At 74.6% G+C, this 56,360-nt stretch carries 49 protein-coding genes (1 of these 49 running past the window's edge); 23 read left to right on the top strand and 26 right to left on the bottom strand.

Annotation, left to right across the window (positions count from 1 at the left end; translation table 11 throughout):
- The 5 genes from PUR71_RS11745 to PUR71_RS11725 form a co-directional block, all read right to left on the bottom strand.
- Window positions 1-432: the 5' portion of a right-handed parallel beta-helix repeat-containing protein gene (locus PUR71_RS11745; RefSeq protein WP_329926808.1), read on the bottom strand. 2,043 nt of this gene lie to the left of the window's left edge; only the first 432 of its 2,475 coding nucleotides appear in the window; it begins with the start codon at window positions 430-432; its stop codon lies beyond the left edge, outside the window.
- A 296-nt stretch (window positions 433-728) separates the two neighbouring features.
- Entirely contained in the window at window positions 729-1,643 is a 915-nt protein-coding gene (locus PUR71_RS11740; protein WP_329926806.1) for an MOSC domain-containing protein, read from the bottom strand.
- A gap of 309 nt (window positions 1,644-1,952) precedes the next feature.
- Window positions 1,953-2,744, bottom strand: coding sequence for a DUF6643 family protein (locus tag PUR71_RS41260; protein WP_443077425.1), 792 nt, complete (start codon window positions 2,742-2,744; stop codon window positions 1,953-1,955).
- 324 nt (window positions 2,745-3,068) lie between these two features.
- A complete protein-coding gene (gene mscL / locus PUR71_RS11730; protein ID WP_329926804.1) occupies window positions 3,069-3,518 on the bottom strand; it encodes a large conductance mechanosensitive channel protein MscL in 450 nt (149 codons plus the stop codon).
- A gap of 252 nt (window positions 3,519-3,770) precedes the next feature.
- Window positions 3,771-4,913: a glycosyltransferase family 4 protein gene (locus tag PUR71_RS11725; RefSeq protein WP_329926802.1), complete on the bottom strand. Its 1,143-nt coding sequence runs from the start codon at window positions 4,911-4,913 to the stop codon at window positions 3,771-3,773.
- A 341-nt stretch (window positions 4,914-5,254) separates the two neighbouring features.
- Here PUR71_RS11725 and PUR71_RS11720 point away from each other — a divergent pair, with 341 nt between their 5' ends.
- The 3 genes from PUR71_RS11720 (at window position 5,255) to PUR71_RS11710 (ending at window position 8,557) form a co-directional block, all read left to right on the top strand.
- Complete coding sequence (locus tag PUR71_RS11720; protein WP_329926800.1) at window positions 5,255-6,652, top strand: glycosyltransferase family 4 protein; 1,398 nt, start codon at window positions 5,255-5,257, stop codon at window positions 6,650-6,652.
- A gap of 179 nt (window positions 6,653-6,831) precedes the next feature.
- A complete protein-coding gene (locus tag PUR71_RS11715; RefSeq protein ID WP_329926798.1) occupies window positions 6,832-7,596 on the top strand; it encodes a thiol:disulfide interchange protein DsbA/DsbL in 765 nt (254 codons plus the stop codon).
- An 85-nt stretch (window positions 7,597-7,681) separates the two neighbouring features.
- Window positions 7,682-8,557 (top strand): alpha/beta fold hydrolase, encoded by an 876-nt coding sequence (locus PUR71_RS11710; protein WP_329926797.1) that lies wholly within the window; start codon window positions 7,682-7,684, stop codon window positions 8,555-8,557.
- Between the two features lie 18 nt (window positions 8,558-8,575).
- On the opposite strand, the gene PUR71_RS11705 is transcribed toward PUR71_RS11710, so the two are convergent.
- On the bottom strand, window positions 8,576-9,322 hold the full coding sequence (locus PUR71_RS11705; RefSeq protein ID WP_329926796.1) for an SAM-dependent methyltransferase: 747 nt from the start codon (window positions 9,320-9,322) through the stop codon (window positions 8,576-8,578).
- A 124-nt stretch (window positions 9,323-9,446) separates the two neighbouring features.
- Window positions 9,447-10,598 carry a glycosyltransferase gene (locus tag PUR71_RS11700; RefSeq protein WP_329926794.1) on the bottom strand — a complete coding sequence of 384 codons (1,152 nt, stop codon included), beginning with the start codon at window positions 10,596-10,598 and terminating at the stop codon, window positions 9,447-9,449.
- A 57-nt stretch (window positions 10,599-10,655) separates the two neighbouring features.
- Between PUR71_RS11700 and PUR71_RS11695 the strand changes: the two genes are divergently transcribed.
- Complete coding sequence (locus PUR71_RS11695; RefSeq protein ID WP_329926792.1) at window positions 10,656-11,432, top strand: glutamate racemase; 777 nt, start codon at window positions 10,656-10,658, stop codon at window positions 11,430-11,432.
- A 119-nt stretch (window positions 11,433-11,551) separates the two neighbouring features.
- Here the strand turns inward: PUR71_RS11695 and PUR71_RS11690 are convergent, their stop codons facing one another.
- Window positions 11,552-12,607 carry a polysaccharide deacetylase family protein gene (locus PUR71_RS11690; protein WP_329926790.1) on the bottom strand — a complete coding sequence of 352 codons (1,056 nt, stop codon included), beginning with the start codon at window positions 12,605-12,607 and terminating at the stop codon, window positions 11,552-11,554.
- A 540-nt stretch (window positions 12,608-13,147) separates the two neighbouring features.
- On the opposite strand from PUR71_RS11690, the gene PUR71_RS11685 reads away from it, so the two are divergent.
- The 3 genes from PUR71_RS11685 (at window position 13,148) to PUR71_RS11675 (ending at window position 14,813) form a co-directional block, all read left to right on the top strand.
- Window positions 13,148-13,420: a hypothetical protein gene (locus tag PUR71_RS11685; protein ID WP_329926788.1), complete on the top strand. Its 273-nt coding sequence runs from the start codon at window positions 13,148-13,150 to the stop codon at window positions 13,418-13,420.
- Between the two features lie 336 nt (window positions 13,421-13,756).
- Window positions 13,757-14,296, top strand: coding sequence for a sugar transferase (locus PUR71_RS11680; RefSeq protein ID WP_329926786.1), 540 nt, complete (start codon window positions 13,757-13,759; stop codon window positions 14,294-14,296).
- Between the two features lie 28 nt (window positions 14,297-14,324).
- Complete coding sequence (locus PUR71_RS11675) at window positions 14,325-14,813, top strand: NUDIX hydrolase (protein ID WP_329926784.1); 489 nt, start codon at window positions 14,325-14,327, stop codon at window positions 14,811-14,813.
- 60 nt (window positions 14,814-14,873) lie between these two features.
- Here the strand turns inward: PUR71_RS11675 and PUR71_RS11670 are convergent, their stop codons facing one another.
- The gene (locus PUR71_RS11670; RefSeq protein WP_329926782.1) at window positions 14,874-15,413 is read right to left on the bottom strand and encodes a PTS-dependent dihydroxyacetone kinase phosphotransferase subunit DhaM; all 540 of its coding nucleotides are present in this window, start codon (window positions 15,411-15,413) and stop codon (window positions 14,874-14,876) included.
- A 280-nt stretch (window positions 15,414-15,693) separates the two neighbouring features.
- Here PUR71_RS11670 and PUR71_RS11665 point away from each other — a divergent pair, with 280 nt between their 5' ends.
- The 3 genes from PUR71_RS11665 to PUR71_RS11655 all read left to right on the top strand — a co-directional run bounded on the left by PUR71_RS11665 (window position 15,694) and on the right by PUR71_RS11655 (window position 18,854).
- Window positions 15,694-15,948 (top strand): DUF397 domain-containing protein, encoded by a 255-nt coding sequence (locus PUR71_RS11665; RefSeq protein WP_329926844.1) that lies wholly within the window; start codon window positions 15,694-15,696, stop codon window positions 15,946-15,948.
- An 843-nt stretch (window positions 15,949-16,791) separates the two neighbouring features.
- A complete protein-coding gene (locus PUR71_RS11660) occupies window positions 16,792-17,286 on the top strand; it encodes a hypothetical protein (RefSeq protein ID WP_329926780.1) in 495 nt (164 codons plus the stop codon).
- A gap of 365 nt (window positions 17,287-17,651) precedes the next feature.
- On the top strand, window positions 17,652-18,854 hold the full coding sequence (locus tag PUR71_RS11655; RefSeq protein ID WP_329926778.1) for an acyl-CoA dehydrogenase family protein: 1,203 nt from the start codon (window positions 17,652-17,654) through the stop codon (window positions 18,852-18,854).
- Between the two features lie 53 nt (window positions 18,855-18,907).
- Here PUR71_RS11655 and PUR71_RS11650 read toward each other — a convergent pair whose 3' ends face one another.
- The gene (locus tag PUR71_RS11650; protein ID WP_329926776.1) at window positions 18,908-20,122 is read right to left on the bottom strand and encodes an aminoglycoside phosphotransferase family protein; all 1,215 of its coding nucleotides are present in this window, start codon (window positions 20,120-20,122) and stop codon (window positions 18,908-18,910) included.
- 528 nt (window positions 20,123-20,650) lie between these two features.
- On the opposite strand from PUR71_RS11650, the gene PUR71_RS11645 reads away from it, so the two are divergent.
- On the top strand, window positions 20,651-22,132 hold the full coding sequence (locus tag PUR71_RS11645) for a DNA-binding protein NsdB (protein WP_329926774.1): 1,482 nt from the start codon (window positions 20,651-20,653) through the stop codon (window positions 22,130-22,132).
- Between the two features lie 55 nt (window positions 22,133-22,187).
- Here the strand turns inward: PUR71_RS11645 and PUR71_RS11640 are convergent, their stop codons facing one another.
- Window positions 22,188-22,745 carry a hypothetical protein gene (locus PUR71_RS11640; protein ID WP_329926772.1) on the bottom strand — a complete coding sequence of 186 codons (558 nt, stop codon included), beginning with the start codon at window positions 22,743-22,745 and terminating at the stop codon, window positions 22,188-22,190.
- A gap of 293 nt (window positions 22,746-23,038) precedes the next feature.
- Here PUR71_RS11640 and PUR71_RS11635 point away from each other — a divergent pair, with 293 nt between their 5' ends.
- A complete protein-coding gene (locus PUR71_RS11635; protein WP_329926770.1) occupies window positions 23,039-24,550 on the top strand; it encodes a HEAT repeat domain-containing protein in 1,512 nt (503 codons plus the stop codon).
- Window positions 24,551-24,814: 264 nt separating this feature from the next.
- Here PUR71_RS11635 and PUR71_RS11630 read toward each other — a convergent pair whose 3' ends face one another.
- Window positions 24,815-25,540, bottom strand: coding sequence for a class I SAM-dependent methyltransferase (locus tag PUR71_RS11630; protein ID WP_329926768.1), 726 nt, complete (start codon window positions 25,538-25,540; stop codon window positions 24,815-24,817).
- Window positions 25,541-25,606: 66 nt separating this feature from the next.
- Window positions 25,607-26,158, bottom strand: a complete 552-nt coding sequence (locus PUR71_RS11625; RefSeq protein ID WP_329926766.1) for a PadR family transcriptional regulator — start codon at window positions 26,156-26,158, stop codon at window positions 25,607-25,609.
- Between the two features lie 247 nt (window positions 26,159-26,405).
- Here PUR71_RS11625 and PUR71_RS11620 point away from each other — a divergent pair, with 247 nt between their 5' ends.
- Window positions 26,406-27,173: an alpha/beta fold hydrolase gene (locus PUR71_RS11620; protein ID WP_329926764.1), complete on the top strand. Its 768-nt coding sequence runs from the start codon at window positions 26,406-26,408 to the stop codon at window positions 27,171-27,173.
- 214 nt (window positions 27,174-27,387) lie between these two features.
- Here PUR71_RS11620 and pxpB read toward each other — a convergent pair whose 3' ends face one another.
- The 3 genes from pxpB to PUR71_RS11605 form a co-directional block, all read right to left on the bottom strand.
- A complete protein-coding gene (pxpB, locus tag PUR71_RS11615) occupies window positions 27,388-28,017 on the bottom strand; it encodes a 5-oxoprolinase subunit PxpB (protein ID WP_329926762.1) in 630 nt (209 codons plus the stop codon).
- Window positions 28,014-28,790 carry a LamB/YcsF family protein gene (locus PUR71_RS11610; RefSeq protein WP_329926760.1) on the bottom strand — a complete coding sequence of 259 codons (777 nt, stop codon included), beginning with the start codon at window positions 28,788-28,790 and terminating at the stop codon, window positions 28,014-28,016. Before PUR71_RS11610 ends, pxpB begins: the two co-directional genes overlap by 4 nt.
- Window positions 28,791-28,934: 144 nt before the next feature.
- On the bottom strand, window positions 28,935-29,459 hold the full coding sequence (locus PUR71_RS11605) for a hypothetical protein (RefSeq protein ID WP_329926758.1): 525 nt from the start codon (window positions 29,457-29,459) through the stop codon (window positions 28,935-28,937).
- A gap of 267 nt (window positions 29,460-29,726) precedes the next feature.
- On the opposite strand from PUR71_RS11605, the gene PUR71_RS11600 reads away from it, so the two are divergent.
- The 4 genes from PUR71_RS11600 to PUR71_RS11585 all read left to right on the top strand — a co-directional run bounded on the left by PUR71_RS11600 (window position 29,727) and on the right by PUR71_RS11585 (window position 37,742).
- Window positions 29,727-31,262, top strand: coding sequence for a hypothetical protein (locus PUR71_RS11600; RefSeq protein WP_329926843.1), 1,536 nt, complete (start codon window positions 29,727-29,729; stop codon window positions 31,260-31,262).
- A 127-nt stretch (window positions 31,263-31,389) separates the two neighbouring features.
- Complete coding sequence (locus PUR71_RS11595) at window positions 31,390-32,265, top strand: hypothetical protein (protein WP_329926756.1); 876 nt, start codon at window positions 31,390-31,392, stop codon at window positions 32,263-32,265.
- Between the two features lie 100 nt (window positions 32,266-32,365).
- Window positions 32,366-36,949 (top strand): hypothetical protein, encoded by a 4,584-nt coding sequence (locus PUR71_RS11590; protein WP_329926754.1) that lies wholly within the window; start codon window positions 32,366-32,368, stop codon window positions 36,947-36,949.
- Between the two features lie 19 nt (window positions 36,950-36,968).
- On the top strand, window positions 36,969-37,742 hold the full coding sequence (locus PUR71_RS11585; RefSeq protein ID WP_329926752.1) for a metallophosphoesterase: 774 nt from the start codon (window positions 36,969-36,971) through the stop codon (window positions 37,740-37,742).
- Here the strand turns inward: PUR71_RS11585 and PUR71_RS11580 are convergent.
- Entirely contained in the window at window positions 37,718-38,098 is a 381-nt protein-coding gene (locus PUR71_RS11580) for a hypothetical protein (RefSeq protein WP_329926750.1), read from the bottom strand. The two genes, PUR71_RS11585 and PUR71_RS11580, sit on opposite strands and share 25 nt — an antisense overlap.
- A 179-nt stretch (window positions 38,099-38,277) precedes the next feature.
- A complete protein-coding gene (locus PUR71_RS11575; RefSeq protein WP_329926748.1) occupies window positions 38,278-38,973 on the bottom strand; it encodes a FadR/GntR family transcriptional regulator in 696 nt (231 codons plus the stop codon).
- 219 nt (window positions 38,974-39,192) lie between these two features.
- On the opposite strand from PUR71_RS11575, the gene PUR71_RS11570 reads away from it, so the two are divergent.
- Both PUR71_RS11570 and PUR71_RS11565 read left to right on the top strand, forming a co-directional pair.
- Window positions 39,193-39,747, top strand: coding sequence for a gluconokinase (locus PUR71_RS11570; protein WP_329926746.1), 555 nt, complete (start codon window positions 39,193-39,195; stop codon window positions 39,745-39,747).
- Window positions 39,748-39,820: 73 nt separating this feature from the next.
- Window positions 39,821-41,218, top strand: a complete 1,398-nt coding sequence (locus PUR71_RS11565; RefSeq protein WP_443077424.1) for a GntT/GntP/DsdX family permease — start codon at window positions 39,821-39,823, stop codon at window positions 41,216-41,218.
- Window positions 41,219-41,296: 78 nt separating this feature from the next.
- Here the strand turns inward: PUR71_RS11565 and PUR71_RS11560 are convergent, their stop codons facing one another.
- Entirely contained in the window at window positions 41,297-41,944 is a 648-nt protein-coding gene (locus PUR71_RS11560; RefSeq protein WP_329926744.1) for a TetR/AcrR family transcriptional regulator, read from the bottom strand.
- A gap of 82 nt (window positions 41,945-42,026) precedes the next feature.
- Here PUR71_RS11560 and PUR71_RS11555 point away from each other — a divergent pair, with 82 nt between their 5' ends.
- On the top strand, window positions 42,027-43,247 hold the full coding sequence (locus tag PUR71_RS11555) for a metal-dependent hydrolase family protein (RefSeq protein WP_329926741.1): 1,221 nt from the start codon (window positions 42,027-42,029) through the stop codon (window positions 43,245-43,247).
- Between the two features lie 184 nt (window positions 43,248-43,431).
- Here the strand turns inward: PUR71_RS11555 and PUR71_RS11550 are convergent, their stop codons facing one another.
- From PUR71_RS11550 to mmuM, 5 genes are all read right to left on the bottom strand, one after another.
- On the bottom strand, window positions 43,432-45,027 hold the full coding sequence (locus tag PUR71_RS11550; protein WP_329926739.1) for a glycerol-3-phosphate dehydrogenase/oxidase: 1,596 nt from the start codon (window positions 45,025-45,027) through the stop codon (window positions 43,432-43,434).
- 175 nt (window positions 45,028-45,202) lie between these two features.
- A complete protein-coding gene (gene glpK, locus PUR71_RS11545; RefSeq protein ID WP_329926737.1) occupies window positions 45,203-46,723 on the bottom strand; it encodes a glycerol kinase GlpK in 1,521 nt (506 codons plus the stop codon).
- A 105-nt stretch (window positions 46,724-46,828) separates the two neighbouring features.
- Window positions 46,829-47,557, bottom strand: coding sequence for an MIP/aquaporin family protein (locus tag PUR71_RS11540; protein WP_443077423.1), 729 nt, complete (start codon window positions 47,555-47,557; stop codon window positions 46,829-46,831).
- A 285-nt stretch (window positions 47,558-47,842) separates the two neighbouring features.
- Entirely contained in the window at window positions 47,843-48,607 is a 765-nt protein-coding gene (locus tag PUR71_RS11535) for an IclR family transcriptional regulator (RefSeq protein ID WP_329926734.1), read from the bottom strand.
- Window positions 48,608-48,764: 157 nt separating this feature from the next.
- Window positions 48,765-49,691 carry a homocysteine S-methyltransferase gene (mmuM, locus tag PUR71_RS11530; RefSeq protein ID WP_329926732.1) on the bottom strand — a complete coding sequence of 309 codons (927 nt, stop codon included), beginning with the start codon at window positions 49,689-49,691 and terminating at the stop codon, window positions 48,765-48,767.
- Window positions 49,692-49,913: 222 nt separating this feature from the next.
- Between mmuM and PUR71_RS11525 the strand changes: the two genes are divergently transcribed.
- Genes PUR71_RS11525 through PUR71_RS11515 form a run of 3 tightly spaced genes read left to right on the top strand, consistent with a single transcriptional unit; the run spans window position 49,914 to window position 53,533 of the window.
- A complete protein-coding gene (locus PUR71_RS11525) occupies window positions 49,914-50,801 on the top strand; it encodes an NUDIX hydrolase (protein WP_329926730.1) in 888 nt (295 codons plus the stop codon).
- A 34-nt stretch (window positions 50,802-50,835) separates the two neighbouring features.
- Entirely contained in the window at window positions 50,836-51,384 is a 549-nt protein-coding gene (locus PUR71_RS11520; RefSeq protein ID WP_329926729.1) for an NUDIX domain-containing protein, read from the top strand.
- Window positions 51,385-51,430: 46 nt separating this feature from the next.
- Complete coding sequence (locus PUR71_RS11515) at window positions 51,431-53,533, top strand: acetoacetate--CoA ligase (RefSeq protein ID WP_443077422.1); 2,103 nt, start codon at window positions 51,431-51,433, stop codon at window positions 53,531-53,533.
- 54 nt (window positions 53,534-53,587) lie between these two features.
- Here the strand turns inward: PUR71_RS11515 and ptsP are convergent, their stop codons facing one another.
- Both ptsP and PUR71_RS11505 read right to left on the bottom strand, forming a co-directional pair.
- On the bottom strand, window positions 53,588-55,258 hold the full coding sequence (gene ptsP, locus PUR71_RS11510) for a phosphoenolpyruvate--protein phosphotransferase (protein ID WP_329926725.1): 1,671 nt from the start codon (window positions 55,256-55,258) through the stop codon (window positions 53,588-53,590).
- Between the two features lie 98 nt (window positions 55,259-55,356).
- Window positions 55,357-55,806 (bottom strand): PTS sugar transporter subunit IIA, encoded by a 450-nt coding sequence (locus tag PUR71_RS11505; protein WP_329926723.1) that lies wholly within the window; start codon window positions 55,804-55,806, stop codon window positions 55,357-55,359.
- Window positions 55,807-56,360: the final 554 nt, after the last annotated feature.

Genomic DNA, 56,360 nt, shown 5'->3' with positions numbered 1-56,360 from the left:
GCCGCCGGGGTTGGTGACGACGCAGCCGCGCAGGGTGGGGCGGGCGCCGCCGGTGATCTCGAACCCGCTGGCGGAGCGGCTCTCCACGCGGCAGCCGCTGAAGGAGGGCGTGGCCTGGGCGCCGGTGACGAGGACGGCGGGCACGGAGCTGTCGCCGCCCTCGACGACGAGGTCGCGGACGGTGGCCGCGGCGGTGACGGTGAGCGGCACGCCGGACGGCGGGTCGATGCGGACGGTGCCGGGGCCCTGCGCCGGAACGATCGTCACGGGCTTGTCGAGGAGCACGTTCTCGTGGAAGGTGCCGGGGCGGACGGTCACGGTGTCGCCCGGTTCGGCGGCGGCGAGGGCCTCCGCGAGCGTGTCGTACTCGCCGGCGCGGCGCCGCCAGCGGGATGCGCTGTCCTGGGTGACCCGGACCCTGTGCTCAGCCATGACGGTCTGTCGTCCCCACCTTCGTCGAGCCGGCGATCATCGGGCCGTGCGCGCGGGGGTGCGCGGGCCGTCCGCCCACCGTAGCGCGCCCGCGGGGGTGCTCCGGCCGGTGCCCGCGATCGTGCGGGCACCGGCGGATCCCGTCTTCACCACATGTTCCGCCCACCGGTTTCAACGAGCGCACACACTCCTGGTTCCGGAGCGGGAGTTGTGCGGTGGGGGCGGTGGGGGCGGTGGGGGCGGTGGGGGCGGTGGGACGCGTGGTGTGCGCGGGAGCGCGTGCGGCCGTGCTCCGCTCAGGCGCGGGAGTCGACCGACCACTGCCGGCCGTCCTCCAGGACCTCGACCTCGTCGCCGAGCCGCAGCACGCCGAGGACGTCGCCGGTGACGTGGCCGGTGACCTCGCCGGTGACATGGTCGGTGACGGTGGCCGGGCGCTCGGGGATGAGGTTCATGCCGAACGCGGCCTGCTTGCGCAGCCGGTGGTGCTTGGCGAGGGTGCGCAGCGGTTCGGCGCCGCGGCGCTCGCCGGTCTCCTGGTCGGTGGTGGTGACGACGCAGCGGCCGCAGGGCTTGACGACCCGGAAGGTCAGTTCGCCGATCCGGATCCGGCGCCAGCCGTCCTCGGCCCACGGCTCGCTGCCGTCGACCACGACGTTGGGGCGGAAACGTTCCATCGGCAGCGTCTCGTGTCCGTCGGGGTGCGCGGCGGCGACGAGTTCGTTGAGGCGGGCGAGGGAGGCGGTGGTGGTGAGCAGCAGCGGGTACCCGTCGGCCATCGAGACGGTGTCGCCGGGCTCGCCGTACTCCGGGTCGACGGGCCGGGCGTGCGGGTCGTCCAGGTGCACCAGGCGGTACTCGCCGAGGTGTTCGGCGATCCACTCGTGCGCCTCCTTGGGTGCCTCGGCGGCGCGGAAGCGGGTGCCCCAGACCTCGACCTCGGCGAGCGGGTCGCCGGCGGTGACGGCGGGGGCGGCGATCTCGATCCGGTCGCCGCCTGGGGAGGTGAGGGTGAGCGCGCCGTCCGGGCCGAGGCCGGTGCGGATCCGGGCGAGGGCGGGGTTCTCGCGCTGGCTGACGAAGCGCCCAGTGGGGTCGGCGAGCATCCAGCGGCGGTCTCCGGCGAGGCCCCAGGGTTCGACGGAGACGCTGTCGGGGCTCACGCGGTACATGGACTTGACGGGGTAGACGTGGAGTCCGGAGAGCTGCATCCCCCCATCCTGCCAGCCGCGATCGCTCCGGTCGGACGCCCCCCGTGCGTGCGCGCACCTCCCAGGACGCGCCCGGGTGTCCGCGTGTGCGCCTCCTGGTGCGCCCCTTCCGCGTGCCCGGTCCGTACGCCTCCTTGACCGCGCACCGGCCTGAACGCGCACGGACCGCCCGGACGCCGTGGGGGGCGTTCCGGGCGGTCCGTGGATGACCCGTTTCTCCGTTCGCCCGGCGTTCAGGGGGCGCCGGGTGGTACTCAGGTGGTGCGGGTTCGGGCCGCGTGGGGGGATCGGCCCTGGGAGGTCAGTGGCTCAGTAGCCCTGGCCCTGCGGCTGGTAGCCGTTCTGCTGGAACTGGCCGGGCTCGCCGTACGGGCCCGGGCGCTGCGGCTGCATCGGGCGCACCGGCGCGACCGGGGCCATGGCCGGGCGCAGCTGCGCGCCGCCGAACGACTGGTCCTGGCCGGGGAAGCCGGGGCCGGTCTGGCCGGAGCCGTTGAACGACTGCTGGCCGCCGAAGCTCTGCGGGCCGCCGTGCTGCTGGCCCGGCTGGCCGGGGCCGAACGCGCCCGGGCCGCCGATCGGCTGGGCACCGAACGTCTGCTGGCCGCCCTGGCCACCGACGAAGGTGTTCTGGCCGCCGAAGCTCTGGCCGCCGGACGGCTGGTAACCGCCGCTCGCGGTCTGGGCGAAACCGGGCGCCGGCGGCTGCGGCCGCTGGTACGCCTGGGGGCCGCCGTAGCCGGGGACGGTCGGCTGGGGCGCGGAGGCGTACGCCGGCGCGGACTGCGCCGGGATGTACGCCGTGGCGGGCCCGGCGGAGGGGGCGCTGCTCGGGCCGGGGCCGAGGGCGAGGCGGGCCGGCGGCAGGGCGGGGAGGTGGGAGGCGGCGCTCTCGTAGCCGGCGCCGTACCGGTTGTCGTAGGACGGGCCGAGGCCTGATCCGTACCCGGACGACAGGGCCGGCGGCAGGGCGGCCGGCACGTTGATGGGGGCGATCTGCGGGACACCGCGTTCGGCGACAAGGCTGTCGTAAATCGGCGTGCCGGAGGAGAAGGACGGAGAGGGGTAGCCGACTCCGTCGTAGGAGCGGGGCGAGGTCATGGGGCATACGGTAAGCCCACAATGCGCCTGCTGAGGAGAGCGGGAGGGGGAGCAGTTCGAGTGTTTACACAGTCTTCGCTCGCACAAAGGTTTCGAAAGTAGTAAGAACGGACATACTGGCGTTCAGTTCCGGACAACTTCGACACCCCGTCAGCGGTCGAACACCGCCCGGACGCACGGCTCGCGCGGCCTTGTGGTGACTGGCCGGTGAAGGCCGGTGGGCCTGGCGGAGAAACTTTTACGGACGGGGCGTGCGCGGGCGCGTCCGAGCCCCCGCCGACGGTCCGGCGGGGGCTCGTGAATGTTTCGGGGATAAAGGCCCCGTCAATGCGACTGCAGCGCCTGGGCCTGCGCCGGGAGCCCGGGGTGGCCGGCGACCTCGGAGGTGCAGAACGAGCAGCGCCGCGCCGCGGCCGGGATCGCGCTCAGGCACTCCGGGCAGTCGACCTTGGCGGCCGGCGCCGGCTGGGCGGCCTCGAACCGGGCCTGCAGCTTGCCGACCGGGACCACCACGACGAAGTAGATGACGGCGGCGATCAGGACGAAGCCGATCAGCGCGTTGACGAAGACGCCGTACGGGAAGCGGGTGCCCGCGACCTCGAAGGTCTTCTGGGTGAAGTCGCCGACGGCGCCGGTCGCGACCCCGATGAGCGGGGTGAGGAATGCGGTGACGAACCCGGTGACGACGGCGGTGAAGGCCGCGCCGATCACGATGCCGACCGCGAGGTCCACCACGTTTCCGCGCAGCAGGAAGCTGCGGAATCCCTTGAACACCGGGTACTCCAAATCCATACGGGGGAGGGGGAGATGGGGTACCCGGAGGCGCCCCGGCCGGACATCCTGCCGACCGTTCGGGGTCGAGGTCCAACCGCGTTCACCCGAACCGCGTAACGGGCCGTGGGCGGGAGCGGGCCGTACGCGGTCGGCGCGCGGGCGCTCCGCGTACGGGCCGATCCGGCGCGGCCGGCGCCGTCCGGGCCCCGGTGATCCGGATCCGCGCGCTCGTGCTCCGCGTTCCGTCGTCCCTCACGCCGGTCGCACGCGCAGGGAGCGTTCGTAGAACTCGACCATCTGGGAAGACACTTGGTGCAGTGTGAACGAGGTGAGGAAGCGTGCCCGGGCCGCCGTCGCCCGCGAGCGGGCGGCCGACCGGTGCGCGAGGGTGTCGGCGATCGCCGCCGCGAGGTCGGCGGGCCGCTCCGGCGGGACGAGCCGGGCGTAGTCCTCGGAGCCGACGGTCTCGCGCAGGCCGGGCAGGTCCGTGCAGACCAGCGGCGTGCCGACGCCCATCGCCTCGATCGCCGCACCGCCCTGACCGTCCCGCCGGGCGGGCACCGCGACCGCGTCGGCGGCGGCCATCAGGTCGGCGACGTCCGCGCGTGCCCCGAGGAACCGGACGTCACCGGCGTCGGTGGCGTCGGCGAGCGCGCGCAACAGCGCCGTCTCCGGGCCGTCGGCGCCCGCGAGCAGCAGGACGGCCGCCGGCTCCGCGCGGCGGATCGCGGGCCAGGCGTGGAGCAGCACGTCCAGGCCCTTGTGGTGGTACTGGCCGGCGGCGGCGAGTACGACGGGCACGTCCCCGGGCAGACCCAGCGCCTCACGCACGGTGGCCCGGCGCTCGGGAGTCGCGGTGCCGAGAAGTTCCGGGTCGCGTCCGCGCGGGACGACGTCGATCCGTCGGCGGGGCACGCGGAGGTGTTGCGCCGTCGTCGCCGCGACGTACCGGGTGAGGGCGTGGAAGCGGCGGGTGCCCCGGGCGGTCGCGGCGTCCAGCGCCTGGGACGGGCCGCGCCCGGCGGCCCCCGCCGCGCCGGGCGGCGGATCGGCCAGGCTGGTGACCACCGGCGTCCTGGCGGCGAGGGCGGCGGCGCGGGCGAGCAGGTCGGAGCGTCGGTCCCCGGCGTGGCGGGTGGTGTGGACGAGGTCGGGACGGCGCTCGCGGATCAGCCGGTGCAGCGCGGCCGCGGTGGCGGTTCGGCCCGGGCGGCCGACGGCGAACACGGCGGCACCCGCCCCGGTGAGCTCGGCCTGACAGCCGCCGGGCGCGTCGTGGAGGTAGGCGACGTCCAAACTGACGCCCGCGCGCACCAGTCGGGGCGTCATCGCGAGCAGGGACCGTCCGGCCGCGCCGAGCCGGCTGACGTCGTCGATCACCTGAAGCACGTGCACAGGCCACCCCCGCCCTTCACCGGGCGCCTCCGTTCTCCCGTGCCGGAGGCGCCCTGACTGCCGATCAGCATCGCAGGTGGCCCGCGCGACCCGCCAGGAATTACGCGCCAGGGGAACGCCACACGGCGCTCCACTGCGGCCACACGGCGTTTGCCGGGGCGGGACGGTGGGGTGAACGCCGGGCCGACCACCGGGGCGAACCCGGGGCGCACAGCGGTCGCATCCGGCGCACGACGGCGGGCTGCCAGCGCACGCCGGGAGTATCAGCGCGGGCGCACGGACCACCACCGGGTGGTGCGAAGGGGCTGTCGCGCGCGTGACGCTGTGCCAAGGTCGGTGCCATGCCCGACGACACGTGCGATTCGTCGGCCGACCCGGCCGAAACCCGTCCCCGCATCCTGCACCTGATCAGCGATTCGCGCCGCAGCGGCGCCCAGAACTTCGCCCGGGACCTCCACTACGAGATGCGCCGTCGGGGCCAGTCCTCCGCCCTGATGGCCCTCGCGCCGAACCCCGGTACCCGCTCCCGCCCGGGTGGGAGGTCCGGGCAGCGGGTCGAGCGCCGGGCGGACGGCGCGCCGGACCACGGCCCCGGGGCGGGGGAGATACCGCCCGGTGGGCGCCCGCAGGCGTCGAGCGCGGCCCACGAGCCCTTGGCGCCGGCCCGTCCGGGGGCGCCGTCCACGTCCTCGCTCCCGTCGCTCCCCTCGTTCCCCCCGCAGCACGCGCAGCACCCGCAGCACCCGCAGTACCCGCCCTTCGCGCCTGACGCCCCCGGCGCGCGCACCGCGACCGTCCTCGGCCCGGGCCGGCTGCGTCCGTCCACGCTGCTGGCCCTGCGCTCCGCCGCGCGCGCCGCCGACGTCGTCCTCGCCCACGGCTCCGACACCCTCGCCGCCTGCGCCCTCGCCCTGGCCGGGACCCGCACGCCGTTCGTCTACGTGTCCGTCGGCCACCCCCGCTACTGGACGGGGACGGCGCTGCGCCGGCTGCGCGGCAGCACCCTCCTGCACCGGGCGGCGGCCGTCACCACGCTCACCGACGAGGCCAGGACCGTTCTGGAGGAGCACTTCCGGCTACCCGACGGCAAGGTGCGGGTGATCCCCAACTCCCGTGCGGCCGAGAGCTATCCGCCCGCGGAGGGGAGGGACGAGCGGCGGGCCGCCCGGCGCGCGCTCGGGCTGCCCGCGGACGTCCTGCTGGTGGCGTGGATCGGCGCGATCGCCCCCGAGAAGCGGCTCGACCTCGCGCTCGACGTGCTCGACCGGTTGCCGGACGTCCGGCTCGCCGTCGCGGGGGACGGCCCGCTGCGGGAGGTTTTGGCCCGGCACCCGGCCGCCGCCCGGGCCCACTTCCTCGGCGCGCTGCCCGACCCCGTCCCGCTCTACCGGGCCGCCGACGCGGTGCTGCTGACGAGCGACAGCGAGGGCGTGCCCGGCGCGCTCATCGAGGCGGCGCTGGCCGGGGTGCCGGCGGTGGCGACGGACGTGGGCTGGGTGCGGGAGGTGGTCCGGGACGGGGCGACCGGCGCGCTGGTCGCCCCGGGGGATCCGCTCGCCCTCGCGGAGGCGCTGGCCAAGGTGCTGGCCTGCAACCGGGCGGGCCTCGGCGCGGCGGCCCGCGAGCACGCCCTGGCGCACTTCGAGCTCGGCGCGGTCGTGGACGCCTGGCAGCGGCTGGTCGCCGAGGTGTGGGCGGAGAGCCGGGAGCGGGCGAGACGGGTGACGGCGAACAGATGACAGATGACAGATTTCAACATCTGTTATCTGTCATCTGTTAGTTGTCCGCCGTCTCCCCCCCACCCCCCCGCAGCCCGCGTCACCATCCATCCGCTCCGCTACGCCGATCGGGCGAATCCGGCCCCACCTGCACTGCGACGACTCGCCGGTAACGAACCATCACGGCCACACTGCCCGGTGTGATTCCTGCGAAGCCCGAGAAGCCCGAGAAGCCCGAGGCGTCGGCGAAGCCCGTCGAGTCCGTCAAGCCCGTCAGGCCCGTCAAGCCCCCGAAGTCGAAGGCGCTGCTGAGGTCCACCGTCCTGCTCGCCGTCGCCGCCGGGATCGCCGCGTCGCCCGTCCAGGCCGGCGCGGCCGTCCACCGCGAGCCCGCCGAGGGCGTCCAGTACGTGAAGCTCGACCACCCGCAGCCGGTGCGCGAGGCCGCCCGCACCGAGGCGGTCGAGTTCTTCTGGTACGACTGCGGTCACTCGCAGCAGCTCGAACAGCCGCTCCAGGCCTGGTCGGACAAGCACCGCTCGGACGTCGCCCTGCGGCGGGTCCCCGCGATCTGGCAGGGCGGTCCGGACGAAGCCGCACAGCGCGGCCACGCCCGCCTGTACTACACGCTGGAGCGCCTCGGCCTGGTCGAGCGCCTGCAGGTGAGCGCGTTCCGCTCGGTGCACAACGACAAGGCCGACCTCACCACCGAGGTCGCCGCCACCGACTGGGCCGCGCGCCACGGCGTGGACCCGCGGCAGTTCCGCGACGCCTACCGCTCCGCCGATGTGGCCCGGTCGGTCGACGACGCGGCCGCGCAGTTCGTCCGCTACGGCGTCAACGAGCTGCCCACGGTGGTCGTCCAGGGCGAGTACCGCACCTCGCCGAGCAAGGCCGGCGGCGTCGACGCGATGCCCGAGGTGCTGGACCACCTCGTCCAGCAGGAGCAGCGCCGCAAGCACTGAAACCCTTCTCCCGCCGGGCCGGTGACGTGGGGCCAGTGAGCGCGACCCCTCCTCCTAACCGTCAAGATGCTGTTTAATGGTTAGCATGAGCGAGCTGACGATCCCGCACGTCCACCACCGCCACGTCGATCTCGACGGTCTGCGCGTCTTCTACCGCGAAACCGGCCCGGCCGACGCCCCCGTCCTCCTGCTGCTGCACGGCTTCCCGTCCGCGTCGCACCAGTACGCCCGTCTGTTCGACGCGCTCGGCCTCCGCTACCGCCTGATCGCCCCCGACTACCCCGGCTTCGGCCACAGCGACAGCCCCGCGCCCGACGCCTTCCACTACCGCTTCGACACCCTCGCCGACGTCGTCGAGCGGTTCTGCCTCGCGCTCGGCCTCGACCGCTTCGCGCTGTACGTCTTCGACTTCGGCGCCCCCGTCGGCATGCGCCTGGCGACCCGCCGGCCCGAGTGGATCACCGGCCTGGTCGTCCAGAACGGCAACGCCTACGAGGAGGGACTCTCCGACCAGGCAAGGGAGTTCATCGCCAACCGGCACGGCGTCGAGGGCGCCGCCGAGCGGGCCCGCGCGATCCTCACCCTGGAGGTCACCCGAAGCCAGTACGAGGGCGGCACCGGCGATCCGACCCTGGTCGCTCCCGACGGGTGGACGCTCGACCAGCACTTCCTCGACCAGCCGGGCCGCAAGGACATCCAGGTCGAACTCGCCCTGGACTACCACTCCAACGTCGAGCTCTACCCGGACTGGCAGGAGTGGCTGCGCGCCAACCAGCCGCCCACGCTGATCGTCTGGGGGCGCAACGACCCGTTCTTCACCGAGGCCGGCGCCCGCGCCTACCTGCGCGACCTCCCCGGCGCCGAGCTGCACGTCCTCGACACCGGGCACTTCGCCCTGGAGGAGAAGCTGCCCGAAATCGCCCCGCTGATCGACGACTTCCTCGCGCGTACCCAGAAGTGAGGCAAGTGGCAGGCGGGTTCAGGTGCGCCGTAGCAGGTAGGTGACGAAGCCGAGCGTGCCCCGGTAGCCGTGCAGCCATTCGGCCCGGTGCCGGTCGGCCGCCTCGCGGGCGGCGGCCGCGTCGGGGTCGTCGGGGTGGTCGAGCGCCCACTCGGCGAGCGTGCCCGTCCACGAGAACTCGTAGGCATCCCACTCCTGTTGGCTGCTGACGTGCCCGTCCACCGGGGTCCAGCCGTCGGCGGCCAGGCGGTCGGTGGTGGTCGCCAGGTCCGTGTAGTCGTCCCGGTCCGCGCCGAGCCCCTCCAGCGCGGCCCGGGACGGCTCGCGCTCCCAGAACGCCTCGCCGATCAACACCCGCCCGCCTGGGGCCAGTTGCTCGCGAACGGCGGCCAGGGTCGGCAGCAGCCCGCCGAAGGCGTGCGTCGCACCGACGTTCAGGACCAGGTCGAACGGCTCCACCGAGCCGAACTCCCTTGCGTCGACGTGATGGAGGCCGATCCGGCGCACCACGCCGAGCGCGGTCGCCGTCTCGCGGGCCCGGGTCAGCGCGGCCGCGTCGAGGTCGACCCCGACCGCCCGCCACCGCGGGCGCGCGGCCAGCGCCCGGACCAGCCAGGTGCCCTCCCCGCAGCCGAGGTCCAGCATCCGGCCGGCCTCGGTGTGCCCGGTGGCGCGCTCCAGCAGGCGGGTCACCGACTCGTCCGCGAGCGGCGCGGCGACGGGGTGGCGGGCATGGGCGAGACGGGAGAGCCGTTGACGGTCCATCCGAGCAGTATGGATCCGCGACACCCGGTCGCGCGCGGAATCAGCCGCGTCAGCCGCGCGATCAACCGCAGAGCCGGCCACGGACGGCAGTCCCGGGCCACAGGCAGCCGCCCGCCCGGCGACGTCAGGCCTGCTGCGAGTACGTCCGGCCCTTCCAGGCCGCGCCCCGCCCGCGCCAGTGCTGGACGGCCGAGTCCACCGTCATCAGCAAGTACAGGGCCGCCGTGAACGGAAGCAGCAGCACGGCCGGAGCCGGCTGCCCGTAGTACCGGACCATCGGCAGGTACGTGCCGGCCATCAGCCCCCACGCCGCCCCGCCCGCCACGGCGATCGCCGGGGCGCCCGCGAGCAGCCCGGTCACCGCCGCCACCGGCGGGACCAGGTACACCAGCGCCAGTCCGAGCACCGTCCCGAGCAGCAGCAGCGGCGAGTGCCGCAGCTGGGCGTACGCGCTGCGCGAGACCATCCGCCACAGCTGTTCCAGCCGCGGGTACGGGCGGACGCTGTCCACCTCCCCGGCGAGGCCGAGCCACGTCCGCCCGCCGGTGGCCTTCACCGCGCGGGCCAGCGACACGTCGTCGATCACCGCGCCCCGGATGGCGGCCACGCCGCCCGCCCGTTCCAGCGCCTCCCGCCGCACCAGCGAGCAGCCGCCCGCCGCGGCCGCCGTCCGTCCGCCGGGGCGGTTGCTCCGGCGGAACGGGTACAGCTGGGCGAAGAAGTACACGAACGCGGGCACGATGAGCCGCTCCCAGCCGGTCTCGACCCGCAGCCGGGCCATCTGGGACACGAGGTCCAGCCCGTTGCTCTCGGCCGCGGCCACCAGTTCGGCGAGCGAGTCCGGGCCGTGCGCGATGTCGGCGTCCGTCAGGAGCAGGTACTCCGCGTCCGGGCCGGCCAGCTCGACGCCGTGCCGCAGCGCCCACAGCTTGCCCGTCCAGCCGGGCGGCAGCGGGGGAGGGGTGGTGACGGTCAGCTCCAGGCCGTCCATGGTCCGCAGCTCCGCGGCCAGGGCGCCGGTGCCGTCGGAGCTGTGGTCGTCGACCAGGATCACCCGCGCCCGCCCCGGGTACTTCTGCGCCAGCAGCGTCGGCAGGCTGACCGGCAGCACCCGCGCCTCGTCCCGGGCCGGCACCACGACGGCCGCCTGTGGCCAGCGCGCCGGGGGCCGGCGCGGCGGGAGCCGCACGTCGGTGCGCCAGAACGACCCGTGGCAGCACGCCAGCCAGAGCCAGACCAGCAGGGAGGACGCCGCGATCCACAGCAGGACGGTCACTCCGGCAGTCTGCCGCACACCGGGCCCGCAGGGGTGGATCGACTAAAGTCCTGTCCCGTGAAGATCGCACTGATGGACTCCGGAATCGGCCTGCTGGCCGCCGCCGCCGCGCTGCGCAAGCTGCGCCCGGACGCCGACCTCGTGCTGTCCTCGAACCCCGCCTCGATGCCGTGGGGCCCGCACACGCCCGAGGAGATCACCGAGCTCGCGCTCGGCTGCGCCCGGGCCGCGGCCGCGCTCGGACCCGACGCGCTCGTGATCGCCTGCAACACCGCCTCCGTCCACGCGCTCGCCACCCTGCGGGCCGAGCTCGAACCGGAGCTGCCGGTCATCGGCACCGTCCCGGCCATCAAGCCCGCGGCGGCGCTCGGCGGGCCGGTCGCCATCTGGGCCACCCCGGCCACCACGGGCAGCGCGTACCAGCGCGGGCTGATCCGCGACTTCGGGGGCACGGCGGACGTGACGGAGGTCGCCTGCCCCGGGCTGGCGGACGCGGTCGAGCACGGCGACGACGCCGCGATCACCGCCGCGATCGCCGACGCCGCTGCCCGCACGCCCGCCGGCACGTCCGCGATCGTCCTCGGCTGCACCCACTACGAGCTGGTCGAGGACCGCATCCGCGCGGCCGTCGCCGCCACGGCGGCCCCGGGCTTCACCTTCCACGGCTCCGCCGACGCGGTCGCCGCCCAGGCGCTGCGCCGCGTCGCGGACCCGAGCCGCATCGGGTCGGGCACGACGACGGTGCTCCACGCCGGCGTCCCCACCGTCCTCCCGCCGGCCGCCGCCGTCTACGCCGAGTCGCGCGCCCTGGTGGCCCCGACCCTGGCGGTGTAGCGCAGCCTCCGGTCACCGGTGAGGACCCGAAGCGCCGATGGGCGCCGCGCGGCAAGTCGATCGAATCGACTTCCCGCGCGGCGCCCATCGGCCGTTGCGGCCACGGCCCGGACCGGCCCCTACCCGACCGGCCGGCGGCGCCAGCGGCGGTAGGCCGGCTCCAGGCCGGACAGGATCGTGTCGAACCGGCGGGTGCTGGTCGTGGAGTCGACCTGGAGCCGGCTGATCTGGAGCGGGTGGGAGGGGACCCGCGGCCCGAGGCGGTGGTCGGACAGGAAACCCAGGCGGTAGCCGAGCTCCTGCAGGACCGTCTCGGCGCGGGGGTCGTGGCCGCCGTCGGGGTAGGCGAAGGCGATGGGGGGCTCGCCGAGCCACCGGGTGAGGGCCTCGTGGGCGCCCGCGATCTCGGCGCGGACGGTGTCGTCGTCGCAGCGCCCGAAGCACGGGTGGCCCTGGGTGTGGTTGCCGATCGCGATGCCGCCGTCGCGCAGGTCCCGCAGGTCGGCGGGGGTGAGCTGATCCTGGCCGGGCGGGCGGCGGTCGGCGCTGACCCGCAGCTCGTGCAGGCTGCGCCGGCGGTCGGGGTCGGGCATGGCCTTGAGCCGGGGGAGCAGCTGCGAGGGGTGGCCGGAATCGAGCGAGCGGGCCCGGCCGCCGTGCCGGGCCAGGAAGTCGGCCTCGTGCCACCAGAACGGCCGCTCGGTGCCGATGAGCTCTGAGATGACGAACGCGGCGGCCGGGATGCCGCGGGCGTCGAGGGCCGGCAGCGCGTGGGTGAGGACGCTGCGGTCGGCGTCGTCGAAGGTCACCAGCACGCTGCGCGGCGGCAGCGGACGCTGCTCGGTGGCGGCCTGGAGGACGGCGGCGAGGGAGACGGGGGTGGCGAGTCTTCGCAGCCGGTCGAGCTGGGCGCCGAACGAGCCGGGGTCGGTGACCCCGTGGTAGGCGAGGACGGCGAGCCGCTGGGCGGCGCGAGCCCGGAAGACCGGCTGGACGGGGGCGAACCGCAGCCAGTCGACGGCCTCGTTGCGCCGCCGGGGCCCGGTGGCGTCGCCGGGCCCCCGTCCGCCGTGCGGCTCGCCCTGGCAGCCGGCGAACGGCGGCGCCGGTGCGCGCACGCCGGGGGCGGTGGTGAAGGCGGCGGTGGACATCGACGAGGCGGCCCCGGACGGCACGGGCCGCGGCGGCACGGTCCTCGGCGGCACGGGCCTCGACCACGCGGACCCGAACGGGACGGACAGGGGTGAAGCGGCCCTCGACGAGACCGAGGAGGCCGGCGACACGGACGGGACGGACAACGGTGATACGGACATCGGCACGACGGACATGGGCATGGCCGACATGGGCATGGCGGAAATCGACGTGGTGGGCTGGGAATGCGGCACGGTTCCCCCTCGGTCGCCGAGCGGCGTGGCGGTACCGTCGGAGGACGGAGCCCGGCCTCCGACTCCAGTGGGCGGCGGCTCCGCCCCCTGGGTATTCCGGTCCTCGGCGGGGGGACGAACACCCGCACCGCGAACGGCTCCTGGATCGCTCAATGTAGTGGGAGACCCCCGTCCCCGGCGGATGGTTGTGCTGGGTGGACGAGGATTTTTCGTGGACCGAATGTGGAGGTGAATTGCATGCTCACGGCAGGCGTGAACGGTCGCGCTGAGTGTCGGTGGCATCACCGCCCGCGGGCTGCTTGCGGGGCCCGGCCGGGGTACCTTGGGCTCATGGCAGATGCGGACCGTGATCCCTTCCACCTGCACGGCGCGACGCGGATGGCGCGCGCGTGGAGCGGCGGCGCCCTGGTCACCCACCAGATCCTGCTGGCCGCGGTGGGTCTGGCCTGCCTGGCACTGGGGATCGTCGTCGCGGTGATCGTGCCGGACAACGGCGGTCCCGCCTGGGCGATGGCCGTGGCCGGCTGCCTGGCGGCGGGGGTCCTGCTGCTCGGGCGGATCGTGTTCGGCCTGCTGCGCGACCGCCGTCGCGCCGCACTCTGAAAACCGGGCCGGATACCGGCTCGATAGCGGCCCGATACCGCTCGGAACGCCGCCCTCGAACACGCTGAGTGAACAGGGGAGCCGAACGCGACGGCACGCGTCGAACTCGCGGAAGTCGGCATGCACGGTGAACTCGGCAAACTCGGCGAACTCGGCAAAAGCAGCCGAAGCGGCCGGTTTTCGGCTGGTTCGGTAAAGCGTTCCCCACTTCTTTCACCATTCCCGGGCGACGCCTTCAAACCTCCCCTTACGGTGAATGCGTTCTCTTGGAGGGGTTGCGATGAGCGGCAGCGCCGGGACCGGTGGGTCGGAACCCGCCAGACATGCGCCGGGATCATGAAGCGCGGCGGCGACCTCGCGGTCGCGGCCCTGGCCGGGATCGTCGCGGTGCCGCTGGCACTGGTGATCGCCGTGCTGTTGCGCTGGACGGCCGAGGGACCGGTGCTCCTGCGCCTGCCCAGGGCGGGCCGGCACGGCCGGGTGTTCCACGCCCTGCGCTTCCGGACGGACCGGCGCGGACGGATCGGCGAGTTGCTGCGCCGCACGGGCCTGGACGAGTTGCCCCGGCTGTGGAACGTCGCCCGCGGCGAGATGGGGGTGATCGGGCCCCGGCCCGCGCACCCGGCGCAGGTGATCCGCTACGACCGCCGCGAGCGCGCCCGGCTGGCCGTGCGGCCCGGCCTCACCGGCTGGGCGCAGCTCCAGTCCCGTGGCCCGGCCGCCCGGCTGGGCCGCCCCCAGTGGGCGGAGCTGGACCTCTGGTACGTCGAGCACCGCTCGCTCGGGCTCGACCTGCGGATCCTCGGTCTGACGGTCAAGGCGTTGCTGTGCCCGGAGGACGGCGCGGCGGGCGACCCCGTACGGCCCGTCCGCTGAATCGGTTCGCCTGGGTAGGCTGCGGTTCATGGCCATTCCTCAGTTTCTCGCCGAGCTCCGTTCCGTGGTGGGCAACCGCCCGCTCTGGCTGAGCGCCGTCGCCGGCGTCGTGCTGGACGACCGCGACCGGGTGCTGCTCGCCAGGCGGTCCGACGACGGGCGGTGGGCGGTGGTGGGCGGCATCCTCGACCCCGGGGAGCAGCCGGCCGACGGCGTGGTGCGGGAGGTCCTGGAGGAGACGGGCGTGGTGGCGGTGCCCGAACTGCTCGCCTCGGTCTCCGTGACGGAGCCGGTGACGTACCCGAACGGCGACGTGACGCAGTACCTGGTGCTGACGTTCCGGTGCCGGGCGATCGGCGGCGAGGCGCGGGTGAACGACGACGAGTCGCTGGAGGTCGGCTGGTTCGCGCTGGACGCGCTGCCGCCGATGATCGACCTCGAGCACGAGCGGCTGCGGCACGCGCTGGAGTGCGAGGGGTCGGCGGTCTTCTCGTGGGAGGGCAAGGAGCGCCCCTGACGGGACGGCTTCCCGGGACGGCCCGGCTGGCCCGGCCACCGATCGGTTCGCGCCAAAAGCTCAGCCCTTGTGCTGGCGGTAGGCCTCCTCGGCCGCGTCCAGGACGGCCGCGAGGTCGCCGCCCGCGGTGGCGGTGGCGACGGCGGCGACCGTGCCCTCGACGAAGGGGGCGTCGGCGAAGCGGACCGGGAACGGCAGGCCGTGCTCCTCGGCCGCGGTGAGCAGGGCCCGCACCGTCGTGACCGCGCTGCCCAGGTCGGCCAGCACGACCACGCCGTGGCCCTGGTCGACCCGGCGGGTGGCGGCGGCCACCAGGACGGCGCTGATGCCGGGCCCGGCGTCCGGGTCGCCCCCGGTGGCGGCGACCGGGGCGGGGGAGTCGGATCCGGTCAGCGCGAGCGCGAGGGTGCGGACGGCGGTGGCCAGTTCCTGACTGTGGGAGACCAGGACGATGCCGACCCGGCCGTGCGCGGGCGGCCGGCCGGGGGTCGGCCGGGGCAGCGGGGCGCCCGAGGGCGGCGTGCGGGGCGCCGGGGGGTGGGCCGAGGGGGCGTCGGAGATGGGGATGACATCGGCGCGGGCGCCGTCCCGGCGGCTCATCGGCTGCTCCCTGCGGGGTTCTCGGGTCGGGACCGGTCCGGGCGGTGTGCGGGGCGGTGCGCCGGGCCGCACACCGGACGTCGGGTCGGGGTCCTCCTCACTCTGGCAGCTGCCCGCGGCCCCGCCGGGCGGACACGCCCGCCCAGGCGCCCGGCGCCGCCGGCCCCGCGGCGGGTGGAGACCTCGTCAACCCGCTGACCGGGGCGGGCGGGTGTGGCTAGGCTGGCGGGGAAAGCCGTCGGGAGGAGACCGAGCAGTGGCATCGAACAGCGGGACTGACGTGGAGACGGCCGGCGCGCAGCGAGCCGGGGCGGGGCCCGAGCCGGCGCCCAGCGGGAAGCCCAGGGTGGACTTCACCGGGGCGACGTGGCTGTGCAGCAGCCAGGGGGTCGGGGACGTCCAGATCGCGTTCGTGGACGGGTACATCGGGATGCGGGACGGCCGTCAGGAGGACGGGCCGGTACTGGTGTTCACGCCGGGCGAGTGGCGGGCCTTCGTGCTCGGCGCGCGGGACGGCGAGTTCGACCTCACCTGAGTCGTGGCCCGGGCCCGGAGGGGCGAGGGCGCAAGTCGTGGGGCGGCCCCGGGGACCCGGGGCCGCCCCACGGGCGTTCCGGGCCACTGACAGCTCACGATCGGGGCCACTGACGGGCCGCCGGCAGGTCACTGACGGGCCGTCGAAGGGGCTGCCGCAGGGCCGATTCCGGTCACGATCACCACAGCTGATGATCCATTGAGCGTGCCTCGTCAGAATTTCTGTTGACTGTTAGACAAACGCAGCTCAGAGTATGAGCACAGGCAGACGCCGTGCCCACCGCCCCCACGCGGCCAGACACGGCGCCTGCTGTGCGGCCCGGCAGCGATGCCAGGCCTCCTCCCAGTAGTCCCCTGCGCACCGGGGTGCGTCGGCCGGTCCCGACCCACGAGGGGTCGGCAGTCGCCGGGAGGGCGGCGCCGACATCCGAGAGCGACTCGGACAGCGGCACCTTGTGCTCGGGACCCGCACGCCCCCACGCGGCGGCGTCCCGAGCAGATCCACGGGAGCGACGGGCCGGGGCCCCGCGGATCTGGTCTCTGTTGTTGCGTGAACTGCACGGAACTGCATGGAACTGTTGGCTTGTGGCTGTGCTGTGTGCGACGACGATGCTGGGTGCTCGGCGGATCGGCAACGACGACGTGCACAGTGAGGGATACGCGTGTAGGGCCGCGTATGCGACATGCCGTCCCCCCGGAGGGTGAGACCCAGAACGGCTGTCGTGCTGAACCGAACGTAGCCCGGACGGTTGCTCAGAGTCAACATTGGTCTCTGAGCGTGGATCTCCCGCCGGCGCCCCACCCACCCCGCGAGCGTGGTGTGCCGGACACGTACGATGTTCCCATGTCTTTTCTCCGCCGTCGCTCCGGACAGCCCGCCGGCCCGGACTTCGACGTGCTCGCGATGGACCCGGGCGACTGGCCCGGCGACTTCGGTGCGGCCATGATGACCGGCCCGGACGGCTCCTGCCAGGGGATTTTCCTGCGCTACGACCTGTTCGGCGGCAGAGGCCCGGCGATGTTCATCGGCAACCTCCCCGAGGGCTCGCCCGCCCGGGAGACCGGTGACGACGTCCCCTTCGAGGTGCGCCAGCTGCTCGCGGCCCTGGAGAACGACGAGCCGGTCGACTTCGTCTCGGCCGAGGACTTCCCCGTCATGCTCGGGGACGACCTGCTGATCGTGAAGAAGGTCAAGGTCAGCGAGGAGCGCGTGTTCTGCGCCCAGTTCGGCCGCAGCGACGGCGTCCAGGTCACCATCGCCTCCTGGGACCGGCCGATTTCGGACGACCTGTATCAGCTGCTGAAGCCGCTCCCCGCGGACATGTTCCAGCAGGGCTGAAAACCGCCGTCCGCCGCTCGTTCGTCCGCCGTCCACCCGCTGCTCGTCCGGCGGCCGTCCGCCGTCCGGTCCCCGGGCGGCTGCTTGACGGTTTCGATCACCGGTTCGTACAGTCGCGAACATGTCGTGCCGTCTCCCGCTGCTGACCCGCCGCAGCTATCTGGACCTGCGGCGCACCGCCAGCGCGGCGTGTCCGGGTCGCTGAAACGGCGGAGCGCGCCCGGCCTGGCGGCCGGTGCCGATCCGGGGCGGGTCCCGTGCCGATCCGGGTCCCGACCTCCGCGCCGCCGACCGACGGCGCGAGCCCGCCCGCCGGGCCGCGCGCAGTTGCCGAGCCCCTGCTGCCGCCCGGAGGCACCCGCACCATGACCACGACCGCCGCCGACCCGTCGCCCGTCGCCGCCGCCCTCGCCGGGCTGCCCCGGGTGGTCGACCTGCTCGCCGCCCGCGCCGAGGAGCACGACCGGGACGCGACCTTCCCCTACCAGGGCATCGAGGCGGTGCACGAGGCCGGGCTGCTCACCCTCACCGTGGCGCAGCGGTACGGCGGGCCGGGCGGCACGCTCGCCGACACCGTCCGGGTGCTGGCCCAACTCGGCCGCGGGGACGCCTCGGTGGCCGTCGTGACGGCGTTCACGCTGCTCCAGCACGCCGAGCAGGCCCGCCGGGCGCTGTGGCCGGCGGCGGGCTACCGGAGGCTCCTGACGGAGTCCCGGCGCGGTCCCGCCCTGGTCAACACGCTGCGCGCGGAGCCCGGCGGCCGGCCGGGGGTGCTGCCGGGGACGGTGGCCCGGCGGGACGGGGACGGCTGGCGGCTCACCGGGCGCAAGACGTACTGCACCGGGGCCGAGGCGCTGGCCTGGATGGCGGTGACGGCGCGCACGGACGAACCGGAGCCGCGGGTCGGCACGTTCCTGGTCCGGGGCGAGAGCGAGGGGCTGGAGGTCGATCCCGTCTGGGACCAGCTGGGCCTGCGGGCCAGTGCCAGCCACGACGTCGTGCTGGACGCGGTCCGGGTGCCCGGGGAGCTCGCGCTCGGGCTCACGGCCGCGCGCGGCTCGGAGGGCGGGAAGGACGCGCCGGCGGCGGGGGAGCGTGCCGTGGAGGCCGAACTCGCCCGCGCCTGGCACGACCTGGCCCTCTCCGCGGTCGCGGTCGGGGTGGCGCGGGCGGCGCAGGCCTGGCTCGTCCGGTTCCTGAACCAGCGGACTCCGGCCGATCCGACCGAGCCGCCCGGAGCCCTGCCGCGCCACCGCTGCGCCCTCGGCGAGATCGAGGCGCAGCTGATCGGCGCCGAGGAACTGGTCGAGGGGCTGGCCGCGCGGGTGGACCGGGGTGAGCGGGAGGCCGTCGTGCGGACCGGGCCGGCCCACCTGCTGGCGACCCGGGCGGCGACGGCCGCCGTCCAGCAGGCCGTCGCGCTGGCCGGCGCTCCGGGGCTGAGCCGGCGTCACCCGTTGGAGCGCTACCTGCGGGACGTGCTCGGCAGCCGGGTGCACCTGGCGCCCGAGGAGGCCGTCCTGGAGTCCGCGGGCCGGGCCGCCCTGGAGCGCGGCGCCCGGCCGTAGGGTGCTGCCGTCCGGCCCGGTCGCACGGGTGGCGATCGGGCCGGACGGGTCGGTCAGCGGGTGCCCACGGCGGCCCGGACGGCCCGGCGGGCCAGCGCGGCGTCGTCGTAGAGGCGGCGGATCATGATCCGCTGCTCCTCGCCCGCGCCCGGGACGTCGTAGAGCCGGATCTCGCGCATCAGCACGAGCACCAGGTTGATCAGGAACGCGTCCCTGGCCATCGTGCCCCCGCTCTGCGCGAGTTGGCTGATCTGGCGGCGCGCCGCCGTGTCGCCGGACAGCACGCTCCACAGGACCGCGAGGTCGTAGCCGGGCAGGTACCAGCCGGCCTGCTCCCAGTCGACCAGCACCGGGCCGGACGGCGCCAGCAGCATGTTGCTGAGCAGGGCGTCGCCGTGGCAGAGCTGGAGCGGGGTGTGGCCGAGGCCGTGCAGCAGGCCGCGCAGGTCGCCGGCGTCCCGGTCGGTCAGCTGGCCGACGGAGTGGTAGCGGGCGATCTCCATCTGGTAGTCCAGCCGGGGCTGGAACACGTCGCCCGGCGGGCGCCACAGGTTGAGCGTCCGGACGGCCGTGAGCAGGGCCCGCACCTCGCCCGGGGTGGGCGCGTTGACGGGGTGGCGCTCGCGGGCGGCCGGCCGGCCGGGGACGCGCTCCAGGACGAGCACGCAGCGGTCGTGGTCGGCGGCGACCAGCCGGGGCAGGCGCACCGGCGGACGGTGACGCACGAACGCCCGGTAGACCGCGACCTCGTGGTGGAAGTCGGCCACCAACTGCTCGAAGTACTCGCTCCGCACGGCCTGCGGCGCGAGGCACTTGGCGACCACCGGGGCCCGCCCGATGGTGCCCGCCACCAGGATGTGGCGGCTGCCCTCGCGCAGCACCTGGCGAGGGGTGAACGCGGGACATATCCGCGCGACGCTCGCCAGCGCGGCCCGTACCGCCGGGGTCTGGAGCGCCGAGGGGTCGATCCGCTCGGGTCCGGTGGGGGTGCCCGGCCGGTGCGGGCCGCGCAGCAGGCGGCCGTCGACCTGGCGGGCGAGGGGGACCCGGCCGCCGGTCGGGGGGGCGGCCTCGGGGCCGCGCAGCCCCAGCGCGCTGCGGCCGGCCGGAACCCGGGCGTCCGCGGACCGGCCCTCGGCGCCGCGCGGGGCCGCCGGGCGGCTCGGCGGGGGCAGCTGCTTGGGGCCGGGACGGCCCGCGGCCGCGGTGGGGGGGCGCAGCGCGGTGCGGGTCGGGGTCGGCGTGGGGGACGTCGCTGAGGAGTACATGAGGTGAGGGTGGTCCCTTCCTGTCCGTCGGCGGGTGCGCCCCGCGGGGGCGGGGGAGGGCCGGTGCCCCGTGCTTCCTGGTGCGCCGGGGGCCCTGCTTCGGGGGTGGTGTGGGGTGGTGCGTGCGGTGGTGCGGGAGGTGTTCGGGTGGTGTTCGACGGCCGGGTGGTGCGCGGGCGCCGGGCACGGACGCGGGGAGGGGCCCCTTGTCCGGCGGTGTCCCGGCCGTCCGCACCCTGGGGAATGCGGTCGGCCGGAGCCGCCGTGGCCGTGCCCGGCGCTCCCGCGCCACCCGGCCGCGCCACCCCCTCGGGTGAGGACCGGGCGCGCCCCGTTCCACGGTCGAGGGATGCCCCGACGCCGGTCCGGAGCGCCTCCCGCCCCGGGGCGAGGTGGCGCACCCCTACAACACACCCGCGCCGCACTGGCTTAGTAGTCTGGCGGGCCCTGGCGAACGGTGGCGAATGCTCGCCTGGCACTTGCCGGAGCCTCTAGCCTCGAACCAGCCGAGGAACCTGGGGGCTTCACGTGAGCAGGGGACCCAACACCCGACTCGCCGATCTGTTCGTCCTGACCGGATGGTCGAAGGGCGAGCTGGCGCGGCTGGTCAACCGTAGGGGTGCCGCGCTGGGCCAGCAGCAGCTGTCCACCGACACCTCGAGGGTACGGCGCTGGATCGAGCAGGGGGAGATCCCCCGCGATCCGGTGCCGCGGGTGCTGGCGACCGTGTTCACGGAGCGGCTCGGACGTGTCGTCACCACTGAGGACCTCGGTCTGGAACGACACCGGCCCACCAGGAGCAGGGCGGCGCAGTCCGCAGCGGAGCCATGGTCGCCGGATCGAACGGCCGCGGTCCTCACCGAGTTCACGGGAATGGACCTCATGCTGAACCGACGTGGATTGGTGGGCGCGGGCGCCGCGCTCACGGCCGGGGCGGTCATCGCCGACTCCCTGAAGGGCTGGCTGGGCGGGGACGCGGTCGCGTACGCGGCCGCGGCGCCCGGGCCGCGCCAGGTGATCACCGGGGCGGGCGCGCGCCCCGTGGTGGACGTGTACGACGCGGGCCCGGTCGGGCTCGACGAGGTGGAGGCGCTGGAGCGCTCGGTGCAGGTGTTCCGGGCGTGGGACGCGGCACGCGGCGGCGGGCTGCAGCGCAAGGCGGTGGTCGGTCAGCTGAACGAGGTGGGCGGTCTGCTGACGCACCGGCACCCGCCCGCCGTGGAGCAGCGTCTGTGGCTGGTCGCGGCGAACCTCGCGGTGCTGGCCGGCTGGATGTCGCACGACGTGGGCCTGGAGCCCACCGCCCAGCGGTACTTCATGATCGCCGCGGAGGCGGCCAAGGAGGCGGGTGACCGGCCCCGGGCCGGCGAGGCGATCTCGCGCGCGGCCCGGCAGATGGTGCACCTGGGCCGGGCGGACGACGCGATCGACCTGATGGCGGCGGCGAAGGCGACCGGCGGCCGGCTGCTGCCGAGAACGCGGGCGATGCTGAACACCGTCGAGGCGTGGGCGCACGCCTCGATCGGGCACACGCAGGACACCTACCGGCTGCTCGGCGAGGCCGAGGACCTGTTCGCCGAGGACGCGCCGGAGCCGCCGCCGTCCTGGATGCAGGTGTTCGACGAGGCCGAACTGCGTGGCATGCAGGCGCTGGTGCTGCGCACGCTCGCGGAGCACGACCTGTCGGCGGCACCGCAGGCCCGGCGGCACGCGGAGCGGGTGATCGCCCTGCGGGAGGGCACCGGGCAGCTGCGCTCGGCGCTGTTCGACCGGATCACACTGGCGTCGGTGCACTGGATCACGGGGGAGCCGGACGCCGCGGAGCTCCAGGCCAAGATGGTGATGAACCTGATCGGGCAGAACTCCTCGCACCGCACCTGGGACCGGCTGCGCGAGATGTACCGGTTGACGGCGCAGTACTGCGGGCTGCCGGCGGTGGACGACCTGCGGTCCCAGCTGGGGCGGGAGCTGCGGGTGGCGGACGCGAAGAACCGGCCGAGGGTGACCTGAGGACGGAGGTCCGCAGGCCGGACACCGGCCGGCAGGTGCGTGTGCCGCGGTGCGGTCAGCGGTGCTCGCCGGCTCCGGCGCGTGCGGCCGGCCGCAGGAGCATGCGCAGCGCGGTGACGGTGCCGTCCGGGCCGAGGACGGGCTCGCCCGCGCACTCGACGCCGTCGTGGGTGCCGTCGGACCGGCGGACCCGCAGGGTGGCGCACGTGGTGCGCCCGTGCACGAGGGTGTCGGTCATCATCCGCCGCAGCAGCGGCCGGTCGGCCTCCGGGAGGCGGTCGGGCAGCCGGTCGAGGCTGAGCGGGCCGTGTCCGGGGTCGCAGCCGAGGAGCAGGAAGGTCTCGGCGTCCCACCGGACCCCGTCGGTGAGGAGGTCCCATTCGGCGGAGCAGACCGCGGAGTCGGACGGCTCCTGCGCCGTGCCGTCCACTCTGCCGCCGTCCGTTCCGCCGTCGGACGCGCCGGGCTCCGGCGTGCCCGCCTCCGCCGCGCCCCGGGCCGGTCCGCCGACGCTCGGAGTGACCGTGCCCGCGCCGGTGCCCGAACCACCCGTCGGAGCGCCGTCCGCGAGGGCGGTGCCCGGCGGGCGCGCCGGGGGCGAGGACATGTTCATGACCGGTCCATCGATCGGGGGCGCTCGCTCGGTGTGAGCGGGCCGTGGCGGTTGGTGAAACGACTGTCGCACAGCCGCGTGCTCCCCGGGGGGGATTTGGACAGAACGTGGGCAAAATTCCCCTGGCATATGCCACTGTGGCCGGAGCGTTCGTCGCCCTGTGTGCGGAAGGGAGCGCGAGGCGGTAACCTTCGGTGATTCCGGCGCCCGGGCGCCCACCGCAGTACCCACCAGAGACCCCCGGCGACGGAAATCCCGTTGCCACTACGACCGCCGCAACGGATGCTGACCTCATGTTCGAGCCAGTGATAGCACCCAGTGCCAGCCTCCTCGGCCTCCTGCAGCGAGGCCGCGGTGACGGGCAGCTCCACGCGCTGGCCGCCGACCGTACCGAGGCCATCGCCGCGCTGGAGGAGTGTGTCACCAGGGACCCACGAGCCGACTGGCAGGTCGAGAGCCGCTCGCTGTACTACGCGCGCCTCTACATGGAGCTGGAAGCCCCCCTCGACGGTATCGAGGACCACCTCCACTCCGCGGAGGACCTGGTCAGCGACGACGAGAACCGCACGGGCCTCGCCCTCTCCGTCCTCGGCCACCTCGCCGCCTACGGCCGGCGCGACGCGCTGCTGATGCTGCGCGAGTACGCCGCCACCGGCGCCAACTGGGCCTGGGCCCTGGACGAGCTCGCGCTGCGCGACGACGACCGCGGCCTGCTCCTCCTCGGCACCGCCGTGCTGGACCGCTTCCCGGCGGGCCCCGAGGGCGACGCCGAGCTGCGCGAGTTCATCCGCAACGCCTACGAGCCCCGGCCCTGGCGGCTGTGGGCCGCCTACCACCCGCGGGTCGCCGCGGCCAGCGAGCAGTCGCCCTTCGACGTGTGGCAGCGCCAGCTCAACCGCAGCGGCGTCACCCCCGGCTGGTCCACCGCCGACGTGCTCGCCTGGGCCGACCAGGGCGAGCTCGGCGACCTCGGCGCCGGCGCGTTCCTCGGCCGCCCGGAGCCGTCCGCCCAGGTGGGGCGCGGTGACGCGGCCGGTCCCGGCCCCGACGCCGTCGACCGCCGCGCCGCCGCGGCCGCCCGCTGCCTGACCGCCGTCGTCCGTCCCGAGGACCGGCCCGCCCTCCTCGAGGCAGCCCGCGGCGGCTTGCCCGGCGCTCGCAGAGCGGCCCTGCGGTACCTCGTCGACCAGCGGGATCCCGCCGCCGCCGAGCTGATCGAGGCCGCCGCGGCCGACGTCGACGACCGGACGGTGCGCTCGGCCCTGGAACTGCTCGGCCGGATGCGCGGCCCCGAGGCCCTCGCGCACGCCCGCCGCTGGGCCGATCCGGCCACCGGCGGCGCCGACAGCGCCCTCGGCGAGGCCGCCGTCCAGCTGCTCGCCGACGCCGGTGAGCCGGCCGACGCGCCGCTCGTGGTCGCCGGACTGCGCCGCTGGGTCTCCGTGCGCGGGGTCACCGGCACCGGGCTCGGGTCGCTGGTCGACGGTGCGGGGCGGCTGGCCGCCGCCGACGCCGTCCCCGTCCTGCGCCACATCTACGGCGAGGCCGCCTCCTCCGAGCTGCGCGGACGCGCCGCCCGGGCGCTCGCCGCGACCGACGTGCACTTCCCCGAGGGCCCGGCCGTCGAGTGCCTGTGGGACTGCGAGGAGACCACCCGTGAGCTCGCCGCGCGGCACGTCGCCACCACCGGCGACGCGCGTGTGCTGGAGCGATTGCGGCGACTCGCCGCCGACCCGGCCGAGGAGGCCGAGGTCCACGCCGCCGTGCGCGGCCGACTGACCGCCGCCCGGGAGTTCGGGCGCTAGACGGCTGTTCGGCCGCAGCTTCCGGGCCGCGATGGGCCGTGATGGGCCGGGGCACCCCGTCGGGTGTCCCGGCCCGTTTCGTTGTCCGACCGGGCTTCTCGGGGTCCGGAGTTGAAAGCCCGTTCTACTTCACGACGCCCGCGTCCGGGGCGAGGACGCCGCCCGCGAAGGCGATGACGGTCGGCGCCTGGGCGAGGCCGTAGGCGCAGGCGTGCGGGAGGGGCGGATCGGTGATCGGCCTTCGCGTACCGGGCCCCTCCGGGGTCAGCCGGCGGGCCGGACCCGGACCCAGGTGCGGTCTTCCGACAGGTAGCTCTCCACCGCCAGGCCGGCCTCCGCCAGCGCCCCTTCGAACTCCTCGGTGCTGAGCGGCCGGGAGCGGAAGGTGTGGGTCCAGCGGCCGTCCGGGAACTCGTACTCGGCGAGGACGGTGTTCGAACCGTCGCCGTTCGGCGTCGACGAGACGATCCGGGCCACTCCGTCCGTGCCCGCCACCTTCCCCTCGCGGGGCACGTGGCGGTGCCAGTCCTCGCCCTCGCGCTGCAGCAGCACGCAGCCGTCGTCGGTGACGTGGCGGCGGCAGGCGTCCAAGAGTCCCTGGCGGACGGCCACGTCGCCCGCGTGCACGAGGAAGGAGGCGAGCAGGACGACGTCGAAGCGCTCGCCGAGGCGCAGGTGCTCGATGGGGCTGCGGACGGTCCGCACGTCCGCGCGCACCCGGGCCAGCATCTCGGCGGACTCGTCGACGGCCGTCACGGTGAACCCGCGGTCGGTCAACGGGTGGGTCATCCGGCCGACACCGCAGCCCAGTTCGAGGATGCGGGCGCCGGCCGGCACGGCGCCCTCGATCAGGTCGGGGATGTCGCCCACCGGCAGACGGGACCAGAGCTCGACGGCGCAGCCGTCCGGGGTGATCGCGCCCGGACCGGTGCCGTCGTAGCCCTCGCGGCGCACGGCGGGGTCCTGCGGGGTGGGGAGTTCGTCGCTCATGGCGGCCATCGGAACACGGGTGCGGCGGGAGGGGAAGGAGTTCCCGCGGGTCCGTGCGGGTTTCGGTCAATTCGCCGCCGGGTGCTGCGGGTCCTGGCCCGTCAGGTCGGCCAGTGTGGAGTTCAGCCAGGCGAGTTCGGCCTGCGTGGTGGCGCGGGCGATCAGCAGCAGGCCGCGGCGGAAGGGGTCCGCGAACTCCTCGGCGCCCAGCGGGCGTTCGCCCTCGTAGAAGAAGCTCGCCGGTTCGGCGAGGAAGGTGAGGCGGCGGCGGAGCACGGCGGCCTGGTCGGCGGGGCGGTCGAGGTGGCGGAGGAAGGCGAGCAGGGTGAACCAGCGGTTCTCGTCGCTGATGTCGAGCCGCTCGGGCTCGCGCAGCCGGTGGAGCAGGGCGGTGCGGCCGGCGGCGGTGAGGTGGAGGGTGTGGCGGGGGGCGGCGGCGGTGCCGGGCTCGGTCTCGCGGACGAGCAGGCCGTCGGACTCCAGGCGCTTGATCGCCGGGTAGAGGGTGCCGTCGCTGATGGGGCGGACGTGGCCGGTGAGGGCGGCGAGGTGGCGGCGCAGCTCGTAGCCGTGGAGGGGGCGGTCGTACAGGAACCCGAGGATGGCGAGCTTCAGCATGGGGCCACTCTGCCAGAAGGATCCCTCGGGATGTGGGTATATCGATGGCGTGATATCTCGACTGCGAGGTATGGTCCCTGTCGATCGGCCGCCCGCCCGCCGCAGGCCGGGTCCGATCGACACCGAGCGCCGTCCGTCGCCCGCTGCTCGTCCGCCTGCCGCCTGCCGCCTGCCGCCCGTCGCTCGGCGCTCGGCGTCCGTCGTCCGTCGTCCGTCGTCCGCCGTTCACCGGAGAAGGAGTCCCGCAATGCGCCACGCCCCCGTCACACCCGACGGTCACCGGATCCGGTGGGTCGAGCTGCCCGGCACCGGGCCGGCCCGCGTCTATCTGCACGGTCTCGGAGCGAGCTCGCCCGTCTACTTCGCCGCAGCCGCCGCGCACCCGCTGCTCGCGGGGCGCCGCAGCCTGCTGCTGGACCTCCTCGGCTTCGGCATCAGCGACCGGCCCGCGGACTTCCGGTACGCGCTGGAGGACCACGCCGACGCCGTCGCGGCCGCGCTGCGGGCCGCCGGTGTGGCGGGGGCGGAGGTCGTCGGCCACAGCATGGGCGGTGCGGTCGCGATCGTGCTGGCCCGCCGGCACCCCGAGCTCGTCGCCAAGCTCGTCCTCGTCGACGCCAACCTCGACCCGATCGCCCCGGTGGCGCAGCGTCCCGGCAGCAGCGGGATCGCGAGCTACACCGAGGAGGAGTTCCTGGCCGGGGGACGGGACGAAGTCGCCGAGCGGGTCGGCCCGTTCTGGTGGGCGACGATGCGGCTGGCGGGCCCGGAGGCGCTCCACCGCAGTGCCGTCCACCTCGCCCGCGCCACGGTGCCGACCATGCGGGAGATGCTGCTGGACCTCTCCGTGCCGCGCACCTTCCTGTATCCGCAGCCCGACGGCGAACCGCGTGGGGCGGTCGAGCTGCGGGCGGAGGGGGTCCGGGTCGTGGCGGTGCCGGAGAGCGGGCACAACGTGATGCTCGACAATCCGGACGGCTTCGCGGCGGCCGCGGCGCAGGCGCTCGCGGGGTAGGCGCCGGCAGGGTGGGCCGGGGTTCGACGGCGGCCAAGGCTGGAGGCGTGCTCGAAGAGCCCGCGTCCGTGGAGGTGCCGGACGCTCTGGCCGCGTCGCTCGACGAGTTCCGGGTTCGATGCTGCTCGAACGGATCGACGCGGAGCGCTCGTTGCTCACCGTCGAGGACGACCGGGGGGTCCTGCTGCGGGGGCCGTGAAGGGCCGCCCGGACATCACCGCCCGCGTACGGCCGTGAACTTCACCCGGACGCCCGGCGCCAGCAGGGCCGCCGGTTCGCGCTCCGCGTCCCACAGTGCGAGCGCCGTCCGGCCCAGGAGCTGCCAGCCGCCCGGCGAGGGGCTCGGGTAGACGCCGGTGTACGGGCCCGCGAGGGCGACCGAACCGGCCGGGACGGCGCTGCGGGGCGTGGCCCGGCGTGGCACCTCGTACTTCTCGGGCAGGCCGGTCAGGTAGCCGAAGCCGGGGGAGAAGCCGCAGAAGGCGACGACGTACTCGGGCCCGGTGTGGATGCGGACGGCGGCCTCCTCGGAGACGCCCCACAGCGCGGCGACCTCGCCCAGGTCGGCGCCGTCGTAGACGGTGGGCACGTCGAGGAGCGGCCCGTGCGCCGTGTCCGCGGCCGCCGGACGCGCGGTGGAGAGCAGCGCGGTGAGCGCGGCGACGTCGGCGACGCCGTCCAGCAGGACGGTCCGGGCCGCGGGCACGATCTCCTCGACGGCGCCGAGCGCGCCCTCGGCCCGCCGCTCGCGCAGCCAGCCGTACAGCGCGGCCACCTCGCCCGGCCCGGCCAGCTCGACGAGCAGCGCGTTCCCGCCGACCGGCCGGACGGCGGCGGCCGTCACGCGAAGGCCTCCACCCTGACCCCGGCCGAGGCGAGCGCGCCGCGCACCCGCCAGGCGAGCTGGGCGGCGCCGGGGGTGTCGCCGTGGACGCACAGGGAACGGGCCTCGACGCCGATGCGCTCGCCGCCGACGGCCTCCACCGTGCCGTCCCGGGCGATCCCGACGGCCCGGGTGATCACCGACTCGGGATCGTGCACGACCGCGTCGGGGTCGCGGCGCGGCACGAGCGTGCCGGCCCGCGTGTACGCGCGGTCCGCGAACGCCTCGGTGACGACGGGCAGTCCGACCCCCTCGGCGACGGCGAGCAGCCGCGAGCCGGGCAGCCCGAGGACGGGCAGCGGCCCGTCGCAGACCGCCCCGGCGCGCAGGACGCCGGCGACGACGGCCTCGGCCTGCTCGGAGTCGGAGACCACCCGGTGGTAGAGGGCGCCGTGCGGCTTGACGTACGAGACGCGGGAGCCGGCGGCGCGGGCGAACACCTGGAGCGCGCCGATCTGGTAGGCGATCTCGTCGGCCAGTTCCTCCGGCGGGACGTCCATCGCGCGGCGGCCGAAGCCGGCGAGGTCGCGGTAGGAGACCTGGGCGCCGATCCGGACGCCGCGCTCGGCGGCCAGTGCGCAGACCCGGCGCATCGTCGCCGGATCCCCGGCGTGGAAGCCGCAGGCGACGTTGGCGCTGGTCACCACGGACAGCAGGGCCTCGTCGTCGGTCAGCGTCCAGCGCCCGAACCCCTCGCCGAGGTCCGCATTGAGATCGATCACCGCATCGGCCACGCCCGTCCGCCTCCCAGCAGCTGTTGAGCGAGATGGTAGGGCCTGCGCGTGTAGGCCGCGGACCGTGACCCGGGCGGCGAGCGCCGGCACCCAGCGCTCGCCCCGTCGATTCGCGCCTGGGGCGCACAACCACCGGCCGGGTGTTCAGTTCGCGGCGGTCGGCGCGCTGAAGGAACGTTCCAGCGGACGCAGCGCCCGCAACACGATCAGCAGCGGAACGACCCCGAGGATTCCGAACGACATGTCGATGAATCGCCAGGCGACGGGGATCCCGCGGAGCGGGCCGCAGACGAGGGCGAGTGGGATCACGGCGCCGCAGGCGAGCGCGGCCCAGCGGATGACCCACACGTTGCGGACGGGGTCCTTGAGCGGGCCCCAGAAGGCGGCGGCGATCACCAGGTGGGCGAAGGCGAGCCAGTCGGTGCCGTAGGCGAGGAAGGGGAAGCGGTCGTTGGTCTCGGCGACGCCGTCGCGGACGCGTTCGAGCCAGGCCGTGGCGGCGGGGAAGTGGTCGCAGAGGGGGGCGGCGGGGCCGGCGGCGAAGTCGGCCAGCCAGCGGGTCTCGGTCTCCAGGGGGAAGGCGGTCAGGCCGCTCAGGACGAGGCCGACGAGGAAGAGCCAGAGCCAGCGCCGTACGCGGCGCAGGGTGGCGGCGGTGTCGTGGTCCATGGGGCAAACCTCCAGGCCGAGGGACAGGCGGAACCTTTCCCGCCGGCGCGGAACCGACTCTAGACCTCGAGTTTGAACGTGTTCAATTCGATCGGGGGCGGCTCCGACGTCCACCCCGCCGCGGAGCCCGCATCCACCTCCGACGCGACCCCCGACACGCACGCGCACCCCTTGCGCGTCCGTCGCACGCCCGTGCGGCAGCCCGCCCGCAAGGTCCGTTTCGGTCGATGTCGGTGCGAACCTCTAATCTTGTCCACCGTGACCGCCATCGCAGACCCGCCCACCGCGCCCGGCCTCCGGCCCGCCGCCGGCACCGGCGTACCCGCGGCGCGCCCCGCGCCCGGCCCCGCCGCCGACGAGGGCCTCGCCCGTCGGCTCAAGGCGCTGGCCTGCACCGCACCGCTGCACGACCTGGACAACCGCAAGGTCAACCTGGCCGGTGAGTACGGCGGCTACGCGATGGCCGAGGTCGGCCTGGCGGCGATCGACCTGGTCACCCTCCACATGGACTTCGACACCGGAGCCGACCGCGACATAGTGCTCGCCCGGCTGCTGCCCCGGGTCGCCGCGCAGGCCGCCGGCCGTCCCGGCGCCGAGCACGAGCGGGTCGCCCGCTGGGTGCTGGAGTCGCTGATCAACGTCGGCAGCGTCGACCGCGGCTTCCGCGCCGTCTACGGCACCTTCGGCGCGGACGGCGAGTACGTCCGCCGCGACTACGACTTCAAGCTGATCGAGGAGGTCCCGGGCCCCGACGGCGGCGTCTACCTGCGCACCACCGACGAGGCGGTCAACGTCCTGGTCGGCGCGCTGGACACGGACGTCACCTCGGCCCAGATCGCCGCCGAGGTCAAGCTGGAGGTGCTGATCCGCCGCGGCCGCCTGGCCGACGCCCAGCTCGCCGCCGAGCAGGCCCGCTACCGCACCGTCCAGTACGCCGAGACGCTGCGCCGCGCCCTGGAGGCGACCCGGCGCAACGTCCGCGCCGTCGACTGGATGCGCACGATCCCCGACCTCATCGACGAGGCGCTGGACCACATCGCCGACCGCTACCGCCACGAGAACGCGATTCTCACCAACATCCGCAAGGCCCGCGACGAGGCCGAGGAGCCCGAGCACAAGCGCCGCGCCGCCGAGCTCGTCGACATCGTCAAGGACTGCATCCGCCGCCACACCCAGCTGCAGACCCGCCTGCTGGAGGCCGGCCCGCTGTTCCGCGCCGAGCAGGACCGGCAGGCCTTCGCCACCCCCGGCGTCCGCAGCGGCATCGACCTGTACGGGCAGCTGCTCGCGCCCGTGCTGCGGCTGCCGATAGAGCAGGCCGTCCGCCCCACCGGCGCGTTCTTCGCCCGGGGCACCGGCCTGCGCGTCCCGAGCTCCGTGCGCGTCGCCGACCTGGTCGACCTGCTGCTCACCCCGCCGGTCGAGCGCGAGCACCTCGGCGCCGAGCTGCCCGACCCGGACCTCGTCGCCACGCCGGACGACAGCCGCTTCTCCGAGGCACAGCTGGAGGCCGCGCTGGAGCTGCTGGACCTGCCGGCCGACGCGCCCCGCCGGCTCTCGGGCCTGCTCGCCGAGGCGCGCGAGCAGGATCCCGAACTGCCGTACCTGGTGGCCCTGCTCGCGGTGCACGCGGCCAGCCCGCCGGTCGGTACGGCCTACCGGCAGGGCGAGGAGCGGCTGTTGTTCGCGGTGGACGACGGCACCCCGCTGAAGGACCGGGAGTTCGGCGGCGCCGACCTGATCGTCGGAAGCGCCATCCTGGACGCGGTGGGCATGGCCGCCGACCGCAAGGAAGCCGGCTGACCGGCCGCCCGGCGCACCGCCGGACCCCGCACCGGCCCAGCCGCCCGACGACCAGCCCGACCACCGGCCCGACCACCCACCCGACCACTCGAACCGCCAGCAGCGACAGCCCCGAGGAGCACCGCCCGTGACGACCCACCACGACACGTCCTGGGCGCCCGAGACCGAGCCCCCGGCCCCCGCGCCGATCACCCCGGCCGACGTGGCCGACGCCGCCCGCCTGGTCTCCTTCGGCCTCCAGGCCAAGCTGCTCCCCGCCCGCGACGCCGAGTACGCCGAGCTGGTGCGCCGCCACCGCGAGGACCCGCCGTTCGCGCGTCTCGCCGACGCGATCGCCACCGGCATGGGCCTGGTGGTGCTGGAGGTCTCGCCGCGCGCGGGCATGGCCGTGGCCGCCGCCGAGGACTCGGTCTTCGCCGTCCGCATGGGCGACTACTCGCGCCGCGCCGCGTCCGAGTCGACGGACCGCTTCCTGCACGGCCTCGCGCACCTGGCCGTCGCCGCGATGGCCTTCCCCCGTCCCGAGGACCTCGCCGACGACGGCTACCTCGGCCGGATCACCGTCAACGGCGTCGACTCCTTCGTCCGCCAGGCCTGCCGCCGCCTGGAGGAGCAGGCCGACGCCGAGGGCGCGAACACCGACCCGCAGAGCGACGCCCCCGGCCTGGAGGCCGCCTGGCGCGTCTGGGCCCGGCGCACCGCCACCGGCGCCACCAAGGACGCCCGCCGGCTCTCCGGCTCCACCATCGGCATCGTCGCCAAGGCCGTGGTGTTCCTGGTCGACTCCGGCTTCCTGCAGAAGGTCTCGGACGACGCCGGCGGCACCTACCGCACCACCGCCCGCTACCAGCTGCAGGTCCGCGACCTGGCCGGAACCGCCGCGATGGCCGAACTGCTCGACCTCGGCATCGTCCCGGTCTCGGACGGCACCGCGAGCCTGCTGCCGCCGGACACCGCCGACGAACTGGTGGCGGACGCCGGCCTCCCGTTCCACTCCCTCTGAGCGCGGGCCCGACGGCCCCCAGCCCGAACCCCGCCCCGTTCACCAACCCTCCGAGCCCCGCCCACCCTCAAGCCACGTAAGCCACGGAGAACCGCCGCACATGTACGAGCTCAACCGGGTCCGCCTCTACTCGATCGGACCGGCCGGCGCCCGCTACGCCGACACGGTGCTCGACCTGCGCGGCGTCGGCGAGCCCGTCGCCGACCCGGCCCCGCAGCAGATCGGCCTGTTCGGCGAGGACGGCGAGGGCCCGGTGCGTCGCCCGGCCCCGGCCGGTGTGCTGTTCCTGGAGAACGGCGGCGGCAAGTCCGTCCTGCTGAAGCTCATCTTCTCGGTGATGCTCCCGGGCCACCGCAACACCCTGGGCGGCGCCAGCTCCGGCGTGCTGCGCAAGTTCCTGCTCGCCGACGACTGCGGCCACGTGGCCCTGGAGTGGCAGCACACCGTGACCGGCGAGCTGATCGTCGTCGGCAAGGTCAGCGAGTGGCGCGGCCGCCAGGTCTCCTCCGATCCGCGCAAGTTCGCCGAGACCTGGTACTCCTTCCGCCCCGGCCCCGGCCTGACGCTGGACTCGCTGCCCGTCGCCGAGCGCGTCAGCCTGGCCGGCGACCAGAAGGCCCGCGGCCGGCGCCGCACCATGAAGGGCTTCCGCGACGCCCTCACCGAGGCCGGCAAGGCCCACCCGCACCTCGACCTGGTCTTCGAGGACGGCCACGACCGCTGGACCGAGCACCTCGGCGAGCTCGGCCTCGACCCCGAACTCTTCCGCTACCAGCGCGAGATGAACGCCGACGAGGGCGAGGCGGCCGGCCTCTTCGCGGTCAAGCACGACAGCGACTTCACCGACCTCCTGCTGCGCGCCGTCACCGACACCCGCGACACCGACGGCCTGGCCGACCTCGTCCACGGCTTCGCCGCCAAGCTCGGCCTGCGCTCGGAGCTCACCGCCGAGCGCGACTTCACCGCCGGGTCGCTCGACCTGCTGGAACGCATCGCCGAGTCCACCATCGCGCGCGAGAGCGTCCGCGAGGCCCACCGCACCGCCGAACGCCGCACCCGCCGCCTCGCCCACGCGCTCGCGTCCCGCGCGAGTGCCGAGCGCGACCGCGCCCAGGACCTCGCCATCGAGGTCGCCGCCGCCGCGAGCGCGGTCACCGCCGCCGAGGCCGACCGCACCCGGCACAACCTGATCGCCGAGGAGCTCACCTACCGGCACGCCACGCTGAGCCTGGCCGCGGCCACCGCCGAGGCCGCCGCGCTGCGCCGCGAGCTGATCGACGCCCGCACCCTGCACGCGGCGTGGCAGGCCGCCGAGGCGGTGCTGCGCCAGCGCGCAGCCGCCGACCGGGTGGCCCGGGTCGCCGCCGCCATCCGCGAGGCCGAGCTGGACGCCGCCCCGGCGCTCGCCGCCCGGGCGCGCGCCGCCACCGCGCTCGCCCGCGCCCTGGAGACCGCCGCCGCCGCGGCCGAGTCCCGCGCGGACACCGAGGAGCAGCGCGCGGGCGAGCTCCAGGAGGACGGCGCCAAGGCGCAGTCCGACGCCACCGAGGCCGCCACCGCGGCCCAGAAGGCCCGCAGCGAGGTCGAGCACCTGCGCCAGCGCCTCGTCGAGGTCGAGCAGGAGACGGCCGCCGCGGTCGAGGCCGGCTTCATCGACGCGGACGGTGACGTCGACCCGGCCCGGGCCGCGCTGCACGCCGCCGACGTCGAGAAGGCGGCGAGCGCCGCGCTCGACCAGGCGCGGACGGTCGCCGAGGCCGCGGCCGCCCGCCTGCGCGAGGCGGCCGCCGCGACCGGCCGGGCCGAGCTCGCCGCCGAGCGAGCGGGCGACGCCCGCAAGGACGCGGCCCGTGCGCTGGCCGCCGAGCAGCGCACCGCCGCCCTGCTCGCCACCGAGTCGCGCCTGGCCGACCTGCTCTCCCTGACGCCGGCCGCCACCGATTGGAGCGAAGACGGGTGGGGCGGCGAGGAGGAAGCCGGCTACCTCACCCCCGCCGTTCTCGACCGCAACGCCGAGTACCTGCGCGAGCTCCTCGACGAGGCGATCGCCACCGCCGAGCGCACCCTGTTCGACCTGCGCACGGCCGCCGCCGACGACTCCCGCATCCTCGCCGCCCTCGGCGACGGCGGCCTGCTGCCGCCCGGCCCGGACGTCCTGGCCACCGTCGAGTACCTCGCCGAGCACGGCATCCCGGCGCTGCCCGGCTGGCGCTACCTCGCCCAGTCCGTCGACCCGGCCGACCACGAGGCGATCCTGGCCGCCCGCCCCGAGCTCGTCGACGGCGTGGTCGTCACCGACCCCACCTCGCTGGACCGGGCCCGCGAGGCCCTGCAGTCCGCCGCGCTGCTGCCCCGGTCGACGGTCGCGGTGGGCGCCGCCGCCTCGCTGATCGCCCCGATCACCGACGAGCCCGCGTTCTTCCTCGTGCCGCCGAACCCGGCCATGCACGACGAGTCCGCCGCCGACGGGGAGCGCCGCGAGCTGCGCGCCCGCGCGGGCGCCCGCGAGGAGCACATCCGCGAACTCGCCGCCCGCCTCGGCGCCGACCGCGCCCTCGCCGCCCGCCTCGCCTCCTGGCACGCCAGCTGCCCGCCCGGCACGCTCGCCGAGCTCGCCGCCGCCGCCGAGGCCGCCCGCGAGCACGCCGAGCAGGCCGCCGCCGCGCTCGCCACGCTGCGCGCCGACCACGACGAGGCCGAGACCGACCACGCGGCCGCCGCCTCGGCCCACGAGGAGCACCGCGAGGCCGCCCAGCGTGCCCGCCGCCGTGCCGACGCCCTCTCGGGCCTGGCCTTCCGCCTGCGCGAGCGCGCCACCTGGGCCCGCCGCCAGCGCGAACTCGCCGACGACGCCGCCGAGTGCGACCGCCGCCAGACCCAGTGCGCCGAGCGCGCCCGCACCTGCGACGAGGACCGCCGCGCCGCCCAGCGCGCCGCCGACGACGCCCGCCGCACCGCCCGCGCCCTGCGCGCCGAGCGCGCCGAGATCCCCGCCGCCGAGCAGGCCGACGAGCCCGCCGACACCGCCCCCGCCGCCCTGCCCGCGCTGCGCGAGGCCTACCGCGCCGCCTCCCAGCTGTACGAGAAGGTCGGCGTCGGCGCCGACCTGCGCGCCGAGCAGGCCCGTGCCGAGGGCGACGAGGCCGCCGCCGCGGCCGAGCTCGACCGCCTCACCAACAAGGTCCGCACCCGCGCCGAGGAACTGCTCGCCAGCCCCGACGGCGCGGACGGCCCCGCCCGCCAGGCCGCCGCCGCGCGCGCCGAGGAGCTGGTCGCCACCATCGAGGCCCGCTCCGCCACCGCGAGCGAGCAGCTCGGCCGCCTGCGCGGCGACGCCGAGCGCTCCGCCCCCGTCGACGGCGAGGCGCACACCGAGCTGCCCGAGGACCTCGTCCCCACCGACCCCGAGCACGCCCAGACCCTCCTGCGCACCGCCACCAACCGGCTGGCCGAGCGCCGCGAGGCCCTGGACGCCGCCCGCACCGCGCACGCCGACCTCCAGCGCACCTTCGACGCCGCCCAGTCGGCCGCCGGTGCGTTCGACGAGCTCGCCGGCCAGCTCCGCGACGGCCTGCGCGACCACCAGGAGGACGCGGACCAGCCGGCCGAGCCGTACCTCGGCGCCCTCCCCGAGGCGCGCACCGCCGTCGCCGAGGCCCGCCGCGCCCTGCGCACCGCCGTCGCCGAGCTGTCCTCCGCCGAACTCGCCGTCCGTGACGCCTCCGACGCGCTCGTCCGGCACGCCAACGCCTCCCGCTACGAGGCCGTGCGCACCCCCGCCCGCCAGCAGATCCGCGAACTTCCCGCGTCCGCCCTGCCCGAGCACGCCGCCGCGTGGGCCGCCGCGTTCGCCCCCCGGCTGCGCGTGCTCACCGACGAACTCGCCCAGCTGGAGCGCAACCGCGGCTCGATCGTCGACCGCCTGCGCGGCCTGGTCGAGTCCTCGCTCACCACGCTGCGCGCCGCCCAGCGGCTGTCCCGGCTGCCCGAGGGCCTGGGGGAGTGGTCGGGCCAGGAGTTCCTGCGGATCCGCTTCGAGGACCCGGACCACGCGACCCTCGTCGAGCGCCTCGGCGAGGTCATCGACGAGGCCACCCGCGCCGCCGTCCGGAAGAACAGCGACCTGCGCCGCGACGGCATGTCGCTGCTGCTGCGCGGGGTCGCCGCCGCGATCGGCCCGAAGGGCGTCAGCGTCGAGATCCTCAAGCCGGACGCGGTGCTGCGCGCCGAGCGGGTCGGCGTCGGCCAGATGTCCGACGTCTTCTCCGGCGGCCAGCTGCTCACCGCCGCCATCGCGCTCTACTGCACGATGGCCGCGCTGCGCGCCAACGACCGCGGCCAGTCCCAGCTGCGGCACGCGGGCACGCTGTTCCTCGACAACCCGATCGGCCGCGCCAACGCCACCTACCTGCTGGAGCTCCAGCGGGCCGTGGCCGACGCGCTCGGCGTCCAGCTCATCTACACCACCGGCCTGTTCGACACCACGGCGCTCGCCGAGTTCCCCCTGGTGATCCGGCTGCGCAACGACGCCGACCTGCGGGCCGGCCTCAAGTACATCTCGGTGGAGGAGCACCTGCGCCCGGGCCTGCCGGCCCCGCAGGACCCGGACGGCCCGGCCATCCACGGCGAGATCACCGCCACCCGGATGTTCAAGCGACCCGCGGAGGTTCCCGACCGGTCCTGAACTGGCTAGCGTGATCGGCATGCTGACGATCGCGCACCTCAGTGACATCCACCTCGGCCAGGACCACCGCCGGGACCGCGGCGAGCGGGCCCGGCGGCGGGCCGAGCGGGTGATGGCCTACCTCGACGCCCTGCCCGGCCCGCTGGACGCCGTGCTGGTGACGGGCGACCTCGCCGACCACGGCCTGGCCGCCGAGTACGAGCAGGTCGCCGAGGTGCTCAAGTCCCGGCACCGGGTGCTCATCTGTCCGGGCAACCACGACAGCCGGGCGCCCTACCGCGAGGTGCTGCTCGGCGGGGCGGCGGCCGGCCCGGGGGAAGGCCCGGTCAACCGGCTGCACCACCTCCCGGGCGCGGACGTGCTGATGCTCGACTCGTCCGTCCCGGGCCGGCCCGACGGCCTGCTGGACGAGCGGACGCTCACCTGGCTGGACGCCGAACTCGCCGCCGGACGCGCCGAGTTGCCCGCCCTGGTGGCCTTCCACCACCCGCCCGTCGAGCTGGCCATACCCTTCGTCGACGGCATCCGCCAGTTCGGCGAGGCCGGCCTCGCCCGCGTCCTGCGGCGCCACCCCCGCGTCGTCGGCCTGCTCTGCGGGCACTCCCACACGCCCGCCGCGACGACCTTCGCGGGACTCCCGCTGCTCGTCGCCCCCGGCGTGGTCTCCACCGTCACCCTTCCCTGCGAGGGCGGTGAGGGCGTCTCCTTCAGCCACCCGCCGATGCTCGCCTTCCACGTCCTGGACGATGAGCGCCGGCTCACCACCCACTACCGGGTGGTGCCCGAGAACTGACCCCGCGACGGGCCCTGGGCCGGCCCCCGCGACTGGCCCGGCCGCGGGAAGGGCCGGGCTGCGAGGGGTTCCTGGAACGCGGCCCGGCTCCCGGCCATCGGCGTCGCCGAGTTGGGCGCGCGCATCCGCTGCGCGGCGACCTGGCGCGAGATCAGGATCTCCAGCAGGCACCACATCGTGCCGAACACCCCGAGCCCCATCGCCATCAGCGCGGGCGTCATCAGCCAGCTGCCCGCGTACGAGGCCAGCGTCGCGACGACCACGCCCACCAGGGTGAAGGAGAACGAGAGCACCGCGCGGACGGCGGCGGCGCGCACCTCGTCGGGCAGGCGGCGACGGCGGCGTGGCACGGACATCGGGCGACCCCCAGGCACGAAATCGGCGGCGGGCACGGAGCGGGCGCACACGAGATGCGCCCCCGTACGAACTCTGCCCCGCGCAAGCGGGACCATGCGTCCGAATCCACCGAACTGCCGTCAAATCGTGTGAACCGGCGCGATTCGCCTGCGGCCGGTCCGGAGCCCGCTCAAGGCGCTCAGCCCAGCTGCTGGTTGAGCTCCTCCAGCGCGCCCGTCACGATCGTCCGCATCGCCTGCTCGGCGTGGGCGCCGTCCCCCGCGCAGATCGCCTCCGCCACCTCGCGGTGCAGCCGGATCGCGTACGGCTCCGGCTGATGGGGCATCAGATGGTACTCGGTCCGCCCGGTGAGCACCGCACCCACGGTGTCCCCGAGGTGGGCGAACATCTCGTTGCCGGAGGCTTTCAGGACGGTGGCGTGGAAGGCGATGTCGTGCCGGAGGAACGTGGAGAGGTCGGCGGCTCGCGCCGACATCGTCAACTCGACGGCCAGGGAACTGAGTTCACGGCGATGGTCATCGCTCGCGTGGACGGCGGCGAGCGCGGCGGCGGCCGGTTCGACGGCCACCCGCAGCGAGCCCAGGGACCGCAGCTGCGCGGGACGGTCGGCGCCCGCCAGCCGCCAGCGGATCACCAGCGGGTCGAAGACGTCCCAGTCGGACTTCGGCTGCACGGTGATCCCGACCCGCCGCCGCGAGGCCACCATGCGCATTCCCTCCAGGATCCGCACCGCCTCCCGCACGACCGTCCGGGACACCCCGAACCGCTCCTCCAGCTCCTCGCTGCGCAGCACCGCGCCCACGGGGATGTCACCCCCGGCGATCGCCGGCCCGAGCTCGTCAAGCAGCCGCCCTGGCAGCCCCTGGATCTCCATCCGCCCAGCCTAGACGCCGACCTCCCATCCCGGTCGGCGCGCCCCCGCCGCGCACCCCCACCCGCCCGCGACCCCACGCCTCGGAGCCGGCCCCCGCTGCGGCGCACCCGCCTGCGACCCACTCCACCGTCCAAAAGTATGACGATTTGGTTTCCGTCACTTGAATACGTCATATCTTTGGAGCGATAGTGGCGGCCAGGCAACGAAGGAGCACCACCCATGGCTCTCAGCGTCGAGAACCACGCCCTCCCGCGGACCCCTCCCACGGTCGTGGTGATGGGCGTCTCCGGAGTCGGCAAGACCACCCTGGCCCGCCTGCTGGCCGACCGCCTCGGCCTCCCCTTCGCCGAGGCGGACGACTTCCACCCGGCGGCCAACATCGCCAAGATGTCGGCCGGTATCCCGCTGGACGACGAGGACCGCGCCCCCTGGCTGCGGGCCCTCGGCGGCTGGCTGGGGGAGCGGGCCGAATCCGGCACCGGCGGTGTGGTCACCTGTTCGGCGCTGAAGCACCGCTACCGCGACACCCTGCGCGCGGCCTGCCCGGGCGCCTTCTTCCTGCACCTGAGCGGCGGTCACGAGCTGGTCGAGGACCGGCTCGCCCACCGCACCGGCCACTTCATGCCGCCGTCGCTGCTCGACTCCCAGTACGCCGCCCTCGAACCCCTGGGCGCGGACGAGCGCGGCGCCGTCCTGGACGTCGGCCCGTCCCCCGAAGAACTCGTCGAGACGGCCGTGGCGCTGCTGCGGCCGGTCAATGGAGACCTCACGTGAGCGAGCGAAGCGAGCGAACCGTCAGAAGGCGCATACGGGCGAATGCCCCTGCCGGGCGAAGCGAGGCGGGCGCATGAGCATGTCCCCCGCTCTCCTTGCGGCGGCCGCCCCACCAGCGCTTCCGCACACCGACAGCGACTCCCAGCTGCTGGTCGCGGTGCTGCTGAGCATCGGTGCGATCGTCCTGCTGATCACCAAGCTCAAGCTGCACCCGTTCCTCGCCCTCACGCTGGGTTCCGGCCTGCTGGCGGCGGTCGCCGGCGTGCCGTTCGACAAACTGCTGAACAGCTTCTCGACCGGCTTCGGCTCGACCGTGGCGAGCGTCGGCCTGCTGATCGGCCTCGGCGCGATGCTCGGCAAGCTGCTCGCCGACTCGGGCGGCGCCAACATCATCGCGGACACGGTGCTGGCCCGGTCGGGCAAGAAGGCGCTGCCCTGGGCGATGGCGCTGATCGCGGCGGTGCTCGGGCTGCCGCTGTTCTTCGAGGTCGGCGTCGTGCTGCTGATCCCGATCGTGCTGCTGGTGGCGCGCCGCGGCAACGTGCCGCTGATGCGGATCGGCATACCGGCGCTCGCCGGCCTGTCGGTGCTGCACGGCCTGGTGCCCCCGCACCCGGGCCCGCTGGTGGCGGTCGACGCGCTGAAGGCGGACCTCGGCATCACCCTGGCGCTCGGCCTGGTGGTCGCGATCCCGACCCTGATCATCGCCGGTCCGCTGTTCGCCCGGGTGGCGGAGCGCTGGGTGGGCCCGCTGGAGATCCCGGCCGCGACCGCCCCGGAGGAGACCGCGAAGCCCGAGCGCACGCCGTCGTTCGGCGCGGTCCTGGCGACCATTCTGCTGCCGGTCGCGCTGATGCTCGGCAAGGCGCTCGCGGACGTCGTGATCGACGACCCGAAGGCGCTCGGCCGGCGGGTGTTCGACTTCGTCGGCTCGCCGCTGGTCGCGCTGCTCGCCGCGACCCTGCTCGGGATGCTGACCCTCGGCCGGGCCGCGGGCTTCGACCGGGCCAGGATCTCCGACACCGTCGGGCGGTCGCTGGGCCCGGTCGCCGGCATCGTGTTCATCGTCGGCGCGGGCGGCGGCTTCAAGCAGACCCTGATCGACGTCGGCGTCGGCAACGCGGTCAGCGAGTGGTCCGGCAAGTGGCACGTCTCGGCGCTGCTGCTGGGCTGGCTGATCGCGGTGCTGATCCGCCTGGCCACCGGATCGGCCACGGTCGCCACGATCACGGCGGCGGGCATCGTCTCCCCGCTCGCGGCGCACATGTCCTCGACCCACGCGGCGCTGCTGGTCCTCGCGATCGGCGCCGGCTCGCTGTTCCTGTCCCACGTGAACGACGCCGGCTTCTGGCTGGTGAAGGAGTACTTCGGGATGAGCGTCGGCCAGACGCTGAAGTCCTGGTCGGTGATGGAGACGGTGATCTCGGTCGTCGCGATCGCCCTGATCATGCCGCTGAGTCTGATCGTCTAGCGGCACCCGCAATCCCCGCAGGGGCGGCACCCGTACCGGAACGGGTGCCGCCCCTGCGCGTTCCCGGGGCGCGGGCTGCTAGCCCAGCACCCCCGACAGCACCGCCGCCGTCGCGTCGAGCAGGTCCTCCGCGACGGCGCCGCCCGCCGCCGTCCGCGCCAGCAGCCCCTCCCGCGCGGCGAGCATCACCGCCGCGGCCTGCCCGGCCGTGGCGCCCGACGGCACGAGCTCGGGCAGCGCCCGCTCCAGCACGCCGGCCAGCGCCTGCGAGACCTCCCGGTCGTGCGCGGCGACCCGCTCGGCCAGCCCCTCGGTGCGGGCGGCGACCAGCCGGAACTCCAGGAACAGCAGGATCCACCCGGTCTCCGCAGGCTCGACCCGCAGCAGTGCCTCGACGAGCCGCCGGGCCCGTTCCCGCGGCGCGAGCGCCCCGCAGGCCGCGGCCAGCTCCTCCAACTGGGCGATCCGGCCGGCCGCCTGCTCGTCGAAGAGCGCGAGCAGGAGGTCCTCCTTGCTGCCGAAGTTCGAGTAGAAGGCGCCGCGGGTGTAGCCGGCGGCGGCGCAGACGTCCTCGATGCTCGTCCGCGCGAAGCCGACGGTCAGGAACAGCTCGCCCGCGGCGGCCAGGAGCCGCGCACGGGTGTGGACGCGCCGGCGCGGCGGCCGCGGAACGGCGGTCGGGTCGGCAATCGGCTCGGCAATCGGCTCGGAGGGAGGTGGGTTCACAAGAGAACGATACATGGTGTATTCAGTACGAGTCGTATTCAATACGAGCCGTACTGAACTGGCCGACCCGGAGGTCCCGCCCATGAGCCGACTGCTGATCACCAACGCCCGCCTGCTCCACCCCGAGGACGGCGTCCGCACCGACCTCGGCTGGATCGAGGCCGCCGACGGCCGGATCGCCGCCACCGGACTCGGCCGCCCGCCCGCCGTCGGCGACGATGTCCGGGTCCTCGACGCCGCCGGGGACACCGTCCTGCCCGGCCTGATCGACGCCCACGTGCACCTGCTCGTCACCACGCTCGACCTGCACGACGTCCCGAACTGGACCCCCGGCTACGCGACCGTCCGCGCCCTCGCCGAGGCCGGGCGCATGCTGCGCCGCGGCTTCACCACCGTCCGCGACGTCGGCGGCGCCGACCACGGCATGACCCGCGCCCTCGAGGAGGGCCTCGCCCTCGGCCCCCGGCTGCTCCACGGCGGGAAGGCGCTGTCCCAGACCGGCGGCCACGGCGACCTGCGCCCGCTCGGCGACGACGCGCTGCCCTGCTGCGAGTCCCGCCCCAACTTCGGCCGGATCGCCGACGGCGTCGACGCCGTCCGGGCCGCCGCCCGCGACGAGTTCCGCAAGGGCGCCCGCCACCTGAAGGTCCTGCTGTCGGGCGGTGTCGCCTCCCCGCACGACGAGATCGGCGCCGTCCAGTACAGCGAGGAGGAGATCCGGGCGGCCGTCGAGGAGGCGGAGAACCACAACCGGTACGTCACCGTGCACGCCTACCACCCGCGCGCGATCGACCGGGCGCTGCGGGCGGGCGTGCGCTGCGTCGAGCACGGCAACCTGCTGGACGACACGACGGTCGAGCTGCTCCTGGAGAAGGACGCGTTCCTGGTGCCGACCCTGGTCGCCTACGAGCAGACCGCGAAGCTGGGCGCCCGCTCCGGCCTGCCGCCGGCCTCGGTCGGCAAGCTCGCCGAGGTCCGCGACCGCGGCCTGGAGGCGCTGGAGCGTGCCCACCGCGCGGGCGTCAACCTCGTGTACGGCAGCGACCTGCTCGGCCCGCTCCACCCGGCGCAGCTGGAGGAGTTCACCATCCGCGCCCAGGTGCAGCCGGTCGCGGACGTCCTGCGCTCGGCGACGACGACGGCGGCCCGGCTGCTCGGCATGGCGGGCGAGATCGGCACGCTGGCGCCGGGCGCCCACGCGGACCTCCTGGTCGTCGACGGCGACCCGCTGGCCGACATCACCGTCCTCACCCGCCCCGACCGCCACCTGCGCCACGTGATCAAGGCGGGCCGCCCGGTCTGAGCGAACGCCCGAGGGGCGGGCACGCCGGGTGATCCGGGTGCCCGCCCCTCGGGCGGAATCGTTACTGCGGCGAACTGCTGGTCAGCGCTGCTCACTTGCCCGCACGCGTCGCGAGGCTGTGCTCACTTGCCTCCACGCTTCGCGAGGCTGTGCTCACTTGCCTCCACGCTTCGCGAGGCTGTGCTTACTTGCCTCCACGCTTCGCGAGAAAGGCCTCGACCTCGTCGCGGATCTCCGGCGTGTCCAGCCCGCGCACCGTCATGGTCGTGCGGCGGCGCAGCACGTCGTCCGCCGTGTACGCCCACTCGTTCTCGGCGGCGTAGGCGACCTGGGCCCACACGTCCGGGCCGTCCTCGTGGATCGGCCGGCCGAGCTCCGGGTTCTCGTCGATCATGCGGGCGATCTCGAAGGACAGGGTGCCGTAGTGGCTGGCGAGGTGCCTGGCCACCAGCGGCTCCATGCGGGAGCCGGGCTCGCGGTCGATCAGCAGGCGGTGCGCGACGGCGTTCGGCGCGCCGACGCCCGGCAGCGGGACGGTCGGGGCGATCGGGGACATGTCCTCGGCGAGGCCGGTGCCGGGCACGTGGGCCAGCTTCTCCAGCACGGCGCGGCCGATGTGCCGGTAGGTGGTCCACTTGCCGCCGGAGACCGACAGCATGCCGCCGCGGCCCTCGGTGACGACGGTCTCGCGCTTGGCGGCGGCGGTGTCGCCGGGGCCGCCGGGCAGGACGCGCAGGCCCGCGAAGGAGTAGGTGATCAGGTCGCGGTCGAGGTGCTCGTCGCGGATGGCGTGCGAGGCCTCGCCCATGATCTGGTCGATGTCGGCCTGGGTGGCGCGGACGTCCTTCGGGTCGCCCGTGTACTCCTCGTCGGTGGTCCCGAGCAGGACGTGGTCCTCCCACGGGATGGCGAAGGAGACGCGGTACTTGTCGATCGGGATGGTCAGCGCGGCGCGCCACGGCGAGCGGCGCTTGACGACGACGTGCGCGCCCTTGGAGAGGCGGATCGACGGCGCGGCGCCGGCGTCCTCCATGGTGCGCAGGTGGTCGACCCACGGGCCGGTGGCGTTGAGCACCAGGCGGGCGTTGACGCCGAACTCGCTGCCGTCGAGGCGGTCGCGCACCTCGGCGCCGGTGACCCGGCCGGCGGTGAAGCGCAGGCCGGTGACCTCGGCGTGGTTGAGCACGACGGCGCCGGCGTCCACCGCGGCGCGGACGGTCATCACGGCGACGCGAGAGTCGTTCATCTGGTGGTCGCCGTAGACGGCCACCGAGCGCAGGCCCTCGGTGCGCAGCGCCGGCACCTGCTGCGCGGCGTGGGCGGCGGTGGAGACGCGGCCCATGCCGTCGCGGAAGGCGGACAGCGCCGAGTACAGGAAGACGCCGGCGCCGAGCTTGGCCGCGCCGTGCGGGCCGCCCTTGTAGACCGGCACGAAGAAGGTCAGCGGGTTGACGAGGTGCGGGGCGACGTCGGTGGAGAGCGCGCGGCGCTCCTTGTGGTTCTCGGCGACCAGCTTGACCGCGCCGGTCTGCAGGTAGCGCAGGCCGCCGTGGACGAGCTTGGAGGAGGCGCTGGAGGTGGCACCGGCGAAGTCGCCGGCGTCGACCATGGCGACCTTCAGGCCGGCCTGGGACGCGGTCCAGGCGACGGCCGTGCCGAGGATGCCGCCCCCGATCACCAGCAGGTCGTAGGTGGCCTTGCCGAGCAGTTCGCGGGTCTCGGCGCGGGAGGCGGTGCGGCCGGCGGTGCGCTCGGCGCCCAGGGTCGGGATGGTTGCCATGGTGGTTGTGTACGGCGCGCTGGTCGGGCTGCGCCGTTACTCCTCTCGGGTGCGGTGCGGCCCCTGCTGGAGAGGCCGGTCGGCCCGGTGCGGCGGGCCGGTGAAACACGGGTGCGCCCGTTGCCGTGAACAGCGGGCGGCCGGCCGGGGCACGGGGCCCCGACCGGCGGGTCTGTCAGTTGTTCTCTTCCTCCTCCACCCAGCCCATGGTGCGCTCCACGGCCTTGAGCCACTTCTTGTACTCGCGCTCCCGGGTGGCCTCGTCCATGCGCGGGGTCCACTCGGCGGCGCGGTGCCAGTTGGCCCGCAGGGTGTCGAGGTCGTTCCAGAAGCCGACGGCGAGTCCGGCCGCGTAGGCAGCGCCGAGGGCGGTGGTCTCGGCCACGTACGGGCGCTCGACCGGGGCGTCCAGGACGTCGGCGATGTTCTGCATGAGCAGGTTGTTGCTGGTCATGCCGCCGTCGACCTTGAGGGCGGTGAGCTCGACCCCGGAGTCCTTCTGCATGGCGTCGACGACCTCGCGGGTCTGCCAGGCGGTGGCCTCCAGGACGGCCCGGGCCAGGTGGCCCTTGGTGACGTACCGGGTCAGACCGGCGATCACACCGCGGGCGTCGGAGCGCCAGTACGGGGCGAACAGGCCGGAGAAGGCCGGGACGAAGTAGGCGCCGCCGTTGTCCTCGACCGTGTTGGCGAGGGTCTCGATCTCGGCGGCGGTGGAGATGATGCCGAGCTGGTCGCGCAGCCACTGGACGAGCGAGCCGGTGACGGCGATCGAGCCTTCCAGGGCGTACACCGGGGCCTGGTCGCCGATCCGGTAGCCGACGGTGGTCAGCAGGCCGTGGTAGGAGTTGACGATCTTCTCGCCGGTGTTGAGCAGCAGGAAGGTGCCGGTGCCGTAGGTGGACTTGGCCTCGCCCTCGTCGAAGCAGGTCTGGCCGAACAGCGCGGCCTGCTGGTCGCCGAGCGCGGAGGCGACCGGGACGCCGGCCAGGTCGCCGACGGCCTCGCCGTAGACCTCGGCGGAGGAGCGGATCTCCGGCAGGACGGCCATCGGCACGCCCATCGACTCGGCGATCGCCTCGTCCCAGGCGAGGGTCTTGAGGTTCATCAGCATGGTGCGGCTGGCGTTGGTGACGTCGGTGACGTGCTTGCCGCCGTCGACACCGCCGGTGAGGTTCCAGATCACCCAGGTGTCCATGGTGCCGAACAGGATGTCGCCGGCCTCGGCGCGCTCGCGCAGGCCCTCGACGTTGTCCAGCAGCCAGCGGATCTTCGGGCCGGCGAAGTAGCTGGCCAGCGGGAGGCCGGTCTCGCGGCGGAAGCGGTCCTGGCCGACGTTGCGGCCGAGCTCGCGGCAGAGCGCCTCGGTGCGGGTGTCCTGCCACACCAGCGCGTTGTGCACCGGCTCGCCGGTGTTCTTGTCCCACAGGACGGTGGTCTCGCGCTGGTTGGTGATGCCGATCGCGCGGATGTCGTCCTTGGTGAGGCCGGCCTTCTCCAGCGCGCCGCGGACGACGGACTGCACCCGGGTCCAGATCTCGGCGGCGTCGTGCTCGACGTAGCCGGGCTGGGGGAAGATCTGCCGGTGCTCCTGCTGGTCGACGGAGACGATGCGGCCGTCGGCGCCGAAGATGATGCAGCGGCTGGAGGTGGTGCCCTGGTCGATCGCGGCGATGTAGTTGCCAGTGGAGGTCATGGGGAGGGTCCTCGGCTCGGGTCGGGGGATTACGGGGTGGGGTGGGCCTGACGCGGTCGTCCGGTCAGTCCCCGTGCTCGGCTCTGCCTATCGCGAAAGGGACTCTTAGAACAGGGCGTTGTACAGCACGCCGGCCAGTGCGCCGCCGGCGAGCGGGCCGACGACCGGGATCCAGGCGTACGACCAGTCCGAGCCGCCCTTGTTCGGGATCGGCAGGATGCTGTGCATGATGCGCGGGCCGAGGTCACGGGCCGGGTTGATCGCGTAGCCGGTCGGGCCACCGAGGGAGAGGCCGATGCCGACGACGGTCAGGGCGACGATGAGGGTGCCCATGCCCTTGAGGTCGTTGGCGCCGAGGGTGAGGATCGCCATGCAGAGCACGAAGGTGCCGATGATCTCGGTCATCAGGTTCTGGACGGGGTTCCGGATCTCGGGACCGGTCGAGAAGATGCCGAGGGTGGGCTCCTCGTTGGCCTGGAACTGACCGAGGTAGGTGAGCCAGACGAGCGTGGCGCCGATCAGCGCGCCGAGCATCTGGGAGCCGATGTAGAGCGGCACCTGACTCCAGTCGCCGCTCTTGACCGCGAGCGCGATGGTGACGGCCGGGTTGAGCTGGGCGCCGGACTTGGGCCCGGTCATGTAGGCGGCGATGAGGACCGCGAAGCCCCAGCCGAAGGTGATCGCCAGCCAGCCGGCGTTGAAGGCCTTCGACTTCTTGAGGGTCACGGCGGCGCAGACGCCGCCGCCGAGGAGTATCAGGGCGGCGGTGCCGAGGGTTTCGCCGACGAATACGTCGCCGTTGGAGAACGCGGACACAAAGACTCCCTTGTCCATGAGGCCCGGAGGTGCGGGTGGGGGCAGGTGGCCGGGAGATCGCCGTGCGGGTGAGCGCGCTGGGGGAGTGATCTTCCCGGCCATCGTTCGACAATGTCGACCGTCATGCGGAAGCTTCCTCCCCAGGTCGGCCCCGCGTCAAGGCGGGGTTACGCAGCTGTGACCCTCGCCTCGGCGCGTCCCCCGAAGTTACCCAGCGGAGCGCCCCGAATCATGACAAAACGCCAAGGCGCGGACAGGCCGACCGCCCGTCCGCGCCTCAGCGTGACGATTCGACTCCCGTGCTCAGAACCGGCCGGCGCCCAGATCGCGCGAGATCGCCCGCGCCGCGCTGCGCACCGAGGCCACCAGCGAGGGGCGCACGAATCCGTCCTCGCACACCCGCTCCACCGGCCCGCTGATGCACACCGCGCCCACCGGGTTGCGCCGCCGGTCCTGGATCAGCGCGCCGATCGAGGCCACGCCGTCCCAGGTCTCCTCGATCGAGTCCGCCCAGCCGCGCTCGCGGATCAGCGCGCACTCCGCGTCCAGGTCGCTCGCCTCGGTCAGCGTCCGCAGGGTGTACGACTCGTACGGCCCGTCGCCCAACTCCCCGCGCGCGACCGGGTCGTAGGCCACCAGTACCTTGCCGAGGGCGGTGCTGTGCAGCGGCTGCATCGACCCGACCTCCAGCACTTGCCTGGTGTCGTCCGGCCGGAAGACGTGGTGCACGATCAGCACGCCCTGCTGGTGCAGCACCCCGAGATAGACGGTCTCGCCGGCCGCCCGGGCCAGGTCGTCGGCCCACACCAGGGCCCGCGCGCGCAGCTCGTGCACGTCCAGGTAGCTCTGGCCCAGGCGCAGCAGTTCGGCGCCCAGCTGGTACTTGCCGCTCTCCGGGTCCTGCTCGACGAACCCCTCCTGCTGCAGCGTGCGCAGGATGCCGTGCGCGGTGCCCTTGGCGAGGCCGAGCGCCGTCGCGACCTCGGACAGGCCCAGGCGGCGTTCGCCGCCGGCCAGCAGGCGCATGATCGCGGCGGCCCGGGAGAGCGACTGGATCGGGCCGGGCATGGGGACCTCCGCGCTGAACAGGCGGTCGACATTGTCGACCGCAGGGGTAACGGGACGAGTTTGCCAGGCGTCCGGTGCTCCGTGCACCTTCCCCCTCGGTAACCCGCGCTCGGCCGCCTGGTGACCTCCGTCGCCCACGGCCGGTTTCCGCCCGGGCTCAGTCCCGCCGGACGGTCACCTCGGCGGCCAGCGCCGCGATCCCGTCCGGCCCCACCCGGCAGCACCCGCCGACCAGCCGGGCCCCGTCCGCGAGCCACCCGCGCACGCGCGCCGAGCGGAACGTCGGCTCCCCGCGCCAGCCCCGTACCTCAGGGTCCCAGTGCTCCCCGCTGTTCGGGTACACCACCACCGGCTTCCCCGTCACCTCCGCCGCCAGGGCCACCGCCGTGTCCGCGTCCTGCGGCGTGCAGCAGTTCACGCCCACCGCCACCACCTCGTCGACGTCCCGCGCGAACGCGAACGCCTGAGCCAGCGGCTGCCCGGCCCGCGTCCGGTCGCCCGCGACGCTGTACGACAGCCAGGCGGGCACCCCGAGCCCCCGGACGACCTCCAGCATGGCCTCCGCCTCGTCCGTGTCCGGCACCGTCTCCAGCGCCAGCACGTCCGGGCCCGCCGTCGCGAGCACCTCCAGCCGCGGCCGGTGGAACGCCACCAGCTCCGCGACGCTCAGCCCGTACCGCCCGCGGTACTCCGAGCCGTCCGCCAGCACCGCGCCGTACGGCCCCACCGAGGCCGCCACCCAGCGCCGCCGCCGCCCACCCGGCTCGCTGCGCGCCGCCTCCCGGGCCAGTTCCACGCTGCGCGCCATCAGCCGCGCCGACTCCGACCGGCCCAGCCCGTGCCGCGCGAAACCGTCGAAGCTCGCCTGGTAGCTCGCCGTGATGGCGACCTCCGCCCCGGCCGCGAAGTACGCCCGGTGCGCCTCGACCACCGCCTCCGGCGCGTCCGCCAGCAGCCGTGCCGACCACAGCTCGTCCGACAGGTCGTGCCCCTGCGCCACCAGCTGGTTCGACATCCCGCCGTCCAGGACCAAGGGGCCGGCCGCCAGCGCGGCGGCGAAGTCCGACGGGGGAGTGGCGGGCATGGGAGCCTCCTGGGGAACGGTCGTGGCTGGTCACAGCCTAGGAGCCGAGCGCCCTCGCCCGCCCGGAAAACCGTTTGCCGGTCCGGAACGGACTCGCTACGTTGTGCTCATCCCGAGAACGACGGCGCTCCTGTGCGGCCCGGTGCGGCCACGGGCAACAGGCCCGGGCGCGATACGGATCCCGGGCGCCAGCCACGAGACGACAGCACGGAGACGCCGACGATGGCCGCCGACGAGCCCCACCCGCCCCACACCGGCCCGGAGTCCGAGCGCGCATGGCTCGCCACCTACGACCCGCGCGCCTACACCCCGGTCGCCGTCACGGTCGACGTCGTCGCCCTCACCCTGCGCGAAGGCCGCCTCCACGTCCTGCTCGTCGAGCGCGCCGCCCCGCCCTACCAGGGGTCCTGGGCGCTGCCCGGCGGATTCCTGCGCGCCGGCGAGGAGAGCCTCGACGAGGCCGCCGCCCGCGAACTCGCCGAGGAGACCGGCCTGTTGGGCAGTTCCGACCTGGAGTCCACCCTCAGCCGCATCCACCTCGAACAACTCGGCACCTACGGCGCACCCCACCGTGACCCGCGCATGCACGTCGTCTCCGTCGCCTACCTCGCCTTCGCCCCCGACCTCCCCGACCCCCAGGCCGGCTCCGACGCCGCGGCCGCGGCCTGGCACCCGGTCGCCGGCCTCGCCCCCGGGCCCGTCGGCCCCCCGGAGACCGCCGCTGAGCCCGCCGACACCCACGGGGGTGGCGTCGGCGGGCCCAGCGGCCCCACCGCGCTCGCCTTCGACCACGCCCGGATCCTCGCCGACGGCCTCGACCGCGCCCGCGCCAAGATCGAGTACAGCCCGCTCGCCACCGCGTTCCTGCCGCCCGACTTCACCATCCCCGAGCTCCGCGCCGTCTACGAGGCCGTCTGGGACGAGAAGCTCCACCCCGGCAACTTCCACCGCAAGGTCCTCTCCGTCCCCGGCTTCGTCGAGAGCACCGGCACCACCACCGAGCGCGGAGGAGCCCGCGGCGGCCCCCGCGCCCGCACCTACCGCGCCGGCGACGCCCGCCTCCTCCACCCCGCCCTGCTCCGCCCCGCCCGCGAGGACGAGATCCGCTGACCGCCCGCGGGCGCCCCCGGACTACCATCCGGACATGACCACCGACGACATGACGAGCACGGTCAACCGCCCCTTCTCCCACTGCCACTTCTGCGGCACGCCCTACCCGCCCGCCACCCGCGACTGGCCCCGCACCTGCACCGGCTGCACCGAGATCAGCTACCGCAACCCGCTGCCCGTCGCCGTCACCGTCCTGCCCGTCACCCGGCCCGACGCCGACCCCGCCCTCGTCGTCATCCGCCGCACCATCGAGCCCGGCTACGGCGAACTCGCCTTCCCCGGCGGCTACATCGACTTCGGCGAGACCTGGCAGCAGGCCTGCGTGCGCGAACTGCGCGAGGAGACCGGCATCCTCGCCGACGCCGCCGACATCACCCTCGTCTCCACCTCCTCCGACCCCCACGGCCGCTTCGTCTTCCTCTGCGGCCTGCTCCCCGCCCGCCCCCTCGCCGAACTCCCGCCCTCGCGCCCCACCGACGAGACCGACGGCTGGCTGCTCGCCCACGCCGACACCCGGCTCGTCTGGGACTTCCACACCAACGTCTCCCGCGCCTGGTTCAACGGCGAACTCGACCGCCCCTGACCAGCCCGCCGCTCCCGCGGCACACCCTGGCGCAGCGGCCGCTCACATGGCATGGTCTGCACCGACAGCCCAACCGGACGGGCCCGCCACGAGCACTCCCGTCCCCACCACCGGCCGGGAGACCACCACCGTGAGCACCCCCCTCCAGGACCAGCCGCTCTGGCGACCCAACCCCGCTCGCGCCGCCGCGACCAGCCTCGTGGCGTTCCAGGCCTGGGCCGCCGAGCACCACGGCGCCCCGGCCGCCCCGCTCGCCCCGGCCGACGACGACCGGCAGGCCGAGGAGCGCTACGCCGCCCTGCACGCCTGGTCCACCGAGGACCTCGGCCGGTTCTGGACCGCGGTCACGCAGTGGTTCGACGTCCGCTTCACCGAGGCACCCGAGACCGTCCTCGCCGACCCGGCCATGCCCGGCGCCCGCTGGTTCCCCGGCGCCCGCCTCAACTACGCCGAGCAGGCCCTGCGCGCCGCCGAGGACACCGCCAACGCCGACCGGCCCGCGATCCTCCACCTCGACGAGACCACCGACCAGCCGGCCGTCCTCACCTGGTCCGAACTGCGCCGCCAGGTCGGCTCCCTCGCCGCCGCCCTGCGCGCCCGAGGCGTGCGCCCCGGCGACCGCATCAGCGCCTACCTGCCCAACGTCCCGCAGGCCGCCGTCGCCCTCCTCGCCACCGCCGCCGTCGGCGCGATCTGGACCAGCTGCGCCCCCGACTTCGGCGCCCGCAGCGTCCTCGACCGCCTCCAGCAGATCGAGCCCACCGTCCTGTTCGCCGTCGACGGCTACCACTACGGCGGGAAGGACCACGACCGCACCGACGTCGTCGCCGAGCTGCGCCGCGAACTCCCCAGCCTGCACACCGTCGTGCACGTCCCGCTGCTCGGCGCCCCCGCCCCCGAAGGCGCCCTCCAGTGGGACGACCTGACCGCCGACGACGTCGCCCCCGTCTTCGAGCCGGTCCCCTTCGACCACCCCCTCTGGGTGCTCTACTCCTCCGGCACCACCGGCCTGCCCAAGGCCATCGTCCAGAGCCAGGGCGGCATCCTGCTCGAACACCTCAAGCAGGTCGGCCTCCACCTCGACCTCACCCCGCAGGACCGCTTCCTCTGGTACACCTCCACCGGCTGGATGATGTGGAACTTCCTCATCGGCGGCCTCCTCGTCGGCGCCACGATCGTCACCTACGACGGCAGCCCCGGCCACCCCGACACCGGCGCCCTGTGGTCGGTCGCCGCCCGCACCGGCGCCACCGTCCTCGGCACCTCCGCCGCCTACGTCATCGCCAGCCGCAAGGCCGGCCTCCACCCCGGCCGCGACCTCGACCTCTCCGCCGTCCGCTGCATCGGCACCACCGGCTCCCCGCTCCCGCCCGACGGCTTCCGCTGGATCTACGACGAGGTCAAGGAGGACGTCTGGCTCGCCTCCGTCAGCGGCGGCACCGACGTCTGCTCCTGCTTCGTCGGCGGCGTCCCCACCCTGCCCGTGTACCTCGGCGAGATCCAGGCCCCCAGCCTCGGCGCCGCCGTCGAGTCGTGGGACGTCCAGGGCCACCCCCTCATCGACGCCGTCGGCGAACTCGTCGTCACCAAGCCCATCCCGTCCATGCCCACCGGCTTCTGGAACGACCCCGAGGGCACCCGGTACCACGACAGCTACTTCGACGTGTACCCCGGCACCTGGCGCCACGGCGACTGGATCACCGTCACCTCCCGCGGCACCGTCGTCATCCACGGCCGCTCCGACTCCACCCTCAACCGCCAGGGCGTCCGGATGGGCTCCTCCGACATCTACGAGGTCGTCGAGCGCCTCCCCGAGATCGCCGAGTCCCTCGTGATCGGCCTGGAGGAGCCCGACGGCGGCTACTGGATGCCGCTGTTCGTCGTCCTCGCCCCCGGCGCCGAACTCGACGACGACCTCATCGGCCGCATCCGCACCTCGCTGCGCACCGAGCTCTCCCCGCGCCACGTCCCCGACGAGGTCATCACCGTCCGCGGCCTGCCGCACACCCTCACCGGCAAGCGCATCGAGGTCCCGGTGAAGCGCATCCTCTCTGGCACCCCGCTGGAGCAGGCCGTCAACCCGGGCTCCGTCGACAACATCGACCACCTGCGCTTCTTCGAGCAGCTGCGCCGCGACCGCCAGTCCTGACGAACGCCGAAGGGGCGCCCCCGAGCGGGAGCGCCCCTTCTCTTCCTACCCCTACTACTCGCCGGAGAGCACCTGCTGCGCCGCGGCGCGTGCCTCGTCTGCGCTGTCCGTGGCCCGCGCCGCCTCGGCGGCCCGGCGGCACTGCGCCAGCGTGTACTTGGCCAGCGTCGACCGCACGTAGGGGATCGACGCCGCGCCCATGGACAGGCTGGTGACGCCCAGGCCGGTCAGCACGACCGCCAGCAGCGGGTCGGCGGCGGCCTCGCCGCACACGCCGCAGCTCTTGCCCTCGGTCTGCGCCGCCTCGGCGGCCGAGGCGATCAGGTCGAGCAGCGCGGGCTGCCACGGGTCCTGCAGCCGGGCCAGCGCGCCCACCTGACGGTCGGCGGCGAAGGTGTACTGCGCGAGGTCGTTGGTGCCGAGCGACAGGAACTCGACCTCCTTGAGGATCGCCCGCGCCCGCAGGGCGGCCGACGGGATCTCCACCATCGCGCCGAACTTCGCGTCCAGACCGGCCTCGCGGCAGGCGTCGGCGAAGTCCTTGGCGTCCTTGCGGTCGGCCACCATCGGCGCCATGACCTCGAGGTGCACCGGCAGGCCGTCGGCCGCCTTGGCCAGCGCACGCAGCTGCGTCCGCATGACCTCGGGGTTCTCCAGCAGGGTGCGCAGACCGCGCACGCCGAGCGCCGGGTTCGGTTCGTCGGCCGGGGTGAGGAAGTCCAGCGGCTTGTCCGCGCCCGCGTCCAGTGCCCGGACGACGACCCGGCCCTCCGGGAACGCCTCCAGCACCTTGCGGTACGCCTCGACCTGCTTCTCCTCGCTCGGGGCCTGAGCGGAATCGTCGAGGAACAGGAACTCGGTGCGGAACAGGCCGACGCCCTCGGCGCCGTTCTCCAGCGCGGCCGGCACGTCCGCGGGACCACCGACGTTGGCCAGCAGCGGCACCCGGTGCCCGTCCGAGGTCCGGCCCGGACCGGTGGACGCGGCCAGCGCGGCCTTGCGCTCAGCGGCGGCGGCCCGCAGCTCGTCCTGCTTCTCCTGCGACGGCTCCAGCAGGACGTCGCCCGAACTGCCGTCCACGGCCACGACGGTGCCCTCGGCGACATCGGTCGCCCCCGGCAGCGCGACCACGGCCGGCACGCCCATCGCCCGCGCGAGGATGGCGCTGTGGCTGGTCGGCCCGCCCTCCTCGGTCACGAAGCCGAGCACCAGGCTCGGGTCCAGCAGCGCGGTGTCGGCCGGAGCGAGGTCCCGCGCGAACAGCACGTACGGCTCGTCGCTGTCCGGCACGCCCGGCATCGGCACGCCCATCAGCCGGGCGACGATGCGGTTGCGCACGTCGTCCAGGTCGGCGACGCGCCCGGCCAGGTACTCCCCGGCCGACGCGAGCAGCGCGCGGTAGGCGGCGAAGGCGTCGTAGACGCCGCGCTCGGCGCTGCTGCCCACGGCGATCCGCCGCGCCACGTCGGCCATCAGCTCCGGGTCCTGCGCCATCAGCGCCTGGGCCTCCAGCACCGCCTGGGCCTCGCCGCCGGCCAGGTTGCCGCGGGCGTTCAGGTCTGCGGCCACCGCCTCGACGGCCGCCTCGGCGCGAGCCTGCTCGCGCGGGGCGTCCTCGGTCGGGATCTGGGTCGCCGGCGGCTCCAGCACCGCCGTCCCCATGTGCCGCACCTGGCCGATCGCGACCCCGTGGCTCACACCCACGCCGCGCAGCGTCTTCGTCATGTCACCTGTCTCCGCTGAGATGAGCGGCCCCGCCGGGAACCGCTGTGTGGGGGCCGCCCCGTCATCTCGTCCGGGGCGGGTGTGGGGAAAGAAAGAGGTCAGCTCCAGCTGAACAGGTCGTCGCCGGCCTGGATCTCGCCGTCCTCGCGGACGGTGCCCAGCGAGTCGGCGGCGGCCTCCAGCGCGACGATCGGCGAGATCGGCGACTTGCCCGCGACCTCGACGTCGGCCGGGTTCCACTTGATGACGGCCTGACCGCGGGTCACCGTGTCGCCCTTGTTGACGAGCAGCTCGAAGCCCTCGCCGTTAAGCTGCACGGTGTCGATCCCGAGGTGCGTCAGCACACCGTGCCCGTCCGCGTCCACGACCACGAACGCGTGCGGGTGCATGGAGACGACGACACCATCCACCGGAGCGACCGCCTCGGTCGGCTCGCGCACCGGGTCCACCGCGGTGCCGGGACCGACCATCGCCCCGGAGAACACCGGGTCGGGGACGTTCGCGAGCCCGACGACCCGGCCGGTCAGCGGCGACGTCACAGTGGTCATGGTTTGTGCCTCCCAAGTGCGCAGTACAGCAAAGGGCCGCGAGCAGCGGCGCGACGATCAACTGAAGCCTAAATCATGTCAACTTGGGACATCAGCTGACATTCCCGGGCGACGACTCACGCCCCGCCCGCCCCGCAAGCCGGCAGCACACCGACCCGCTAGTGGTCTAGTCCTCTTGGTCGATGCGCCGCACTCTACAGGCATCTTGGCGAATCGGGACCATTGCTGTATATGCTCGCGAGAGCAACAAATCATGCCGCCGACCGGGTGACACCCGGCGCGCCCCGATTCGCGCTCCGGCGGACGACCCGCTATGGTTGGTCGAGTCGCCGCAAGTCGGCGGTTAACAGCAGATTTCAGATGTGAAAAGCGCCGGAAACGGCAGGGCAAACATCTGGTAAGCTGGAAACACGGAAGAACGAAGCGCCCGGAGGGCCCGCTGGAAGGCGGCTCGAAGGAAGCGTCCGTTCCTTGAGAACTCAACAGCGTGCCAAAAGTCAACGCCAGATATGTTGACATCCCCGGCCTCGGTCCTTCGGGATGGGGGTTGGAGA

It is taken from the genome of Streptomyces sp. SP17BM10 (genome assembly GCF_036322405.1).
Lineage (GTDB): Bacteria > Actinomycetota > Actinomycetes > Streptomycetales > Streptomycetaceae > Kitasatospora.
This window is presented reverse-complemented; position numbering and strand designations above follow the sequence as displayed.

What these genes read in the sequence shown, in the direction of transcription:
- PUR71_RS11585 (WP_329926752.1), top strand. Translation starts at nt 36,969, where the DNA reads ATGCTGACGATCGCGCACCTCAGTGACATCCACCTCGGCCAGGACCAC.
- PUR71_RS11710 (WP_329926797.1), top strand. Translation starts at nt 7,682, where the DNA reads ATGAGCGAGCTGACGATCCCGCACGTCCACCACCGCCACGTCGATCTC.
- PUR71_RS11635 (WP_329926770.1), top strand. Translation starts at nt 23,039, where the DNA reads ATGTTCGAGCCAGTGATAGCACCCAGTGCCAGCCTCCTCGGCCTCCTG.
- PUR71_RS11605 (WP_329926758.1), bottom strand. Translation starts at nt 29,459, where the DNA reads ATGGACCACGACACCGCCGCCACCCTGCGCCGCGTACGGCGCTGGCTC.
- glpK (WP_329926737.1), bottom strand. Translation starts at nt 46,723, where the DNA reads ATGACCTCCACTGGCAACTACATCGCCGCGATCGACCAGGGCACCACC.
- ptsP (WP_329926725.1), bottom strand. Translation starts at nt 55,258, where the DNA reads ATGACGAAGACGCTGCGCGGCGTGGGTGTGAGCCACGGGGTCGCGATC.
- PUR71_RS11590 (WP_329926754.1), top strand. Translation starts at nt 32,366, where the DNA reads ATGTACGAGCTCAACCGGGTCCGCCTCTACTCGATCGGACCGGCCGGC.
- PUR71_RS11660 (WP_329926780.1), top strand. Translation starts at nt 16,792, where the DNA reads ATGTCTTTTCTCCGCCGTCGCTCCGGACAGCCCGCCGGCCCGGACTTC.
- PUR71_RS11620 (WP_329926764.1), top strand. Translation starts at nt 26,406, where the DNA reads ATGCGCCACGCCCCCGTCACACCCGACGGTCACCGGATCCGGTGGGTC.
- PUR71_RS11535 (WP_329926734.1), bottom strand. Translation starts at nt 48,607, where the DNA reads ATGCCCGGCCCGATCCAGTCGCTCTCCCGGGCCGCCGCGATCATGCGC.
- PUR71_RS11550 (WP_329926739.1), bottom strand. Translation starts at nt 45,027, where the DNA reads ATGGCAACCATCCCGACCCTGGGCGCCGAGCGCACCGCCGGCCGCACC.
- PUR71_RS11685 (WP_329926788.1), top strand. Translation starts at nt 13,148, where the DNA reads ATGGCAGATGCGGACCGTGATCCCTTCCACCTGCACGGCGCGACGCGG.
- PUR71_RS11670 (WP_329926782.1), bottom strand. Translation starts at nt 15,413, where the DNA reads ATGAGCCGCCGGGACGGCGCCCGCGCCGATGTCATCCCCATCTCCGAC.
- PUR71_RS11630 (WP_329926768.1), bottom strand. Translation starts at nt 25,540, where the DNA reads ATGAGCGACGAACTCCCCACCCCGCAGGACCCCGCCGTGCGCCGCGAG.
- PUR71_RS11650 (WP_329926776.1), bottom strand. Translation starts at nt 20,122, where the DNA reads ATGTACTCCTCAGCGACGTCCCCCACGCCGACCCCGACCCGCACCGCG.
- PUR71_RS11525 (WP_329926730.1), top strand. Translation starts at nt 49,914, where the DNA reads ATGGCCGCCGACGAGCCCCACCCGCCCCACACCGGCCCGGAGTCCGAG.
- PUR71_RS11655 (WP_329926778.1), top strand. Translation starts at nt 17,652, where the DNA reads ATGACCACGACCGCCGCCGACCCGTCGCCCGTCGCCGCCGCCCTCGCC.
- PUR71_RS11680 (WP_329926786.1), top strand. Translation starts at nt 13,757, where the DNA reads ATGAAGCGCGGCGGCGACCTCGCGGTCGCGGCCCTGGCCGGGATCGTC.
- PUR71_RS11520 (WP_329926729.1), top strand. Translation starts at nt 50,836, where the DNA reads ATGACCACCGACGACATGACGAGCACGGTCAACCGCCCCTTCTCCCAC.
- PUR71_RS41260 (WP_443077425.1), bottom strand. Translation starts at nt 2,744, where the DNA reads ATGACCTCGCCCCGCTCCTACGACGGAGTCGGCTACCCCTCTCCGTCC.
- PUR71_RS11580 (WP_329926750.1), bottom strand. Translation starts at nt 38,098, where the DNA reads ATGTCCGTGCCACGCCGCCGTCGCCGCCTGCCCGACGAGGTGCGCGCC.
- PUR71_RS11570 (WP_329926746.1), top strand. Translation starts at nt 39,193, where the DNA reads ATGGCTCTCAGCGTCGAGAACCACGCCCTCCCGCGGACCCCTCCCACG.
- PUR71_RS11575 (WP_329926748.1), bottom strand. Translation starts at nt 38,973, where the DNA reads ATGGAGATCCAGGGGCTGCCAGGGCGGCTGCTTGACGAGCTCGGGCCG.
- PUR71_RS11720 (WP_329926800.1), top strand. Translation starts at nt 5,255, where the DNA reads ATGCCCGACGACACGTGCGATTCGTCGGCCGACCCGGCCGAAACCCGT.
- PUR71_RS11515 (WP_443077422.1), top strand. Translation starts at nt 51,431, where the DNA reads ATGGCATGGTCTGCACCGACAGCCCAACCGGACGGGCCCGCCACGAGC.
- mmuM (WP_329926732.1), bottom strand. Translation starts at nt 49,691, where the DNA reads ATGCCCGCCACTCCCCCGTCGGACTTCGCCGCCGCGCTGGCGGCCGGC.
- PUR71_RS11675 (WP_329926784.1), top strand. Translation starts at nt 14,325, where the DNA reads ATGGCCATTCCTCAGTTTCTCGCCGAGCTCCGTTCCGTGGTGGGCAAC.
- PUR71_RS11705 (WP_329926796.1), bottom strand. Translation starts at nt 9,322, where the DNA reads ATGGACCGTCAACGGCTCTCCCGTCTCGCCCATGCCCGCCACCCCGTC.
- PUR71_RS11505 (WP_329926723.1), bottom strand. Translation starts at nt 55,806, where the DNA reads ATGACCACTGTGACGTCGCCGCTGACCGGCCGGGTCGTCGGGCTCGCG.
- PUR71_RS11740 (WP_329926806.1), bottom strand. Translation starts at nt 1,643, where the DNA reads ATGCAGCTCTCCGGACTCCACGTCTACCCCGTCAAGTCCATGTACCGC.
- PUR71_RS11555 (WP_329926741.1), top strand. Translation starts at nt 42,027, where the DNA reads ATGAGCCGACTGCTGATCACCAACGCCCGCCTGCTCCACCCCGAGGAC.
- PUR71_RS11625 (WP_329926766.1), bottom strand. Translation starts at nt 26,158, where the DNA reads ATGCTGAAGCTCGCCATCCTCGGGTTCCTGTACGACCGCCCCCTCCAC.
- PUR71_RS11540 (WP_443077423.1), bottom strand. Translation starts at nt 47,557, where the DNA reads ATGGACAAGGGAGTCTTTGTGTCCGCGTTCTCCAACGGCGACGTATTC.
- PUR71_RS11640 (WP_329926772.1), bottom strand. Translation starts at nt 22,745, where the DNA reads ATGAACATGTCCTCGCCCCCGGCGCGCCCGCCGGGCACCGCCCTCGCG.
- PUR71_RS11565 (WP_443077424.1), top strand. Translation starts at nt 39,821, where the DNA reads ATGAGCATGTCCCCCGCTCTCCTTGCGGCGGCCGCCCCACCAGCGCTT.